64 protein-coding genes and 1 pseudogene (1 of these 65 running past the window's edge) are annotated in these 57,671 nt (G+C 46.4%); 56 read left to right on the top strand and 9 right to left on the bottom strand.

Features of this window, described 5'->3' with window-relative positions:
• The 31 genes from PAV_RS17160 to PAV_RS17020 all read left to right on the top strand — a co-directional run.
• Positions 1-1,037, top strand: partial view of an SdrD B-like domain-containing protein gene (locus PAV_RS17160; protein ID WP_005548465.1) — the 3' portion only. The gene continues 2,902 nt to the left of window position 1, outside the view; 1,037 of the gene's 3,939 nt are visible here — the last part of the coding sequence; the start codon falls outside the window, past its left edge; it ends in the stop codon at positions 1,035-1,037.
• A 169-nt stretch (positions 1,038-1,206) separates the two neighbouring features.
• Positions 1,207-2,739 (top strand): MDR family MFS transporter, encoded by a 1,533-nt coding sequence (locus PAV_RS17155; RefSeq protein ID WP_005548463.1) that lies wholly within the window; start codon positions 1,207-1,209, stop codon positions 2,737-2,739.
• Between the two features lie 42 nt (positions 2,740-2,781).
• Positions 2,782-3,354, top strand: coding sequence for a PadR family transcriptional regulator (locus PAV_RS17150; RefSeq protein WP_005548459.1), 573 nt, complete (start codon positions 2,782-2,784; stop codon positions 3,352-3,354).
• A gap of 288 nt (positions 3,355-3,642) precedes the next feature.
• Positions 3,643-4,290: a 3D domain-containing protein gene (locus tag PAV_RS37680; protein ID WP_372515425.1), complete on the top strand. Its 648-nt coding sequence runs from the start codon at positions 3,643-3,645 to the stop codon at positions 4,288-4,290.
• Between the two features lie 138 nt (positions 4,291-4,428).
• Positions 4,429-4,629 (top strand): hypothetical protein, encoded by a 201-nt coding sequence (locus tag PAV_RS17140; protein WP_005548456.1) that lies wholly within the window; start codon positions 4,429-4,431, stop codon positions 4,627-4,629.
• Between the two features lie 238 nt (positions 4,630-4,867).
• Positions 4,868-5,917 carry a cell wall-active antibiotics response protein LiaF gene (liaF, locus tag PAV_RS17135; protein WP_005548455.1) on the top strand — a complete coding sequence of 350 codons (1,050 nt, stop codon included), beginning with the start codon at positions 4,868-4,870 and terminating at the stop codon, positions 5,915-5,917.
• Between the two features lie 7 nt (positions 5,918-5,924).
• Complete coding sequence (locus PAV_RS17130; protein ID WP_005548453.1) at positions 5,925-7,043, top strand: HAMP domain-containing sensor histidine kinase; 1,119 nt, start codon at positions 5,925-5,927, stop codon at positions 7,041-7,043.
• Entirely contained in the window at positions 7,036-7,701 is a 666-nt protein-coding gene (locus tag PAV_RS17125) for a response regulator (RefSeq protein WP_005548451.1), read from the top strand. The genes PAV_RS17130 and PAV_RS17125 overlap by 8 nt, the downstream gene beginning before the upstream one ends.
• Before the next feature lie 283 nt (positions 7,702-7,984).
• Positions 7,985-9,619 carry a S1C family serine protease gene (locus tag PAV_RS17120; protein WP_005548450.1) on the top strand — a complete coding sequence of 545 codons (1,635 nt, stop codon included), beginning with the start codon at positions 7,985-7,987 and terminating at the stop codon, positions 9,617-9,619.
• A 178-nt stretch (positions 9,620-9,797) separates the two neighbouring features.
• Positions 9,798-10,484, top strand: a complete 687-nt coding sequence (locus PAV_RS17115; protein WP_040736178.1) for a response regulator transcription factor — start codon at positions 9,798-9,800, stop codon at positions 10,482-10,484.
• A 4-nt stretch (positions 10,485-10,488) separates the two neighbouring features.
• Positions 10,489-11,958: a sensor histidine kinase gene (locus tag PAV_RS17110; RefSeq protein ID WP_005548446.1), complete on the top strand. Its 1,470-nt coding sequence runs from the start codon at positions 10,489-10,491 to the stop codon at positions 11,956-11,958.
• 81 nt (positions 11,959-12,039) lie between these two features.
• Positions 12,040-12,990 carry a 4-hydroxy-3-methylbut-2-enyl diphosphate reductase gene (locus PAV_RS17105; protein WP_040736176.1) on the top strand — a complete coding sequence of 317 codons (951 nt, stop codon included), beginning with the start codon at positions 12,040-12,042 and terminating at the stop codon, positions 12,988-12,990.
• 475 nt (positions 12,991-13,465) lie between these two features.
• Entirely contained in the window at positions 13,466-14,239 is a 774-nt protein-coding gene (locus tag PAV_RS17100) for a hypothetical protein (RefSeq protein ID WP_005548442.1), read from the top strand.
• 198 nt (positions 14,240-14,437) lie between these two features.
• On the top strand, positions 14,438-14,959 hold the full coding sequence (locus PAV_RS17095; RefSeq protein WP_005548440.1) for a hypothetical protein: 522 nt from the start codon (positions 14,438-14,440) through the stop codon (positions 14,957-14,959).
• A 53-nt stretch (positions 14,960-15,012) separates the two neighbouring features.
• Positions 15,013-15,219: a hypothetical protein gene (locus PAV_RS36255; protein WP_005548438.1), complete on the top strand. Its 207-nt coding sequence runs from the start codon at positions 15,013-15,015 to the stop codon at positions 15,217-15,219.
• A 193-nt stretch (positions 15,220-15,412) separates the two neighbouring features.
• On the top strand, positions 15,413-16,177 hold the full coding sequence (locus tag PAV_RS17090; RefSeq protein WP_005548436.1) for a hypothetical protein: 765 nt from the start codon (positions 15,413-15,415) through the stop codon (positions 16,175-16,177).
• 304 nt (positions 16,178-16,481) lie between these two features.
• Positions 16,482-16,901 carry a BlaI/MecI/CopY family transcriptional regulator gene (locus PAV_RS17085; RefSeq protein ID WP_005548433.1) on the top strand — a complete coding sequence of 140 codons (420 nt, stop codon included), beginning with the start codon at positions 16,482-16,484 and terminating at the stop codon, positions 16,899-16,901.
• Positions 16,902-17,075: 174 nt separating this feature from the next.
• Complete coding sequence (locus tag PAV_RS17080; RefSeq protein ID WP_005548430.1) at positions 17,076-17,840, top strand: hypothetical protein; 765 nt, start codon at positions 17,076-17,078, stop codon at positions 17,838-17,840.
• Positions 17,841-17,865: 25 nt separating this feature from the next.
• A complete protein-coding gene (locus PAV_RS17075) occupies positions 17,866-18,603 on the top strand; it encodes a hypothetical protein (RefSeq protein WP_005548428.1) in 738 nt (245 codons plus the stop codon).
• A 26-nt stretch (positions 18,604-18,629) separates the two neighbouring features.
• Complete coding sequence (locus PAV_RS17070; protein ID WP_005548426.1) at positions 18,630-19,598, top strand: DUF4179 domain-containing protein; 969 nt, start codon at positions 18,630-18,632, stop codon at positions 19,596-19,598.
• Between the two features lie 257 nt (positions 19,599-19,855).
• Entirely contained in the window at positions 19,856-20,917 is a 1,062-nt protein-coding gene (aroF, locus tag PAV_RS17065) for a 3-deoxy-7-phosphoheptulonate synthase (protein WP_005548423.1), read from the top strand.
• Between the two features lie 591 nt (positions 20,918-21,508).
• The gene (glnA, locus tag PAV_RS17060; protein ID WP_005548421.1) at positions 21,509-22,933 is read left to right on the top strand and encodes a type I glutamate--ammonia ligase; all 1,425 of its coding nucleotides are present in this window, start codon (positions 21,509-21,511) and stop codon (positions 22,931-22,933) included.
• Between the two features lie 214 nt (positions 22,934-23,147).
• Entirely contained in the window at positions 23,148-23,672 is a 525-nt protein-coding gene (locus tag PAV_RS36915; RefSeq protein WP_005548419.1) for a sugar ABC transporter substrate-binding protein, read from the top strand.
• Positions 23,666-24,442, top strand: coding sequence for an extracellular solute-binding protein (locus tag PAV_RS36910; RefSeq protein WP_338010909.1), 777 nt, complete (start codon positions 23,666-23,668; stop codon positions 24,440-24,442). Before PAV_RS36915 ends, PAV_RS36910 begins: the two co-directional genes overlap by 7 nt.
• A gap of 78 nt (positions 24,443-24,520) precedes the next feature.
• The gene (locus tag PAV_RS34230; protein ID WP_005548416.1) at positions 24,521-25,837 is read left to right on the top strand and encodes a sugar ABC transporter permease; all 1,317 of its coding nucleotides are present in this window, start codon (positions 24,521-24,523) and stop codon (positions 25,835-25,837) included.
• Positions 25,838-26,671 (top strand): sugar ABC transporter permease, encoded by an 834-nt coding sequence (locus tag PAV_RS34225; protein WP_005548414.1) that lies wholly within the window; start codon positions 25,838-25,840, stop codon positions 26,669-26,671.
• Between the two features lie 62 nt (positions 26,672-26,733).
• The gene (locus tag PAV_RS17040) at positions 26,734-28,485 is read left to right on the top strand and encodes a glycoside hydrolase family 13 protein (RefSeq protein WP_005548413.1); all 1,752 of its coding nucleotides are present in this window, start codon (positions 26,734-26,736) and stop codon (positions 28,483-28,485) included.
• 116 nt (positions 28,486-28,601) lie between these two features.
• Positions 28,602-29,516, top strand: a complete 915-nt coding sequence (locus tag PAV_RS17035; protein ID WP_005548411.1) for a LacI family DNA-binding transcriptional regulator — start codon at positions 28,602-28,604, stop codon at positions 29,514-29,516.
• Between the two features lie 206 nt (positions 29,517-29,722).
• Entirely contained in the window at positions 29,723-31,069 is a 1,347-nt protein-coding gene (locus tag PAV_RS17030) for an alpha/beta hydrolase (protein WP_005548409.1), read from the top strand.
• Positions 31,066-32,409, top strand: a complete 1,344-nt coding sequence (locus tag PAV_RS17025; RefSeq protein WP_005548408.1) for an alpha/beta hydrolase — start codon at positions 31,066-31,068, stop codon at positions 32,407-32,409. The genes PAV_RS17030 and PAV_RS17025 overlap by 4 nt, the downstream gene beginning before the upstream one ends.
• A gap of 27 nt (positions 32,410-32,436) precedes the next feature.
• Entirely contained in the window at positions 32,437-33,234 is a 798-nt protein-coding gene (locus PAV_RS17020; protein ID WP_238555849.1) for a hypothetical protein, read from the top strand.
• An 82-nt stretch (positions 33,235-33,316) separates the two neighbouring features.
• Here the strand turns inward: PAV_RS17020 and PAV_RS34740 are convergent, their stop codons facing one another.
• A complete protein-coding gene (locus tag PAV_RS34740) occupies positions 33,317-33,463 on the bottom strand; it encodes a hypothetical protein (RefSeq protein WP_005548405.1) in 147 nt (48 codons plus the stop codon).
• Between the two features lie 142 nt (positions 33,464-33,605).
• Here PAV_RS34740 and PAV_RS17015 point away from each other — a divergent pair, with 142 nt between their 5' ends.
• The 7 genes from PAV_RS17015 (at position 33,606) to PAV_RS16985 (ending at position 39,998) form a co-directional block, all read left to right on the top strand.
• Positions 33,606-34,181 (top strand): sigma-70 family RNA polymerase sigma factor, encoded by a 576-nt coding sequence (locus tag PAV_RS17015; protein WP_005548403.1) that lies wholly within the window; start codon positions 33,606-33,608, stop codon positions 34,179-34,181.
• Complete coding sequence (locus PAV_RS17010; protein WP_005548401.1) at positions 34,171-35,001, top strand: hypothetical protein; 831 nt, start codon at positions 34,171-34,173, stop codon at positions 34,999-35,001. The genes PAV_RS17015 and PAV_RS17010 overlap by 11 nt, the downstream gene beginning before the upstream one ends.
• Positions 35,002-35,030: 29 nt before the next feature.
• Positions 35,031-35,870, top strand: a complete 840-nt coding sequence (locus PAV_RS17005) for a carbohydrate ABC transporter permease (protein WP_005548399.1) — start codon at positions 35,031-35,033, stop codon at positions 35,868-35,870.
• Positions 35,871-35,883: 13 nt separating this feature from the next.
• Complete coding sequence (locus PAV_RS17000) at positions 35,884-36,762, top strand: carbohydrate ABC transporter permease (RefSeq protein WP_005548397.1); 879 nt, start codon at positions 35,884-35,886, stop codon at positions 36,760-36,762.
• A 130-nt stretch (positions 36,763-36,892) separates the two neighbouring features.
• The gene (locus PAV_RS16995; protein ID WP_005548395.1) at positions 36,893-37,939 is read left to right on the top strand and encodes an efflux RND transporter periplasmic adaptor subunit; all 1,047 of its coding nucleotides are present in this window, start codon (positions 36,893-36,895) and stop codon (positions 37,937-37,939) included.
• 51 nt (positions 37,940-37,990) lie between these two features.
• Positions 37,991-39,319: an ABC transporter substrate-binding protein gene (locus PAV_RS16990; RefSeq protein ID WP_005548393.1), complete on the top strand. Its 1,329-nt coding sequence runs from the start codon at positions 37,991-37,993 to the stop codon at positions 39,317-39,319.
• 22 nt (positions 39,320-39,341) lie between these two features.
• Positions 39,342-39,998 carry a hypothetical protein gene (locus PAV_RS16985; protein WP_005548392.1) on the top strand — a complete coding sequence of 219 codons (657 nt, stop codon included), beginning with the start codon at positions 39,342-39,344 and terminating at the stop codon, positions 39,996-39,998.
• A 418-nt stretch (positions 39,999-40,416) separates the two neighbouring features.
• On the opposite strand, the pseudogene PAV_RS16980 reads toward PAV_RS16985, so the two are convergent.
• A pseudogene (locus PAV_RS16980) lies at positions 40,417-41,564 on the bottom strand (oxalate decarboxylase family bicupin).
• Between the two features lie 470 nt (positions 41,565-42,034).
• On the opposite strand from PAV_RS16980, the gene PAV_RS16975 reads away from it, so the two are divergent.
• Together PAV_RS16975 and PAV_RS16970 are read left to right on the top strand one after the other, a co-directional pair.
• Positions 42,035-42,904, top strand: coding sequence for a lipoate--protein ligase family protein (locus PAV_RS16975; RefSeq protein ID WP_005548386.1), 870 nt, complete (start codon positions 42,035-42,037; stop codon positions 42,902-42,904).
• Between the two features lie 143 nt (positions 42,905-43,047).
• On the top strand, positions 43,048-43,740 hold the full coding sequence (locus PAV_RS16970; protein WP_005548385.1) for a LysR family transcriptional regulator: 693 nt from the start codon (positions 43,048-43,050) through the stop codon (positions 43,738-43,740).
• 276 nt (positions 43,741-44,016) lie between these two features.
• On the opposite strand, the gene cydB is transcribed toward PAV_RS16970, so the two are convergent.
• Both cydB and PAV_RS16960 read right to left on the bottom strand, forming a co-directional pair.
• Positions 44,017-45,033 (bottom strand): cytochrome d ubiquinol oxidase subunit II, encoded by a 1,017-nt coding sequence (gene cydB, locus PAV_RS16965; RefSeq protein WP_005548382.1) that lies wholly within the window; start codon positions 45,031-45,033, stop codon positions 44,017-44,019.
• Entirely contained in the window at positions 45,017-46,426 is a 1,410-nt protein-coding gene (locus PAV_RS16960; protein WP_005548380.1) for a cytochrome ubiquinol oxidase subunit I, read from the bottom strand. The genes cydB and PAV_RS16960 overlap by 17 nt, the downstream gene beginning before the upstream one ends.
• 454 nt (positions 46,427-46,880) lie before the next feature.
• Between PAV_RS16960 and PAV_RS37675 the strand changes: the two genes are divergently transcribed.
• Positions 46,881-47,099: a GntR family transcriptional regulator gene (locus PAV_RS37675; RefSeq protein WP_005548378.1), complete on the top strand. Its 219-nt coding sequence runs from the start codon at positions 46,881-46,883 to the stop codon at positions 47,097-47,099.
• Positions 47,100-47,104: 5 nt separating this feature from the next.
• Here the strand turns inward: PAV_RS37675 and PAV_RS33545 are convergent, their stop codons facing one another.
• The 4 genes from PAV_RS33545 to PAV_RS16945 form a co-directional block, all read right to left on the bottom strand.
• The gene (locus PAV_RS33545) at positions 47,105-48,304 is read right to left on the bottom strand and encodes a tyrosine-type recombinase/integrase (protein ID WP_005548376.1); all 1,200 of its coding nucleotides are present in this window, start codon (positions 48,302-48,304) and stop codon (positions 47,105-47,107) included.
• Positions 48,305-48,388: 84 nt separating this feature from the next.
• Entirely contained in the window at positions 48,389-48,808 is a 420-nt protein-coding gene (locus PAV_RS16950; RefSeq protein WP_040736112.1) for an ImmA/IrrE family metallo-endopeptidase, read from the bottom strand.
• 20 nt (positions 48,809-48,828) lie between these two features.
• The gene (locus PAV_RS36250; protein ID WP_238555848.1) at positions 48,829-48,972 is read right to left on the bottom strand and encodes a hypothetical protein; all 144 of its coding nucleotides are present in this window, start codon (positions 48,970-48,972) and stop codon (positions 48,829-48,831) included.
• Positions 48,972-49,256, bottom strand: coding sequence for a helix-turn-helix domain-containing protein (locus PAV_RS16945; RefSeq protein WP_005548370.1), 285 nt, complete (start codon positions 49,254-49,256; stop codon positions 48,972-48,974). Before PAV_RS16945 ends, PAV_RS36250 begins: the two co-directional genes overlap by 1 nt.
• A gap of 91 nt (positions 49,257-49,347) precedes the next feature.
• Here PAV_RS16945 and PAV_RS16935 point away from each other — a divergent pair, with 91 nt between their 5' ends.
• The 5 genes from PAV_RS16935 to PAV_RS16915 all read left to right on the top strand — a co-directional run bounded on the left by PAV_RS16935 (position 49,348) and on the right by PAV_RS16915 (position 52,248).
• Entirely contained in the window at positions 49,348-49,587 is a 240-nt protein-coding gene (locus PAV_RS16935; RefSeq protein WP_005548369.1) for a helix-turn-helix transcriptional regulator, read from the top strand.
• A 200-nt stretch (positions 49,588-49,787) separates the two neighbouring features.
• Positions 49,788-50,702 (top strand): hypothetical protein, encoded by a 915-nt coding sequence (locus PAV_RS32470; RefSeq protein WP_157266934.1) that lies wholly within the window; start codon positions 49,788-49,790, stop codon positions 50,700-50,702.
• A 15-nt stretch (positions 50,703-50,717) separates the two neighbouring features.
• Positions 50,718-50,921: a MerR family transcriptional regulator gene (locus PAV_RS16925; RefSeq protein ID WP_005548362.1), complete on the top strand. Its 204-nt coding sequence runs from the start codon at positions 50,718-50,720 to the stop codon at positions 50,919-50,921.
• Positions 50,922-51,172: 251 nt separating this feature from the next.
• Positions 51,173-51,904, top strand: a complete 732-nt coding sequence (locus PAV_RS16920; RefSeq protein ID WP_005548359.1) for a phage antirepressor Ant — start codon at positions 51,173-51,175, stop codon at positions 51,902-51,904.
• Between the two features lie 20 nt (positions 51,905-51,924).
• Entirely contained in the window at positions 51,925-52,248 is a 324-nt protein-coding gene (locus PAV_RS16915) for a hypothetical protein (RefSeq protein WP_005548357.1), read from the top strand.
• Here the strand turns inward: PAV_RS16915 and PAV_RS16910 are convergent.
• Positions 52,190-52,894, bottom strand: a complete 705-nt coding sequence (locus tag PAV_RS16910; protein WP_005548355.1) for a hypothetical protein — start codon at positions 52,892-52,894, stop codon at positions 52,190-52,192. The genes PAV_RS16915 and PAV_RS16910 overlap by 59 nt on opposite strands.
• 94 nt (positions 52,895-52,988) lie before the next feature.
• On the opposite strand from PAV_RS16910, the gene PAV_RS16905 reads away from it, so the two are divergent.
• The 10 genes from PAV_RS16905 to PAV_RS36240 all read left to right on the top strand — a co-directional run.
• Positions 52,989-53,183: a hypothetical protein gene (locus PAV_RS16905; protein ID WP_005548352.1), complete on the top strand. Its 195-nt coding sequence runs from the start codon at positions 52,989-52,991 to the stop codon at positions 53,181-53,183.
• Positions 53,180-53,338, top strand: a complete 159-nt coding sequence (locus tag PAV_RS34735; protein WP_005548350.1) for a hypothetical protein — start codon at positions 53,180-53,182, stop codon at positions 53,336-53,338. Before PAV_RS16905 ends, PAV_RS34735 begins: the two co-directional genes overlap by 4 nt.
• The gene (locus PAV_RS35325; protein ID WP_005548349.1) at positions 53,335-53,511 is read left to right on the top strand and encodes a hypothetical protein; all 177 of its coding nucleotides are present in this window, start codon (positions 53,335-53,337) and stop codon (positions 53,509-53,511) included. Before PAV_RS34735 ends, PAV_RS35325 begins: the two co-directional genes overlap by 4 nt.
• Positions 53,512-53,744: 233 nt before the next feature.
• On the top strand, positions 53,745-54,230 hold the full coding sequence (locus PAV_RS16900; RefSeq protein WP_005548346.1) for a siphovirus Gp157 family protein: 486 nt from the start codon (positions 53,745-53,747) through the stop codon (positions 54,228-54,230).
• The gene (locus PAV_RS32465) at positions 54,227-54,844 is read left to right on the top strand and encodes an ERF family protein (RefSeq protein ID WP_005548344.1); all 618 of its coding nucleotides are present in this window, start codon (positions 54,227-54,229) and stop codon (positions 54,842-54,844) included. Before PAV_RS16900 ends, PAV_RS32465 begins: the two co-directional genes overlap by 4 nt.
• A 6-nt stretch (positions 54,845-54,850) precedes the next feature.
• Complete coding sequence (gene ssb / locus PAV_RS16890) at positions 54,851-55,261, top strand: single-stranded DNA-binding protein (RefSeq protein WP_005548343.1); 411 nt, start codon at positions 54,851-54,853, stop codon at positions 55,259-55,261.
• A 2-nt stretch (positions 55,262-55,263) separates the two neighbouring features.
• Complete coding sequence (locus tag PAV_RS16885; RefSeq protein ID WP_005548342.1) at positions 55,264-55,662, top strand: hypothetical protein; 399 nt, start codon at positions 55,264-55,266, stop codon at positions 55,660-55,662.
• A 4-nt stretch (positions 55,663-55,666) separates the two neighbouring features.
• Positions 55,667-55,996 carry a hypothetical protein gene (locus PAV_RS16880; RefSeq protein ID WP_005548341.1) on the top strand — a complete coding sequence of 110 codons (330 nt, stop codon included), beginning with the start codon at positions 55,667-55,669 and terminating at the stop codon, positions 55,994-55,996.
• Between the two features lie 4 nt (positions 55,997-56,000).
• Positions 56,001-56,900 (top strand): DUF4373 domain-containing protein, encoded by a 900-nt coding sequence (locus PAV_RS36245; protein WP_005548340.1) that lies wholly within the window; start codon positions 56,001-56,003, stop codon positions 56,898-56,900.
• Positions 56,788-57,671 (top strand): ATP-binding protein (locus PAV_RS36240; protein ID WP_338010908.1); only part of this gene is annotated, 884 nt, incomplete at its 3' end. The genes PAV_RS36245 and PAV_RS36240, both read left to right, overlap by 113 nt.

Genomic DNA, 57,671 nt, shown 5'->3' with positions numbered 1-57,671 from the left:
CATTTACGGTGAAGGATGCGATAACGAATCCAGGGCGGAACTCCAAGGCTAACGTGGAAGGCAGAACGGACGTCATTACGCTAGGACAAGGCGGTAAAAATCATGACATTGACGCAGGTCTGATTAAGAAGGATATCCCGTCTATTCCGGGCAAGGGAGCCATCGGCAAATATGTATGGATCGACACGAATGGCAATGGAATTCAGGACGAGAATGGAACTGGTTTGAATGGAGTTGTGGTCGAATTATATAACTACAACAATGCAAAGCTGGCTACGACGGTCACTCATTCCGTGTATTACAGCTCGGTGACAAATTCGGTCTATGATCCGACTGTCACGGGATCGGTCTATGATCCTGGTGTGACCGATTACGTGTATCAGCCTGGCTATTACTTATTTAATGATCTGGATGTAAGCACTTATAAGGTTCGATTCATTGCGCCAGAGGGGTATTCGTTCACAAAACGGCATCAGGGAGACAATCGCGTGCTCGATTCTGATGCGGATTCAAATGGTTGGTCAGACAACATCGTACTTACGGCGGAACGTCCACGGGATCTTACGATTGATGCGGGGCTTATTGTAAGAACGGTCAATCCAAATCCAGATCCGGAACCAGGAACGGGCGGGTCAACTAATCCCGGCGGATCTACCAATCCCGGGTCGCCTATAGAGCCAGGTAAACCGGGTATTCAGGAACCGACGACGATTCCGGGCACAATCGTGGAACCTAGACCTGGGAATCCAGATGGCGAGACGAATCCTAACCCAGGCGAAGCGACAGAGCCGGATGACGATACAAAGCCGGATAAGGGTCAAGGTACTGATGAAAAGCCGGATGAAGGAACGAATGAGGAGGAAGCGGACGGTACTGAATTGGGCGGGAAGCACGACGTTGATCAGCAGCCGAATCGTCCGGGCGTCTTGCCTCAGACTGGAGAGCAAGCGCCAATTGAACCGATCATCGGTATGTTCTTGTGCATCGCCGCTGTCATCATGTGGGGATTGCGAAAAAAAGCGGCAGCAGATCGCTAACGAATCGGCCGTCGGGGAGTAAAGCTCCTCGACGGCTTTTGTTATGCATAGATGGACGAACTCGATTACAAATTTCCAAAATAGCGAGAAAAAGATTGCTTTATATTCTAATTTGAATATAATGAACTTGTGTTCACAATATTCAAATTAGAATATAGGGGTGGTTAAAATGAGCGCTTCTACTCGTGCTCGCATAACGGTTATTGGTCTTCTGCTTGGGCTGTTGATCGTATCGTTGGATCAGACGATATTATCGACAGCCGTGCCGACGATTGTTGCAAAGCTTGGCGGCTTCGAACAATACGTGTGGTTGTTCTCGGCTTATCTGATTGCGAGCGTGGCGAGTATGCCGCTGTTCGGCAAATTATCCGATATGTTCGGGCGCAAGCGTTTTTTTCTAATGGGGATCGCCTTATTTATGTTAGGTTCGGCATTATGTGGATTGGCAGGTTCGATGAACGAATTGATTTGGTTTCGCGCAATTCAAGGCGTTGGCGGCGGAGCGCTTATGCCGGTTGTATTTACGATTCTGTTCGATATATTTCCAGAGGGGAAACGAGCAAAGATGACAGGGATGTTTGGGGCAGTGTTCGGCCTGTCCAGTGTGTTTGGGCCCATGGCAGGAGCATTTTTTTCCGACCACTTGCACTGGCGCTGGATTTTCTACGTGAATCTTCCGTTAGGACTGATTGCCCTTCTTCTTGTTATGGTCGGCTATCGGGAGACACTTTGCTTCCAGAAGCAGCGGATTGATTGGATGGGCACATTTACGCTGGTTGTTGCGATATTGTGTTTCATGTTCGGGTTGGAAATGGGCGGCAAGGATTATGCATGGTTTTCTCCAACGATCATAGCGTTATTTGCAGGGGCGCTCATCATGCTTGTTCTGTTTATCATTGTCGAGATGAAGGTGGCAGAGCCAGTCGTCCCGCTTGGCTTGTTCAAGAATAAGTTGTTTACCGCAAGCATGGGGGCAGGAATGCTCATTGGAATGCTGTTGATGGCAGGAGCAACTTTCATTCCTTTATTCATTCAGGGAGTTGCGGGCGGCTCCGCAACGAATGCCAGTACGGTACTCACGCCGATGATGCTAGCACTCGTATGCAGTACAGTTACAGCAGGATTTCTGTTAAGAAGAATGTCTTTCCGCAACATTATGCTAATATCGGGAATATTGCTGCTGCTGTCTGTTGTGCTGTTATCACAGGTAACGCCTGACACCTCCATGTCTACAATGGTTGTCTATATGATCATGATGGGCTTTGGGATAGGTGCTTCCTTCCCTGTCACTTCGCTCGCGGCACAATATAAGGTGGATTATCAGCAGCGGGGCACGGTTAATTCGCTAGTGCGGTTCTTTCAAACGCTTGGCAACACACTGGGGATTAGTATTTTAGGAAGTATTCAGACCTCCTATTTACGGGATCGATTCAGCGATGTGTTGACTGATCCGAAGCTTGTGGAACAGCTTGGCAATCCTCAAATTCTATTGCAGGAACAAGTGCGGTCATCCATTCCAGAGCCGATTTTGAAGCAACTGACTAGTGGGCTGTCTGATTCCATTGCCCAAGCGTTTGTCTGGTCTATTCCATTTGCGGTGCTTTCGCTGTTGTTCATTTTGCTAATGGGACGTGTTACAATGATGACTAAACACTCTCATGGGCGTGCGGCAGCCGCTGAGCAGGGAGGAGAACCTGCATGATTGCGAAAGGGCTGTCGTTTCATGAAGGAAGAGGTGAAATGCATGTCGATGAAGCTGGCCATACTTGGTTTGCTTATGGAGCAAGATCGCCATCCTTATGAGATGAGTCAGGCTATGAAAGAACGCGAAATGCATAATTATATGAAAATTCAATACGGGTCATTGTATTACGCGATTGACCAGTTAAACAAAGGCGAGTTTATAGAAAAAGCCGAGTTCGTGAGCGGCGGTTCTCGCCCGGATAAGACGATTTATCGCATTACGGAAAAGGGAAAGCGAGAGCTTAAAGGACTGCTCATCGAAGAAATGAAAAAGTTGCCTCATTTGAATCATCCTTTTTATGCGGCGCTGTCCTTTGTGAAGTATGCGGATCAGGCAATAGTTATGGAGATTATTGAGAATCGCATTTCTTACTATGAGCAGGAAGCGGAACGAATGTGGGCCTTGTATGAAGAGCATATCTCATACGCTCCTCGTTCTGTTCTTTATATGCTGTACGGAGGCTATAAATATACAGTAACGGAACTGAATTGGTTGAAAAGCCTGTACGAAGATGCGCAGGCTGGCCAATTGGGCAGCGTTGGAGAAGCTTTGCCCGTCCAGAAGCTGCATTAGAGGAAAGCTGTCGAAAGAATATCTCGATCTGTCGGGGATGTTCTTTTTTGTTGAATATGAATAAAAGGGAACTGAGCAGGACATCCTTCCCACTAAGGGAGGGGTAACCATATGTTTACAATATCGACTATAAGTTCGGAACGGAAGGGAAACATGACATCAAGATCGGATAAGCGCGCTATCGTATTCGCAAGGTTGTCGTTAGGAATTGCTGGAGCAGTGTTGTGTGCAGCAGCAGGTTTGCTCCTATCTCCAGTCTCTGCCCATGCATGGTTGACGGAAACAGGTATGTATCAACATGGAGCTTTGACACAAGCATCGTGGATCAAGCATGCTTCCTTACAGGTGCAATCGAAGAAATTGACCTGGACCTCGAGTGCTGTAAATGAAGCGCTGCCACTCGTGTATGTGCAGCCTTTGCCAACGGCTAAAGGGCAAAAGGCAAAAGAAGGACAGGAAAGCCCTAATGTTGCGGTTGCGGCGGCCAAGCTTACATTTACGGCTGCTGAGCTCGCTCCCCAGAAGGAGCATGTGATTCGGTCAATGAAGGTAGTGGCTACTGGCTATACAGCAGGAGCAGAATCAACCGGCAAGGAGCCGGGGCATCCGGAGTATGGGGTTACCTATTCGGGTGTTAAGGTGCGTCGTGATTATGTCTCCACGATTGCGGCTGATTTGTCTGTTTTTCCGTTAGGAAGCATCCTGTATATTCCGGGATATGGGTACGGTGTTGTATCGGATATTGGCTCTAAAATTAAAGGTAAGAAGCTTGATTTATTCTTCCATACAACGAAGCAGGTATACGGGCAATGGGGGAAAAAAGAAGTGGAAATCAAGCTAATTAAACGCGGAAATGGAAAAGTATCGGAGCAGATGCTCGATGAATTGAACGCTGCGGTGTTTAAAAATAAAGGAATTCCGGGCTCGATGCTGTAATTGAGGCTTATTCGTTGCTGGAATGCGAGCTGTTGAACCCGAATAATCGAATGCCGCACTAAGCATAATATCTCCTGTAGAAACGCAATGTTTCTGAACATGACCCGCCATTAGCGGGGATGCAGGAGGTGAATAGTGATGGTGAAGAACAACAAAGCGAACCGTATGCACCCAGCGAACTCAAAGTATACTTCTACTGAATTCGCAGCAGAAAATACTGCTGCTGATACAGAATTCGGTCAAGAGGCTGCAGGTACAGCTGGCGCTGTAGGCGCTGCTGGTGTAACAGGAGCACAAAAAGGCATCGTGCAAAAGGTGCAGGAAGCTGACCAAAAATAATACACCAAGATGCATTGGCAAGTGACAGACTCGGCCTGGCATTGGATTGAATGGCTGCCCTTGAGGCAGCCATTTTCATTTGACCCGGGAATCAAGAGGACAAAATAGTAATTCACTTCCAGTCCCTCGGTCTTGAGACTGAGGCGAACTTCCTTCCTCCGGCGCTGGTAGTTGGACATGGTATCCCTTACAATGAGTACATAATTAATGACATGTGTATGGAAATGGAGGGAACCTAATGAATAATCAGCGTGGTAGATGGTCGGGCGGATTGTTTCTGATTGCTATCGGTGCTTTTTTTATGCTTAACCAGCTTGGATATATTGATATGGATTTGAGTGAGCTAATACGAACCTTCTGGCCAGTTATTCTCATATTAATAGGATTTAATGCCTTAATTCACGGAGCATTATGGGGGCTTATTCTATTGGGAATCGGTGGATACTTCCAGTTATCAACCTTAGGTATCTTGACGACGTCTGTAGGATCAGATATGAGACTGCTCGTTCCGTTCATCCTCATTATGATTGGAGTAGGCATGTTGATCCGTCCACGGAAGGATCGGCATAGAGATAAATATCGGGATCGTCGAGACCGCAATCGCTGGGATGAAGGACATTGGCATGAACAGGGCTCGCAAACTGACAGATCGTATCGCGAGCCTCGCCCGCTTGATGATGATTTTGATCAAACTTTTAACAAGCACTTCAAGCAAGACGGGGTGTCGGGCATGCCTCCCGGATATAATGAAGATGGCTCAGGACAGAAATGGGATGGGGGCAAGCGTCAACAAGACGACTTCAGCCAAAGCCAAGATCGGTCGTCGGATTATGATCCCTTTAAGTATGCAGGCTCGGTTCCACCTCCACCTCCGCCACCACCTCCGATGGGAGATGGATCGAGGGGCGGTACGATGAACAAGGGGGGATTTATCGGTGATATTCATCTTGGCAGTGACTATTGGGAATTGAAGCCGATGAACATCTCGCATTTTATTGGAGATACCGTCATCGACTTGACGAAGGCGCAGGTTCCATATGGCGATACAAAGATCAATATCTCCTCCTTTATCGGAGATGTGAAGGTGTATGTACCGAATGATATGGATCTTGGCGTGATCGTGAATTCAAGATCCTTCCTTGGTGATGTAAGAGTGTTCAATCAAGAGAAGGAAGGATTCATGAACAACCTGCAAGTGGAGACGCCCTACTTTTATGAAGCGGGCAAGAAGGTGCGGATTACCGTCAGTACCTTCATTGGAGATGTCAAAGTCATGAAAGTGGGGTAATGCAATCATGGTGTCACGGTGGTTTCGCCGCACGAAAAGTGTAAAGTGGGAACTGCTTCTCACCTTTGTGATTTCTGGCTGCATTATCATGAGCGTGTTCTGGATTGGGTTTGTCTATGGCGGATCCTGGTACACGGGTATGAACTGGTGGCTGTTCGGCATCATTACCGTCATTATAGTATCGGTTATTATGGGCTATGTCGCAGGCGTGCGCCTTCAGCGCCGCCTCGATGTGCTGCATGAGAGCATGATGCAGGTAATGAAGGGGAATTGGTCGGAGCGGATTCCGCTCGGTGATGAGGAGTCATTCGCGCGCTTATATGAGGATTTTAATACGATGGTAAGCGGGATGGAGCAGAAGCTTCGGCTGTTGCAAAAAATGTCCGAGCAGCAAGTGATGGATCGGGAGCGGGAATGTGAGGCTGTCGTGCTGGAAGAGCGGAGACGGCTCGCTAGGGATTTGCATGATACAGTCAGCCAGCAGCTGTTCGCGCTTCATATGGCCTCCTCGTCCTTGACGAAGGTGATGGACATGGATCTGGAGCGAGCGAAGAAGGTGGTCGGTCATCTTGTCGAAATGTCCCATACCGCACAGCGTCAAATGCGCGGATTAATCGCACAGCTGCGGCCTCTGGAGCTCGACGGAAAGACGCTGCAGGAAGCGTTGGAACGCTGGTTCCCAGATTATTGCAGACAGAATGGATTGCAGGGTAAAATTGATATTGAGCTGAATAGCGGACTGTCGGAGGCAAAGGAACATCAATGCTTCCTTATGATACAAGAGGCAATGGCGAATGTCGTCAAGCATGCCAAGGCGAGGAAGGTTACCTTGACGCTGCAGGAAACGCCGAATCAAATCATTCTTGCTGTCGCGGATGATGGTCAAGGATTCGATCTGCAGGGGGCATCATTTAAGGCTGGAAGTTATGGATTGACGACAATGCGCGAGCGTGTGGATAAGCTGGGAGGTCATATGGATCTGATTAGCCGCCCCGGTGCAGGGACGACGATTCGTGTGCACATCCCTAGATTTGAGGAGACGAAAGAACGGTTAGCTGATAGCAGCACTTCAGATGAAGGGCGTACGAACAGCGGCGAAAGAACGGGAGAGGATTCGGATGAGTGATCGGACAACGGTATTTCTCGTAGATGACCATGAAATGGTACGGCTAGGATTGCAAACCTACTTAATGCTCGATCCGGAAATTGAGGTCGTTGGTGAAGCAAGTGGAGGGAGAGAGGCAATAGCTGCGATTCAGGCGATGGGCAATAACAATGAGCCGCTCCCAGACTTGCTGCTAATGGATTTGATGATGCCGGATATGAATGGTGTGGACACAACGAGAGAGCTTATTGCACAATATCCGGACTTGAGAATTGTGATGCTTACCAGCTTCATGGAGGATGATCAGGTTGTAGAGGCGATTCAAGCAGGGGCGGTGAGCTACGTGCTCAAAACCGTGTCGGCTGAAGAACTGGTATATGCGATCCGTGGCGCGCTGCAGGGCAGACCCGTTATGAGCGGTGAAGTATCTCAGGCATTAACTCGAGGCTTGCGCAAGCGCGCAGCTCAGCCGGATGACGAGGGACTGACTGAACGGGAAAAAGAAGTGCTTCTGCTTATTGCTGACGGCAAGACGAACAAGGATATCGCAGATGAGCTCCATATCAGCATTAAGACCGTTAAGACGCATGTATCGAATCTCCTCATGAAATGCGAGCTTCAGGATCGTACTCAGCTTGCTGTGTTCGCGCACCGCAAAGGGTGGGTTAAAAGCGGATAAATTCGTCTATCCTATTCATAGATGCAATGGTACGAATGAACAGCTTCTAGTTGATGGATATGTCAAATGTGTGCGTCTGCTCGTCCAATTTCCAGTTTTTATTCTATAGAGCAGCAGGAGTTGCAAAACAGGCCGAATGGCCTGTTTTTTGTCGAACTTTAGTCGTATTATCTTTTATGGTGTTTTATAATGATTTTAAGCTAGGATTAAGGTTTATCATCCATTATATAAACATATCATTATGAAACTTCATCGATACGAGTTAACTTAGGAGGTAGGCAAAATGGACGAACAAAAACGCAATTTATTTCGTGCATCCGACAAGGATTCTCATACATCTGAATTAGACGACAACGCTCGACAAGAGCGCGAGGGACGTCTGGACGAAGCTCAGGAGCATGGTGAGCACAATGAACGTTATTATTACGCCTACGGCCCTTATCAATCGGTAAAGCAAGAAGAGCCTTCGCGAACTACAACATCAATAGATCCGGCTGGCCGCATGAATGATGTGCAGGTTACACCGCCAAATCCGGTGAAGCCCCTGCCGTTCTCCAGTGTTACACAACAAGGATCGGCTCAAGCTAACGGTGTTGCCGCTCCGAATCGTGGAGATGGCGGAGGACAATCCGCTCCGCCGCAAGGTGGTTGGAACTTCAAGGAGTCAAAGCGCAAGGGTGGAACATCGTTTAAGGCTATGTTCGCCTCCTTCATGGCAGGGGCCTTAGTTATAACGGCACTTATGGTTACAGCTGACAAGGCGAATCTGTTCACGGGCGGCACCGCGCTTGCTGGTGAAGGAGCGGGAAGCAGCGCAGCGAATGCAGTCCAAACGAATGGTCCGGGAACTACGCTGCCTAACGGCTCGAACAGTGTGGCCGACGTATTTAAGAAGGCGAGTCCAGCTGTAGTGAAGATTGAAACATTTGCTACTACAAGCGGCCAGAGCGGGGGCAACAACCCATGGATGAACGATCCGTTCTTCCGCCAATTCTTTGGAGACAGCTACGGCAATGACAATTCCCGTCAAGATGTGAAGCCGAAGCTTCAGCCTCTTGGAATCGGTACAGGATTCATTTTCGATAAAGAGGGATATATTTTGACGAATCAGCACGTTATTGAAGGTGCGGAGACCATTCAAGTACAGGTTGAAGGGAGCAAGGAGCCGCTTAAGGCGGAATTGCTGGGGCAGAGCAAGGATTTGGACTTGGCTGTATTGAAAATTAAAAGCAATGGCGATCTTCCGACCGTTAGCCTTGGCAATTCCGATGCAACGCAAATTGGAGACTGGCTCGTTGCGATTGGCAACCCGTCCGGATTTGATCATACGGTAACCGTTGGTGTTCTGAGTGCGCGTGAACGCAAAATCAATGTTGACGATAACGGCAGCGCGCGTGAATACCAGCACTTGCTTCAGACGGATGCATCCATTAATCCAGGTAACTCTGGAGGACCGCTGTTGAATATGCAAGGTGAAGTTATCGGCATGAATGTGGCGGTAAGCCGTCAAGCGCAAGGAATTGGCTTTGCCATTCCATCCAATGTAATCAGCAAAGTTGTGGAAGACTTGAAGAACAAGCGCGAGATTCCAAAGGAGCCTCTTCCATTTATCGGCGCAACATTGATTACGATGACAGATGATATTGCAGATCGATTGGGTATGAATTTGATTAAAGGTTCTCTCGTAAGTGAAGTGTTGTTCGGCTCGCCTGCATATGAGGCAGACCTGCGTGCTTACGATATCATTACTGGCATGGATGGCGCTAAATTTACAACCAAGGAAGAGCTAATTGAGCAAATTAGTAAGAAAAAGGTTGGAGATACGGCTAAGCTTCAAGTTGTACGCAATGGCAAGTCCATTGATGTAAGTGTGAAGATTGGCGATAAGAATAAATTTGCAAAACAATTACAGCAATAAGGGGAAGGGAGTGCGTCTCGACATGAACAATGACACATGAAGGGCGCATCCCCTTAAAGTATAAGGATAGGAAGCACAGAATGGCTACGGCGATTACTGGCTTCCTTTTCGCTTTAATTGGAAGAATGGAAAATGATTTGCAATATTTGATGAAAATAGGAATTAGGAGTTGAGAATGATGCGATCGACGATATTGGTCATTGATGATGATGAGAAAATTACCTCGATGCTTCGAAGAGGGTTAGTATTTGAAGGCTTCGAGGTGCGAACGGCTTCGAATGGAGCAGAAGGACTTCGGGATATGATGCTGCATGAACCGGATATGGTTATTTTGGATGTTATGATGCCGGAAGTCGATGGTTGGGAAGTATGCCGTCGTATGCGTGAAGGCGGCAGCTCAGTGCCTGTACTTATGTTGACGGCTAAGGATGAAGTGCAGGATCGCGTGAAGGGATTGGATAATGGGGCGGATGATTACTTGGTGAAGCCCTTTGCGCTTGAAGAGCTTCTTGCGCGTGTACGTGCCTTGCTGAGGCGTCGCAGTGACAATGAGGGTGGATCGCATCGATTGACGTTCGAGGATGTTGTGCTCGACTTGCATACACGCGAGGTGCAGCGGGACGGCAAGGCAATCGAGCTGACAGCGAAGGAATTCGAATTGCTCCATCTGTTCATGCAAAATCCGAAGCGGGTGCTGCCGCGTGATATGATTATGGAGAAAATATGGGGATACGACTACAGCGGTGAATCCAATGTACTGGAAGTATACATTGCAATGCTTCGCCAGAAGACGGAAGAGCATGGAGGCAAACGCATCATACTAACGATTCGCGGGACGGGCTATGTATTGAGAGGGGACAGCTAAATCAATGTCGATTCGATTGCGGCTTACAGTTTGGTATTCAGCGTTGCTTGCCTTTACCTTGTTTTTGTTCGGCATCGCGATTTATACATTTGTCGATTACAACCTTTATCGGGATGTTAAGGCGCGTATTACGAATCAAATGGATCAATTGTACATCTACCCGACTATCGACTGGGAACGTTCACAGCTAAATTGGGATGTTCAGAAATCCAATCGGTTAAACAATGAAGAAGTGTTCTTCCAAACGATTAATTTCAGTTCAGGCAAGCTTATTCGTTCTGATAATTTGAAGTCGTTAGGTTTGAAGCTGCCGGTTCCGACGAATGTCAATCAGATTCAAGCAGGCATTCGCAAGGTTGAGGTGCAGTCGCTTCAATTTCTCGTATATGAACAGCCGATTAGATTAGAGAATAACGATTCAATTATCGGGGCGGTGCAAGTTGCTGCATATACCGGACATGAATCTAGATTTATGCGTGAATTGCGGAGCATTCTGATTGTGGCCTCCATGGTTACGGTGGTGCTGGCATTCTCGCTAGGGCTGTTCCTGGCGCAGAAATCACTTCGCCCGATTGGGAACATCATTAGAGCGACCGATCGGATTCAGAAAGGCGCGGATCTAAGCGTGAGAATTCCGCGTGTAGGGCCGCCGGATGATGAGATTGGCCAATTGACCGACAGGATTAACAGTATGCTTGGGCGCATGGAGGCTTTTTACAATGAGCTTGACGAAGCCTATCGGGCTCAGCGCAGATTCGTATCTGATGCCTCGCATGAGCTGCGTACACCGCTGACGACGATACGCGGAAATGTGGATCTGCTTGCAAAGATGTGGCTCCAGGAGGGAGGCTCTCTTGCCCTTACGGAAGCTGACAAGCAGCAGATGTCCATGGAGGCGCTGAGTGATATTTCTGATGAATCGCGCCGGATGAGCAGGCTCGTCAATGATATGCTGTCCTTGGCTCGTGCGGATGCGGGCTATGTGATGGAGAAGTCCATACTCGAATTGAAGCCGCTTGTGGAAGAGGTGGTGCGCAGGGCGCAGTTCCTGCCGCGCAAGGCAGAGTGGATACTTGGAGATATTTCGGCAATCGAGGATCGAGTGGTGTGGGGAAACAAAGATTATTTGCAGCAGATGCTGTTTATATTTATCGAAAATGCCTTTAAATACACGGATAGCGGATTTGTTCGTCTTGATGCTATTTTACAAGATGATCAGATTGGCTTGAAGGTGCAGGATACAGGCATGGGCATGAATCAGAAGGAAGTTCCGTATATTTTTGAACGATTCTATCGTGCAGACGTATCTCGCGGCGTGACTTCGGGTACAGGGCTCGGTCTGTCGATTGCAAAGTGGATTATTGATGAGCATCGCGGTTCTGTAGAAGTGGTTACGAAGCCTGGAGAAGGAACGACGTTCATCATTTGGCTGCCGCTTACCTCGGTCGACGCGAGTGAGGAAATTCCGGTATAATGGAGATGCCGGATGCTCGCAGCGGGTGTAGACACAGCTCTGCCAGCAAACGAAGCGATTGGAAGGGAAGCAGGTGTACTTGTGGAAGTAAAGAAAATAACACCGCGCGGTTATTGCTATGGCGTTGTTGATGCAATGGTCATTGCGCAGCAAACAGCACGCAATTTGGATTTGCCGCGGCCTATTTATATATTGGGCATGATTGTGCATAACAGTCATGTGACAAACGCATTTGAGGATGAAGGAATTATTACGCTTGATGGCCCGAACCGGATGGAAATACTGGATCAGGTGGAATCTGGGACAATTATCTTCACGGCACATGGCGTGTCGCCAGAAGTTCGACGCAAGGCTCGCGAGAAGGGGCTTACTACGGTCGACGCTACTTGTCCGGATGTAACGCGTACTCATGATTTAATTCGAGAGAAGACGGCCGACGGCTACGAGGTTATTTACATCGGGAAGAAAGGGCATCCGGAGCCTGAAGGGGCGATAGGTGTCGCACCGGACAAGGTACACTTGATCGAACGAGAAGAAGAAGTTCCGACGCTTCAATTGGCGACAGACAAAATTATTATTACGAATCAGACGACGATGAGCCAGTGGGATATTAAGCATATTATGAATCGGCTGGTTGAGAAATTCCCGACGGCCGAAATCCATAACGAAATTTGTATGGCGACACAGGTTCGGCAAGCTGCAGTTGCTGAACAAGCGGGAGAATGCGATCTCGTTATCGTCGTCGGCGACCCTCGCAGCAATAACTCGAATCGTCTTGCTCAGGTGTCGGAGGAGATTGGCGGAACGAAGGCATACCGCATTGGCGATCTGTCCGAGCTGGATGTGGAATGGCTGCGTGGCGTTAAGAAGATCGGTGTAACCTCCGGCGCTTCGACGCCGACGCCAATTACGAAGGAAGTCATTGCGTATTTGGAGCAGTTCGACGAGGCGAACCCGGAAACATGGGAGAAGAAGCGTACCGTGAATATGAAGAAGCTGCTTCCTCCTGTTCGAACGAAGTCAAAATCGTAAAGATGAAACAAAGGGACTAGCTGGTACGTAGAAATATAGAAGAACAGGGGCTCAGTGAATCCCGTTGCAGAAGCGGGCTTCGATCCAAAGTAATGTAACTTCATATCATAAAGTCTGCATGTGTAACATGTAATGGCAAATGAGCACGGCTCCCTCAAAGGAACTTACATGCTAAGTATTCCTTTGGGGGAGTTTTTTATGTCTGGAATTGCTAGAAGTCTGTCGCAAAATGGATTATGGAGATTGTTATGCATAGGGGGACATGCCCATATTCGCACGAAGAAAGGTTTCGCAATCTGACGAAATATATCGAGCAATCCCCGGAGAAGCCGTGAAAGGTTAGCAGTTTTTCTGGGGGTTATTTTTTGTACAAAGTAATTTTTAGTTTATGTCACAAACAAAAGTTTTATGTTGTTAAGTAGGTAAAGTGGAAATTAGCTCTGCGATATGAAAAACAGAGAGGAGAACTATCAATATGAAGACGACAATGAAAATGACGATTGCGACGCTTAGTGGAATTTTATTTATAAGTTCCGTGCATTTTACGGCTTTGGCTGCGCCGTCTCTTGCTCCAAGCGAAATGATGATGAAGATAGCGGCTGCTAATAAGAAGAATGAAAGTAAGGCGGAGAAGCTAGAAAAAGAAGAAACTGCTAAAATTGACAAGTTGCTGGCTAAAAATCCAGAGGATCTGTATGCGGTATATGTCAGTAATGAATTAACGAAAACAAAAGGAATAGAGGTGTTCTTCAAGGGCAATGTTTGGCCAAAATATGACAGTTATAAGGACTATCTTAAGAAGGCGTCTACTTTAAAAGACGGCGTGCTGCAGCAACCGGCAGATCTGCCGGAAGGATATGAATTTGTAAAGGCAGCAATGAAGGGACCAAATAGCGGGGAGTATTTTGCTGAAATGAAGGCTGAAGCTAAAAAGCTTGGAAAGCAGGTTTACTCCAAAAAGATTAACTGGGTGCACGCGAGAGGAATCGAACTAGAGTATGCGAATGGGGAGCATAAACTAATATTAGGCTATATGCGTCTGGATCCTAATGAGGTTGTAAATCAAAAAGGCTACGTCTATCAGACTGCTGAGGAGTTAAGTAAGAAAAATAAAGTGTATGAGAAAGACCCCAAAAATATGCTCATTTGGTTTGAAAAAGGAAAACAATTCAAGATTGAAACGGATCCGGGAAACCCCTTAACAAAAGAAGACCTGATCAAGCTTGCAAAGACAATGGTCAAAAAATAAAAAAGATTTCATTTTACGGTGAATAACAGTAGTTACTTTGATATAAACGACCCTCAGGGAAGACGTAGAGAGAATGTCTTAATCTGAGGGTTGTTTTTGTTTCATGGACTACTGAAAATGATGTCACAAATGGCATACTGAAAATTGTTATATAAATAGATACTATTCCACGTTAAAACAAGAAGGGAGTAATTTGAAATGAAAATGACGATGAAAATAGCAATCGCAACAATAAGCGGGATTTTATTAATCGGTTCGATGAATCTCGCAGCAGAGGCAGCATCTTCTCGTTCGATAAGCGATATTACGCTGAAGACGGCAGCAGCTAAACCAAAGACCATGACTGAAGGTGAAAAGCTGGAGAAAGCAGAACAGGATAGGATTACCAAATTGCTTGAAAAAAATCCGGATGATACCTATATTGTGTATGTAAGTAAAGAATTGACAAAAGTCAAAGGCAGTGTGGAAGTCTACATGATGGGCAACACCAGGCCGAAATTTAATAAATATGAAGACTATCTGAAGAAAGCAGCCAGTTTGAAGGAGGCAACGCTGCAACAACCTGCTAACTTGCCTAAGGGATATGTCTTCTCCGAGGCAGAGATGATAGGACCATACAGCACAGATTATTCTGCGCAATTGAAAGCAGAAGCGAAAAAATTAAAAAACAGATTTACTCTAAAAAGCTTAACTGGACAATCACAAATGAAACCAAATTAGAATTCAAAAATGGAGACAATTTTATCAAAATAAGCAGTAGGAAGCCTGATGCGGTGGATAAGAAAAATTTTAGTCAAGAGTATACCTATACAAGCGCGGAAAAAATGAAAAAAGATAATCCATATGTAGACGAGAAATATCTAGTAAATTCGTTGGTTTGGATCCAACACGGCAAGTTGCTTTCCGTTCATACGAATCCAAAGAATCCAATGACGAAGGAAGATATGATCAAGTTGGCAAAAACGATGGTCAAAAAGTAAGAAGCCTCCTGTTATTGATACGAAACGTAAGATAGTCCGATATTGAACACCCTCAGGGAAGACGTGGATCAGCATGTCTAACCTGGGGGTATTTGCGTTTCTTCGATTGAAAGTCATGTCACAAATCAAATGGTTGAAATTGTTATATAAATGGTAGATATTACATACTAATACAGGAAAGGTGCGATTTTATATGAATACGAAGATGAAAATAGCAATTGCTTCACTATGCAGCATTCTATTGTTCGGATCCATGCACCTCATGTCAGGCACAGCGTCAGATCATGCTATAAGCGGCATCAACTTGAAGACAGCAGCAACGAAACCAATGGCTGCAAGTGAAGGCGAGAAGTTGGAGCAAGCAGAGAAGGCTAAACTTGACAAACTGTTGGAAAAAAATCCGTGTGATATGTATCTAATATACAGCAGTTTTCAGCCAAAGGGATTTGAGGTTTTTGGTTATGGCAACTTTAATCCACGATATGAGAGATACGAGGACTATGAGAAGTTATTGCGTGTTATAAAAGAGCCGGCTCCACAGAAGCCTGCTGACCTGTCGAAGAGCTATACGTACGACGGGGTTATTGTTGTAGGGCCGTATACAAATGAGTATGCGGCAGCCGTAATGTCTGAGGCTAAAAAGCTCGGTAAAAAGGTGTATTCAAAGAAGCTTGAGTGGAAGGATACGAATATGATCCAGTTACGTTTCGTAAACGGAAAGGATTATATACAGTTCTCGAGTTATCGGATTGAAGAAATGGATAAGAAAGAAAAAGGATTTGCCTACAAAATTGCTGCGGATGTGAAAAAGGAAAATCCAAAACTTGATTCAAAATTTATTAGTAACACATTAAGTTGGTATGAACAGGGTAAAGGGTTCTCGATTTCAACCAATCCTGAGAATCCGCTGACAAAGGAAGACCTGATCAAGCTTGCAAAGACGATGGTTAAGAAATAAATACATTTTCTGTTGATTACAAATACAGTATTTCCACCTCATCAAATATGTCTAAAAAAGAGAATCGAAATTTTGAAAGCAGCGGTAAAAAATAATAGGTTGAACAATTAGCTTAGGTTTTGTAAATTAGGCCCACGCAGTCCTTGGAACGGGATTGCATGGGTTCTTTTTATTGATTATCATTCCTGCAGCAACAGCAACTAACCCGTTCTGTACAAAAGAGGTTGACATTATAAAAGTACAATTATAGCATGAGTATAACTACATGCGTGGTCTTGAGTGATTGAGTTTGGAGGTTTCTTGAATGAATAAAATACCGCCTATTACGGATGCTGAGCTGGAGATTATGCGCGTATTGTGGGCGCGTCCGGATTGTCCTTCCAGTGAGGTTGTAAATCAAATGACGGATTTGATGGAGTGGAGCCCGAATACGACTCGGACGCTCCTGAGCCGATTGGTTCAGAAAGAAGCGGCCGGAGCAAAGCTGGAGAAGGGGTCGAAACGAAACTATCTGTATTACCCACTCATCAGCGAGCAGGAGTATCTGCAATCCGAAACCAAATCCTTTATGAAAAAGTTGTATGGCGGAGCTTTAAAGCCGATGCTGGCCAACTTTTTACAGGATAAAAAGCTAAATGCGCAGGAAATTGAGGATCTAAAATCGTTATTTGATGAGAACCGTGATGACGATAAAGCAAAAAAGAATAACACGTATAATCTATAATGGTCTACATCCCTCGGAGAAGACGGCGATAACGTCAGTCTTATTTCGAGGGATTTTTTAGATTTATAACATAAAAAAGTCGATCCGTGTCACAAATCTCGTTTTTCAATTGTTCATATAGATGAAAATAGAACTTCCATAAGAAAAAAGTACAAAGTGAGGTAAATAGTCTTTATGAAAATGACGTCGAAACTAGCAATTGCAGCAATATGCGGAATGCTAATGTTCAGTTGTATGAACAATGCCGCGGAGGCTGCGCCAGCCAAAAGCGAAATAGACTATACCGTGAGAGACCCTTCGGGAGAGCCAAAGGTTCTTGAAGATGAGTTGGCAAGACTAAATAAATTGATTGAGAAAAATCCAGGCGAGTCTTATGGCATATTTATTGACAATGAAAAGACAAAAAGCCAGGGTTCGGATGTTATCTTCACCGGGCATGTCGCACCTTCCTATGAAACCTATGAGGATTATTTGAAGAAGGCTGCTGATTTAAAAGGAGTCATATTAGTAGAGCCTACAAATCTGCCAGAAGGATATTCCTTTGCAAAAGCAGAACTTTTATGTCCATTCAGTCCGCAATTCAAGAACGATTTGCGAGAAGAGGCCAAGCAGAAAGGTGCAGCTGTGTTGTCGAAGAAATATGAGTGGACAGAAGCTGGTCAACTTGTTTTGGAATATAAGAATGGTGAAGATAAGTTGCTTTTGGAATATATTGCACGGGATTCGAAAGCATCCTCTGCCCAGAAAGGGTATCATTATCAAACTGCTGATGAGAAAAGGCAAAAGTTAAAACCAGAATTTCGGAATAGCCCGCAGCAAAACACACTTCTATGGACGGAACAAGGCAGGCAATTTCGGATTATAACCAACGAAGGAAATACTTTGACGAAGGCAGACTTGATCAAACTTGCGGAAACGATGGTCAGAATTAATAGATGAGGCTGAAAGAGAGGAGAATATATTTATGAAAATGACATCCAAACTAGCAATTGCAGCGGTGTGCGGTATGCTGCTATTCAGCTCCGTGAACTTTACAGTGGAGGCAGCGGCTAAAAAAAGCGCAATTGATTATACAATGAAAGGCGCTACGGGAGAATCAAAGGTCTTGGAGGAAGAGCTGGCAAGATTGGATAAAGAGGTACAAAAAAACGGCGGTACTTATTGCGTATTCGTAGATAACAAAAAGACGAAGTCCAAAGGGCCGGAGGTGTTCTGGTATGGGAATGTAAAGCAACAATTTCAAAATTATGACGACTATATGAAGAAAGTCGCTGGATTAAAGGGAGCAGCATTGCAGCGACCGACAGACCTGCCGGAAGAGTACGCCTTTGTTGAGGCAGGATTTCTGCCTTATTTGGATCAGAATTTTAAGGCAAATTTGAGGGCAGAGGCGCAAAAATCAGGAAAAGTGGTGCTTTCGAAAAAATATAATTGGAATAAATCAGAATCGATGACGCTCAAATTTGCAAATGATAAAAATTATGTGAAGTTGAACTTTTATGATATGGGAACGAAGCATGCGACGAACAAGAAAGAATACACTTATTACCCTGCGAAAAAAGGCAGTGGCAATAAAGCGGGAGAGAACCAACTAATTTGGGTCGACAAAGCGTTGAGCTGCAATATTTATACGAACGCTGATAACCCGATGACGAAGGAAGACTTAATTACACTTGCGGAATCGATGATTGTCAGAAAATAATCAAGAATGAAGGAGGAAATGTGGAAATGAGTACATATAAACAATCATTATTGAAGAAGATGATAGCGGTAACGTGTTTGACGGCTGTATTGGGCACAGGAGCAGGAGCGGCTAGCGTTGATTTGCCTGCCGCAAGTGCAGCGGCATCTGGATCAAGTGTGTTTCAGAAGTGGGGAGGCCCTGGGTTAAAGGCAGCCAGCAAAAAAGGCTTGACGACAGTGAAAGATGCTAAGGCAACAAAAGACGGAGTTACATTAAGCGTGCCTGAGCTTATGTTCGACGGTCTTCGCTTGGTTATGGTGTTGAAGTCCGAAGGCGAAGAAAACCCGCTATTTGCTAGTAAGAGCTATCTGGTAAACGGACAGCCGCTTCAGGTGGACAAGCTATCGATGATGGCTAGTTCGGTTCCTGTGGAAAAAGGAAAAGAGAATAATATGTGCATGATTGAGTTTACAAATGCCATCGATCCGAAAACGGGAGAGCCTATTCTTCCGAATGAATTTGAGTTGACGATTAATGCGAAATTTGAGGCAGCGGAGGTGTCTCTTGTCATTCCAGTGAAAAACATCTCCAAACGGGATATAAACATACAGCCGAATACAAAGAAAAGTACGCAGAAATTCAATTACGAGGTAACAAGTTTGCGAATGACTGACGCAACAACATTGCTGCAAATTCACAGCAAGGGAGAAATTCCAAGCAGCAGCACGAAGCGACCGAATGGGTATCATCAATCCAAAATGTATTATGAAATCGTAGACGATAAAGGTAAAGTATTGGAGCAATCCATGCTGAGCATATACGCAAAAAAACCAGAGAAGGAATATAACGAAAAAATATTGTATGCTCCATCGGCTTCTGCGACAAAATTTATTATTGTGAAGCCATATACTCTTTTTGTCAATAAGAACGGGATGCCTTTGGAGGATAAAAAACGAAACATGATAAAGGATTACCATAAAGCGCTAGAAATAAAGATTCCGGTTACCTCATAAGACGTGAAATAATAATTTAGGGATGAGAAGAAGTCGTGCGTTATGCAGGGCTTCTTTTGTTATTTTTCTGAAAATTATTGTAACAAAGGGTTGACGATCAGTGGTTTGTTCTGTATAGTTTCTTTAATAGTTAAAAGCATAAAAGCTTATATGTATTAAAGTATTAAAATATTAAAGTGAAATGAAAAGTGTCGTAGGTAAACGCATTTCTGCTTTAAGGGGTTAACTGGCACTGCGCATAGAAAGGGTGTACAATCATGATTGTTATTGTAAATAATGAGGCATCTGAAGAACAGATTACAAATATAGCCAGCATCATTGAAGGGCAAGGCAATCAGGTTCATATATCCCGCGGCACTGCTCATACTGTGATCGGGATTATTGGACATGCGGAGCCGAAGCTGGCAGAACATCTTAGACAAATGAAGGGCGTAGAGAACGTGGTTAAAATTACGAAATCATACAAGTTGGCAAGCCGTGACTTCCACCCGGAGGATACGGTAATTGAAATACGCGGCGTGAAAATCGGCGGCGGCAATTTGGTAGTTATGGGAGGGCCGTGTGCGGTTGAATCGCCTGCTCAAATTAATGAGATTGCGCGATTAGTGAAGGCGGCAGGCGGGCAAATTCTGCGTGGGGGAGCGTTCAAGCCGCGTACTGGGCCATACAGCTTCCAAGGCATTGGCGTAGAAGGGCTTGAGATGATGAAGGAAGCGGGCGAGAAGCACGGCCTTCTTACCATTACAGAAGTGATGACGCCAGAGTATGTGGATATTTGTGCGGAGCATGCGGATATTTTGCAGGTAGGCACACGGAATATGCAGAACTTTGATCTGCTGCGCAAGCTTGGAGAGTGCGGCAAGCCGGTGCTGCTTAAGCGGGGCTTCAGCGCAACCTATGACGAGTGGCTTAATGCCGCGGAATATATATTGGCTGGCGGCAATCCGAATGTCATGCTGTGTGAGCGCGGTATCCGCACATTTGAGACGTATACACGGAACACGTTTGATTTAACAGCTATTCCGGTTATGAAGCAGCTTAGTCATTTGCCGGTCATTGCGGATCCGAGCCATGCGACAGGACGACGCGAGCTGGTAGAGACGATGTCGAAGGCGTCTGTGGCTGCCGGTGCGGATGGTCTTATTATTGAAATGCATACCGATCCAGACAATTCGATGACAGGCGATGGGGTGCAGTCTCTCTTCCCGGATCAATTCGCTGGCCTGCTGCGTGAATTGGAGCAGCTTGCTCCATTGTGCGGCAAGTCGTTTGATACGAAGAAAATGGAGCAATCCTTTTTTCATACATGGGAAAAATAAGTGCAGTGTGATGTGCTGAACTGATCTCATTAATATAGAACTGGTTTCCTTAGCGGGAGACCAGTTCTTTTTTGTTTCCTGATACCTTTGATTGTGTAAATGCAGCTTCGCTGCTTCTTTGCTCCACTCTCCCCTTGGCTCAGTCCTTCCGTTAAAGCAAGGTAGCAAGGGTGAGCGGGTAGTTTGATGTAGATTGTACGGAAAACGGAAAAAAGATGAAATTTTGTACATGAATATTAGGATTGGAAAAGGTGTGGAATCTACAGTTTGAGCTATTTATATGTTTAATAGTGCAAAATATATATTGGATATGTTATGTACCATTCTGATCACTATCGATATAAATATGGCCATGCCAACAGTGTGATTCAAGAAAATGAAGGACTGAAATAAGTAGGAATGAATGATAACGACAAAAACGGAACTGGAAAACCTGATTTAATGTAAACATACCTAACATGAAATAAAAAATACCTTACATCAGTATTGACGAAGGAGTATCCTCCTACATATAATGATTTCAACAAATAATACAAATTGAACATTAAGATGAGAATAAATATGAAATGTTCGGATTGGGGAGGAATCGAGATGTCAGTCAATACCGTATTGGAGTTAATGAAAGAGAAGCAAATTGAGTATGTGGATTTTCGCTTTATTGATCTGTTAGGTCGTGCGCATCATATCAGCTTGCCTGCATCCGAAGTGGATGAGAGCACGTTCGAGAACGGCGTTGCGTTTGACGGCTCCTCGATTACTGGTTTCCGTGGAATTGAAGAATCTGATATGGTCATGATGCCGGATACGGAGAGCAGCTATGTCGATCCATTTACAGCACGTCCGACGCTCATTATCATGTGCAACATCTTCACGCCTGACGGCGAGCGTTATGAGCGTGATCCACGAAGCATTGCACAGAAGGCGGAAGAGTATCTGGCAACGACAGGAGTAGGCACGGATGCATACTTTGCGCCAGAATCTGAATTTTTCATCTTCGATGATGTTCGTTATGAGAATACAATGAATAGTTCTTCCTTCTTCGTCGATTCCGAAGAGGCTTCTTGGAACACGAACCGCAAGGAAGAGGGCGGAAACCTTGGCTTCAAGATTCATACAAAAGGTGGATATGTGCCTGTAGCGCCAATCGATACACAACAAGACTTGCGCAGTGAAATGTGCAGCCTGTTGCAAGAGGCAGGACTTCGCATTGAACGTCACCACCATGAAGTTGCGACGGCAGGGCAAGGGGAAATCAACTTCCGCTTTGATTCACTGACACGTACTGCAGATAACCTGATGAAGTATAAATATATCGTACACAACACGGCACGCCGCTTCGGCAAAGTAGCGACCTTCATGCCGAAGCCGCTGTTCGGGGATAACGGAAGCGGGATGCATGTGCATCAATCGATCTTTAACGGTGATACACCGCTATTCTATGAAAAGGGCGGCTATGCGAACTTGAGTGAAATGGCGCTGCATTATATCGGCGGAATTTTGCACCATGCGCCAGCACTTATCGCATTGACGAATCCGAGCACAAACTCCTTTAAGCGACTCGTGCCGGGATATGAAGCGCCTGTAAATCTCGTATTCTCGAAAGGCAATCGTTCTGCGGCTGTACGTATTCCGGTAGCGGCGGTTACACCGAAGGGCTGTCGGATTGAGTTCCGTACGCCGGATTCTACGGCGAATCCATACCTTGCCTTCGCTGCGATGCTGATGGCGGGGCTCGATGGAATCAAGCGTAAGCTGGATCCTACAGAGCTTGGTTATGGGCCGTATGACCGCAATATTTACGAACTGTCGGATACGGAGAAACGTGAGATTCGCAGCGTTCCAGCGACGATGGAAGAATCGCTTGATGCGCTTGAAGCTGACTATGAATTCTTGCTTGAAGGCGGCGTATTTACAAAGGCATTTATCGAAAATTATTTGCATATCAAACGCAAGGAAGCCAAGTCTGTAGCGATCCGTATCCATCCGCAAGAATACAGCCTCTATTTTGATTGCTAATATTCATATTCCTATATTCATCTTCATCACCCTCGTGTCCCTAGTGGATACGGGGGTTTCGTTTTGGAATCATCTAGAAACATCTGCTTATTTTCTTTATGTTGTCCCTGACTCTGCAATTTTTATTTGACGGCACGGGGCACTTGAAGGTATCATGTTACTGAAATTACTTAAACGTTTAAGTTAACAACAACCAATAGATGGGGGGGAGAACGTGTCTAAACGCTTCTTCATTTCAATGTTGATGCTCTCATTGTGCATCATGATGCTGCTCTCGGCTTGCGGCGTACAGCATGCGATCTCAACATCTTCGGAAGCTGGAGGGAAGAATGCACATCAGGGAGAAGGACAAGCTGGATTGCAGCCGGAGAAGGGGGCTCATTTGCTCGTATGGGAATCGAAGGGGCCTGAACTGGATTTTTTGAAAGCGGTCGCAGAAGATTTCGAACAGGAATATGGGATTGGTGTAAAAGTAGTGGCGGTTCCGTCAATCGACGCTGTCACGAAGCTGACGACGGATGGACCTGCTGGAATCGGGGCTGATGTGTTCTCCGCGCCGCATGATCATTTGGGGAATGCAGTCATGGCAGGACTCGTGCTGCAAAATGATGTATACGACGAGCAAATGAAACATCAAATTATGGATTCCGCCCTAGAGGGTGTCAGCTATGATGGGGTGTTCTACGGTTTTCCAACCGCGATTGATACGTATGCGCTGTACTACAATAAAAACTGCTGAATAAAGCTCCTGCCACTTATCAAGAGCTCATTCGGTTCGCTGAAACGTATAACGATCCAAAAAACAAACAGTACGCCTTTATGTGGAATGTAGGTCAGTTATATCAGTCTTACTCGTTTCTGGCAGGCTACGGGGGATACATATTTGGCAACGGAGGGAAGGATGCTGACGATATTGGCTTGAGCAATGCGGAATCGATCGCCGGAGCCGAGTTCTTTCGATCGCTGAACAAAATACTGCCTGTCAATAGCAACGATATGAACGACAATATCATTACCGGATTTTTCATGGAAGGGAAAACAGCTGCTATTATAGGCGGGCCTTGGCTTATGACGGACGTGAAGAGCGCGGGAATCGATTTCGGAGTGGCTCCGCTTCCCCTGCTGCCTAACGGAGAACATCCTCAAAGCATGTCCGGCATCCGGGCGCTGTATGTCAGTTCCTATACCGAATATCCGGTTGCAGCGAAGCTGTTCGCGCGTTATGCGACCTCTCGCAAAAATCTCGTCAAGCGATATGAAATGACAACACAACTGCCGCCGAGACAAGACATGATGGAGGAGCCGATCATCAAGGGGAACGCGAATGCACTTGCATTCCTAGAACAAACGAAGCATTCTGCTCCAATGCCGTCCATCCCGGAAATGGGCAACGTTTGGGTACCGGCAGGTGCTGCTCTTGCTGCAATATGGAATGACAATCAACAACCGGGAGATGTCTTAAAGAAGGCAGTCGAGCAGATCAAAACAGCGATCCAGACAAAAAAATAGCTACATCCTGAATCACATCGTGATCAAAATCAGACTTTGTGAACTACATCTAAAAAATCGACGAAGGCGGTCTTCCGAATGGAACTGACAACAGATGCCCGTCGGCATCGGACGAAAGCGGCTGTATTCTCCGCTGTATGTATCGGGTTAGGCCAGCTGTACAACAAGCAGTATATGAAGGGCTTGCTGTGGATGATCGCGGCACAGTTGTTCTTTTGGAACTACTATCCGATTGCTTATCGAGGAATAAGAGGATTGATAACGTTAGGCGACGCGCCTACGAAGGTGGTTGCCGGGCAAGTGACCAAAGGCGATCATTCTATTTTCATGATGATTGAAGGACTTATTATATTGGTGCTCATTCTCTTGTTCGCCGGGTGCTATGTCCTGAATATTTATGATGCAAAGAAAAACGGGGCGCTGCGGGATGAAGGTTGGCCTGCTCCGGGGTTCATCGAATCCATCAAGCAGACGAAGCTTCGGCGCTTCCCATATTTGCTTCTGTTGCCTTCCATCTGCTTTGTGCTGTTCGTAACGGTAGTGCCGCTCATCTTCAATGTGCTGATTGCCTTCACGAACTATTCGGCTCCGAACCATATTCCCGACCGGAACTTAGTAGATTGGACGGGGCTCAGCTCGTTTTATGACTTATTTGCACAAGAGGCGTGGCGCAACACCTTCTTCGGCATTTCGGTGTGGAACGTCATCTGGGCTGCGGCCTCTACGGTGTCCGTCTTTTTTAGCGGGCTGTTGCTAGCATTGATGGTGAACCATCCAAAAGTGAAATTCAAAAAATTTTGGCGTACGATGTTCATTTTGCCGTGGGCGGTTCCGCAATTCATATCGATTCTGGTATTCAGGGTGCTGCTAAACGGTTCGTTCGGGCCCGTGAACGATATGATCACCAAGCTCGGCTTCGAGCCAGTACCTTGGTTGTCTGATCCGACGATGGCCAAGTTTACGATTCTGCTTGTGAACTTGTGGTTCTCCACTCCGTTCCTGATGGCATTGATGTCAGGGGTATTAACGACCATGCCGCGGGATTTGTACGAAGCTGCTGCTGTTGATGGAGCAACGGGAACGCAGAGATTCGTCAAGCTGACGCTTCCGTTGGTGCTGGCGGCGACGGCACCAATTTTAATCATGCAATTTGCTTTTAACTTCAATAACTTCAATTTAATCTATATGCTAACGGACGGCAATCCGAACCAGCCTGATTATTATTACGCGGGCAGCACGGATATTTTAATCTCTTGGATATTCAAGATGACGTTGAATCAAAGCCAGTTCAATATGGCCTCTGCCGTCTCGATCATTATGTTCGTCTTTATCACCGTATTCTCCTTATGGAACTATCGGCGGATGAAGATAACTCAAGAAGAGGATATGGTCTAAATGTCTAAATTGCTGAACAACTTGGTCGTGGCGGGCATTTACGCGGTGTTTGCCGTGCTGCTCCTAACGACGGTATATCCGTTGATTTGGGTGATCGGAACATCGCTTAACCCAGGAAATTCCTTAATGGTAAGCCGAATGTTTCCTGATCAGCCCACGCTCGCACATTATACAGAACTGATTCGGAATACGGATTTCGTGCTATGGTTTTCGAACACCGTCACGATCGCTCTTGCGAATGCGGCATTGTCAACGACATTGGTGGCAGCGACAGCCTACGCATTTTCCCGTTTTCGATTCAAAGGCAGAAAGCAAGGGCTAATGACATTGCTCATTCTTCAAATGTTTCCGGGCTTTCTGTCCATCATGGCGATCTTCGTGCTGCTGATGCAGACGAAGCTGCTCGATACGCATTTGGGTCTCATTCTCATCTATGCGGGCGGTTCTATCTCGATGGGGACATGGGTCATGAAGGGGCATTTCGATACCATTCCCAAAAGCCTGGAGGAAGCGGCCTATATCGATGGCGCAGGCCCTTTGGAGACAATGTTCAAAATCATATTACCGCTGTCTTTGCCCGCAATTACGTTTGTTGCATTGAACAGCTTCATTACGCCATTCATGGATTTTATCCTGCCGCAAATCGTGCTTCGATCATCTGAGAAGATGACGCTGGCGCAAGGCTTGTACAACATGGTAGCGAACGAGACCAATTCAAGCTTTACGACCTTTGCTGCCGGCGCCGTTCTTGTAGCGCTGCCGATTACGCTCCTGTATATGTATTTCCAGAAGTATCTCATTCACGGCATGACGGCAGGTGCGGACAAAGGCTAACGACTAATAAGGATACATCCTGAATACTCTTCGTGATCAAAAGCGACAAAAAGGAGTTTGTTATGTTACTGGAAGCGATCTACCACAGACCTGGAAATTCATATTGCTATTCATACGATAACGACACGATCCATATCCGGCTGCGCGCGAAGAAAGGCGATCTTCGATCAGTCACTGCGTTGTATGGCGATAAATACGATTGGGACAAGACCGTAAAGGAAGCTGCCATGTTCATCATGGGCAGCGACGAGATGTTCGATTATTGGCATGTGGAGGTAGCTCCTCCGCACAAGCGGCTCCGTTATGCCTTCGAATTAGCTGCGGGCGAGCAGACGTTATGGTATACGGAAAAGGGATTCGTTGCCGAAAAGCCAGCGGATCCACTGACGTTTTTCGACTATCCTTTCTTATGGTCAAGCGAGGTGCTGCAGCCGCCGTCGTGGGTGAAGGATGCCGTATTCTATCAGATTTTCCCTGATCGGTTTGCTAACGGGAACCCTGACAATGATCCTGAACAGGTACGGCCGTGGACAGCCGACGATCCGGGTCAGCAAGATTTTTACGGCGGTGACCTTCAGGGCGTACTGGATCGTTTGGATTACATTAGTGAGCTTGGCGTTAATGCGATTTACTTTACCCCACTGTTCGAGGCAAAGACGAATCATAAATACGACACGACGGATTATTTGAAGGTGGATCCGCAGTTTGGCGATGTGGTTCTGTTGAAGAAGCTGGTGAAGGCCTGTCACGACCGCGGGATTCGGGTTATCTTGGATGCGGTATTCAATCATTGCGGCTATTGGTTCGCTCCGTTCCAAGACGTCGTGAAGCATGGGGAAGCATCACGATTTCGAGACTGGTTCCATATTGAGCGATTTCCGCTCGTGCGCGAGCCGAGAGCCTCTTACCGCTGCTTCGCCTTTGAATCCCATATGCCGAAGCTGAATACAGTCAATCCTGAAGTTAAAGCCTACTTGCTTGAAGTCGCTCAATATTGGATTCGGGAATGTGATATCGATGGCTGGAGATTGGATGTTGCGAATGAGATCGACCATGATTTCTGGCGGGAGTTTCGCAAAACATGCAAAGGATTGAAGCCGGACTTTTATATTTTGGGTGAGATATGGCATGATGCGATGCCTTGGCTGCGCGGTGATCAGTTTGACGCGGTTATGAATTATCCGGCTACGGAGGCCATTCTTGATTTCTTTGCAAAAGGGGTAATCGATGCAAAACAGTTCTCTTATCAAGTGAACAGGTTGTTGGCTGACTATCCCCAGCAAGTGGGTGAAGCTACCTTCACGATATTGGGCAGCCATGATACGCCGCGTTTGTTAACAATGGCTCAAGATGAACGCAAGATGAAGCTTGCGGCGCTGTTCCAGTTCGCCTTTCTTGGCGCACCATGCATATATTATGGAGACGAAGTGGGCATGACGGGCGGGCCGGATCCGGATTGCCGGAAACCAATGGTATGGGAAGAGGAGAAGCAGAATAGCGGATTGCTGCATTTTTATCGGAAACTGATCGCTTTGCGTACCGCCCATCCTGCGTTGCGACAAGGTTCATTCCGATTCGTTTATGCATCCGGAGATCACTTGGTCATCCGAAGACAGCGCGCTGGCGAGCAGATGTATATTTGCTTCAATAATAGTGAGCAGGCAGGAGCCTTCACCTTTGCGTTTGAACAGGAAGATACGCTGCCATTATCCCCTTCTATGATCGGATCCGGAACATTTGTATTAGAGAATGACAACGTTACGATTAGCTTGCCTGCGTATGGCTGGATGGTATTGATGGCTGAATCAAGTTAAAGAGAAGCTGCTGCTAGATATGGGTTACGGGAGATTAGGGCTAAATTGACACCATTTGGGCGGTATGCTTTAATTGGCTTAAACGTTTAAGTCTAAACCAAGTGAGGTCGGATAAGATGAAGAAAACAACGATAAAAGATATCGCCCAAGCAGCGGGTGTATCCATTGCTACTGTGTCCTATATATTGAATGACGTTAAGAATCAATCCATTTCGAATGAGACGCGCGTCAAGGTGTTAAAAATCGCGCAGCAGCTCAAATACGTGCCGAACCGTACTGCCCGGTCTTTAAAAGTAAAGAAGTCGGGCTTGATTGGAATTCTGGTATTCAAGGACGATCAACAAAGCTTTGGGTCAAATTTGAAGTACGCCAAAACGATAAGCAAAATCGAACAGCAGTGCAGTGCGCTCGGCTATCATGTTATTTATATGCAAATCGACGATACGGAGCCGTCATACAAGGTTATTATGGAACGGAATTTGGACGGCGTATTTTTAATCAATGTGGATCAGGAGCGATTTGCGACGATTACGCCCTACTTTGGCTTCGGTATTCCCGTGTTTGTCGTGGACAGTTATATTGAAGACTCGCTTTTTCATAAAATTATGCCTGATGTGGAAGCGGGCTTTCAACGATCCCGTGATTTGCTGAATGAAGCTCCGCAATTTCTGATCATGGATCGCTATAACAATAACCAATGGTCGGATGTCATCAAGCGGGCATCGGGTTTGCCGGAAGAACGGATTCATATATATGAACACTGCCAGGGGATGGAGTCTTTTTTAGCCAAGTTCGATGGTCAACCGGGCATCGTATTGAACGAATTTATTGCCAACGAAGCTTCCAAAGTTCATCCCAACTTGATTGCATGGTGCACCTGCCATTGTCCCGAAATTCTCGGCCAAGATACGGAGAGAGTCACCTTCGACTTGAGTAGATACGATTCATTTGTAGGCGTTATGAACAGCTTTATTGATGATGTGGAGTATGAGCACGAGGAGAAGTTCTTGAAATTGCCAGTCTCCTCGTAGATCAATATATGTGCGAGTTCAAAAGGGCCGCTTTTCAGCACCGAGAAGGTTGCAAGAACTCGAAGAAGGAAGAACGGAGTGTAGGCAGGACTACATGAGTACTGGACTTCGAGAGTGAAAGCAAGATTCGATGCCGAATGGCTTCTTATGTTGCTTCGTGATCAAAAGCGGGTTTTTTGAACAACCTCTATAAGGAGAAATGCGTAGTGGATTCATCACGTCTTATTCAGATCGACGAGTTTTATTCGAGGATCTTATCTAATCGAAGAAAAGTATTTATTTACTTGCCTCCGAGCTATCGAGTGAACGAACAGAAGCGGTATCCCGTGCTCTATTTGCATGATGGGCAGCATGCATTTTTTGCGGATCAGAAGGGAGACTCCTGGGACGTCCATCTTACGGTTGATCGTCTTGTCGCCGAAGGCAGGATGAAGGAAATCATCGTGGTTGCCATTTCCCATATCGAAGATGCACGGATTGCGGAGTACATGCATGCCAATCCGGATGGGCATAACCTATTCAACACAGCGAATCAAGGTGAGCGGTATGAGCAGTTTCTCGTAGAGGAAGTGAAGCCTTATATCGATCGAGAATACCGGACACTTCCAGGCAAGGAGCATACGGCCTTGATGGGGTCATCCGCTGGTGGCTTGGTGTCCTACAATATCGGATTTCGCCAATCCGATACATTCGGCATGATTGGGGCATTATGTCCGTTCGTCGTCAGCGTAAATCCAGATACGATGGAGGATCGCTGGCTAAGTCATATCTATACGGAAAAGAAGGATCTCAAGATCTGGATGGATGTCGGTGATGCAGAGGGCTTCACCGTTATGGAGAAGCATGTGCGGGAGGTCGTAGACACGCTCGTTCGCATCGGGTATGAGCCGGGGAATGATCTGATGTACTACTATGCCGTCGGTTCCGGACACGCGCAGAAGGATTGGGCCGCAAGGGTTCATGCACCGCTCCTTTATTTCTTCGGAGATATCGGCATGCCTGTACATGTTGAACTGCATGGTTCCCGCGTAGTAGGGATTCAGGGGCCGACGCAGAGGTTCAATGCGGTCGTTCATTACGATAGCGGCTTTGTCATGACGGATTTGAACGCTCGGTACGAAGTGTCCGATCCTTGCATCCTAGAGGTAACCGTGGATGGAACACTCACTCCGAAGCGGTCGGGCAAGACGCGCGTCATCTATCATCATGATGAGCTCACAGCGCATGCAGAGATTACAGTTATTCCGCATCTTTCGGAGACAGCTACAGTTACGTTGGTCGTAAAGGTACCCGAAAATACGCCGCCTACCGAAAGGCTGTATGCAGGGATCGAACTGCCGATGATCGATGAAGGGCAATATGGAGGCACGTTCGAGGTGCCACGGGATATGGCGTTCGAGTTCCGGATTTCCCGTGGCTTGGGCAAACATGAAACGGATCGTTACGGTCAAGAAGTGCCGTATCGCAAATTTACGGTTATCGATGGTTTGGAGCTGCATTACGAAGTCGAGAATTGGATCGATATAATGGCGGAAAGGGTGGAGAAGCGATGAGCACGAAGTACGGATCAAGCATCCTGCGCATTGAAACATTTCACTCGGAATATCTGAATAACGATAGAGAGCTGTTCATTTATCTTCCTCCAAGCTACCAACAAGACCTGAACAAGCGCTATCCGGTCTTATACATGCATGACGGTCAAAATATTTTCCATCCGGCCTTCAACGGCTATTCATGGAACGTGCACGCTGCCGCCGATAAGCTGATTGCCGAACAGCGTATGAAAGAAATCATCATTGTCGGCATTCCGAATATGGGGATGGAGCGGGCAAATGAGTTCACGCATGACTTGGAGGGCGTTCGTTATCAAGACGACAAGTTTGCGGTCGAACCAAGAGGCCACCAGTATGAGCAATTCCTTATTGATGAGGTTAAGCCTTATATAGATGCCTTGTTCCGCACGCAATCGGAGCCAGAGCATACGGCCTTGATGGGCTCGTCAAGGGGCGGGCAGGTGACGTACCATATTGGGCTGCGGCGTCCCGACGTGTTCAGCATGCTGGGGATTATCTCTCCTTACTTGTATTGCGTTTATCCCGACACCTTGGAAGAAGTGCCCTTGTACCATACCTTTACCACGAAGCAGTCCATTAAGAAAATATGGATCGATCTCGGCAGCCGTGAAGGGCTGCTGGTCATGGAAAAGCATGTGCGCGAGGCAGCAGAACAATTGCTTAGCATAGGCTACAAAGCCGATGATGAGCTTGTCTACCTCTATGAGCCCGGAGCGGCGCATGTGGAGAAGGACTGGGCAGCCAGAGTGTCTGCGCCGCTTCTTCACTTCTTCGGCAAGCGCGACAAGGCTTGCTCTCTTACGCTGCATGGCGATCAGGAGGTTGGGATCACAGGGCCACCGTGCCGGCTGAATCCGATTATCGAGTTCGATTCCGGCTTCAAGATGTCAGCGCTTCGTGCTGCGTACCGCGTAGAGGATGAGCATATCGCGCAGGTTCGGGACGATGGCACGGTCTTTCCTCGTCACCCGGGCATTACGGAAGTAACGGTGCAATTCGAGGGATGGGAAGCCTCGATGCCTCTCCGAATCGTGGAGGAGCTCCGTACGCATGTTAATTTGGAGATCATTGTTTATGTTCCGCCTAATACGCCGCAGGATCTCAAGCTGTACGCTTGGTTCCCGTTGACGTACGATCCAAACAAGGATTTATATGCAACACGCCTGCGCATCCCGTTGCATACAGATTGGCTGTTCCAAGTGAGTCGAGAAGACGGAATCGTCGAAGTTGATGGAGCGGGGGCTCGCGTCGAACGTAGCTATAAGGCAGAGCAGGACAAAACCTTAGAGATACATGTTGAGAGATGGAGCGGGCAATAAGGATCATCGGATGGAAGCATGATGTGAATGAACGTAATAATGAGTGATACACGAATCGGGATCGGAAGAAGAAAGAGACGAGAGGAACGATACAGCATGAAGAAATGGAAAACAGGCTTCCTATGCGGCGCTATCTTGTTCACGGGAATCGCATTCGGTACTTCGGCGATAATAGCCAATGCTGAGAAGCATGGTCTTGATGAGGAAGGAAAGAAACTGTCGACCAACAAGCCTGTATCGATAGTTGATCATCTTCCAGTGCGAGAGCTGTCCGGAGAAATGGGCGGTCGAACGATCATGGTGACGCCGATGGATAAAGATATCTCTAAGAATGCAAGTGCAGACGTTATCGATCATGGCGACATGACGAAGGACGAGAATCGCAATTATACGAAGCCGGGAGTGAATTCTAGCAGCAGTGACAAGAAGATAGGCAAGCTGCCTGTAACCCATACCGTGAATGATGTAGAGGTTACGGTTCATTCGATTCGGGTTACGGAAAAGGCTACGGACTTCGAAGTGACGATTACAAACAATTCGGATAAAGACAAGGTTACACTTGATATGCAAAAAGTAATAACCAAAGCGAACATCGGTGTTAAAGGGAGAACTGCAGAAGCGGTCGAGATTGCATCGGATAATCCGGACTTTGCGAGCAAAACAATTCGTCCGAAGAAGGAGTTGCATGGCTGGATTCGCAATCAAGGCTTGAAGGATCGCGATATTATCAATTTGAAGTTCGCCCTATCCGTAAAAGGAGCCAAAGAGACAAGAGCGTATTCGTTCCTTATTGATTGCACGAAGCTGAAGTTCCGTACCCTATAATCGGTGCGGTGACTGATGCTGAAGTGAACAAGGCGTGTGTGAGAAGAGATTTCTCATTCACGCCTTTTTGCTTATGTTTTTGCTATACTCCGTCCGTGTACACACTAAGCACGATGAAAACATCCCAATGTGTTATTTTCTTACGCTCTGCTGCTTTTGAACCGTGTGAATGCCGATGACGACGCAGGGCTTCATTAGAGATATAATCGAATACAAAGATGTTTTTCAATTCGTATTATCTCTCCTTATAATAGCCGATCCTTTCGTTTGTCTTGAATGATCTGAAATTTTAAAAAGTTAAAAAGAACCGAACCTTTTCGGGTGAATGAGGCAATATAGGTTGTAAGCTTACCAAGGAGGGCCCTTTTTTCATGAAAGATATCAATATCGAGCACTGGATTGAACGGATGAAGGAAGGGGATTCGTCTGCGTTCCAAGTGATCTATGATTGGTCATTCCCCGAAATCTACCGCTCCGCTGTCTTTTTGATGACGGAAAAAAATGAGATAGAGGATGTCATGAACGAGATTTATTTTCAGCTGTGGCGATCCATCGGCAATTACGATGCGAATCGTCCCTTCCGATTTTGGATGCATGGCATTGTGCTGAAGCAAATACAAAAGTGGAGAACAAAAAGCTGGAGAAGGTTCCGAATCTTCGAGAAGAAGAGGCTCTTAGAGAGGGAAGAGCATCTGTTCACGGATCGCCAGATCTTGGAGGCCGAAACCCATCGGGAGATGTTGACCATGGTTCATCAACTATCCTACAAGCTTCGGGCGGTGATTATTCTGCGCTATTATCACGAATATACCTTCGATGAAATCGCTGAATTGCTGGACATTCCCGTGGGCACGGTCAAATCCAGGCATCATGCTGCACTAGGGAAGCTTCGCGAGCTCAGCCCGTATCTAGAATCAGCAAAGGAGCAGGAACTTTATGTCCATTGAACAACAACTGCGCGATAAGCTTCAGGATTGTGCGGAAGCAATGGAAAATCCATCTGACATGCAGAAGCGCATTCAAGAAGCTTCTTACGAGCGATATCGCAATGAAAAAAATAATGAAACATCAAAATCAAATCTGAACATTCGCATGGTAGCCTGTGTGCTTGCGGTTGTACTCCTCGCGCCAATTATCATTTATACCGGTCCTACTGTAGCGGCACAGATTCGCACCTTGCTCAATCTATCTGGGACAGAAGATGCGCGCAACTTCGTCACGAAGGATGCGGATTCAGATTATGTCATTACGAACTTATATGCGGATGAGATTAGCGGCAATAAGACGGCGCAAGAAGTGCTTGCGCGCATTTACCGTGGGTTCCCTGAGACGAAGAACTTCGACATCGCAAACGCGCAAATTACCAAGGGAATCAGGGCCGGTGAAAAGATCCATATCTTTAATATCATGTTAATGGAAAAAGGAAAGACATTTGCGGAGCCGCATCAAGAGATTGTAGTCAATGCTGATGTGGATACAGGGCAGATTCATTTTGTGCAAACGACTGGCTTAGAGCCATACGCTCCGCATGTTGCGAAATTGCAGGAATCGGAAGCGATTGCTATCGCCAATGCATTCTTGAAGCAATTGGATGTGCCTATTGATGGATATGAGCCTGAAGTGTCAGGAACCCAGCCAGGTAAAGCACAAGGAATCGGTCAATTCATCGTTATCTACAAGCGTGCAGAGGATGGCAAGAAGCTGTTCCAAGTGAACCTCCAAGATGGAGGCATAAGTGTAGCATTCTCCCCTTCAGATAAGTCATGAGGCGAAATCGTATCAGCAGAAGAGAGAGCATGGTGGCTCTAACGTTCTTGTTGCCGAGCGCCATTGGCTTTGCCTTGTTCTATCTCATTCCGTTTGGGATGGGGTTTGTCTACTCGGTATTGGATCGAACGGTTGGCGGTTCATTTGTTGGACTCTCGAATTATCAGGAACTGCTCAGCAGCGATTCCTTTCGCAAAGCCGCCTTGAATTCCTTCTGGTTCACGGCAATGAATGTCCCGCTAATGTTAGTGCTGTCACTTGGAATCGCGCTCGTGCTGAACCGAAATCTCTATCTGCGTCAATTTCTTCGAATGGCTTATGTCCTGCCGCTGGTCGTGCCCGTTGCCTCCGTCGTAATGGTGTGGCAAGTGCTGTTTGATTGGAATGGATCACTTAACGCCTGGATGCATGCTGCCGGGCTTGAACAAATAGATTGGATGAAATCGGACTGGGCGAGAGGCGTTATTTCCGTATTCTACCTATGGAAGCATATCGGCTACAACATCATCTTATTCCTTGCAGGACTGCAGAGCATCCCGCGAGATTACTATGAGACGGCTGAATTGGAGGGGGCGGGCAAGTGGTTTCAATGTTATGGAATTACACTTGTCTACTTGACCCCAACGATGGTCTTCGTCGTTCTGATGTCGATTATGAATACGTTCAAGATATTCCGCGAAACGTACCTGATCGCAGGAGATTACCCGCATGACAGCATCTATACACTTCAGCACTACATGAACAACATGTTCCTCGGGATGGATGTACAGAAGCTGTCTGCGGCTGCGACGCTTATGGTGATAGTTATCTTTATCATTGTGACGATTCTGCTTCGGATAGAAAAACGATTTACACAATTTATGGAATGATACGGGAGGGAGAATGAAGAACAGGGGGGCCATTCGGAACCTGTCGTTCACGCTAGTGATGGCATGCATCGGGCTCATCATGTTATTCCCAATTGTGATTACTTTCACAAATTCACTGATGACGGAGCATGAAATTCGCGGGAATTACGGTCTAGTGGGTCAAATGCCAGTCGTTACGCAAGGGGAGCCTGCTGTATTCGTGAATCTGAAGCTTATTCCGGATTGGCTGTCCTTCGAGCAGTACGGGAGAGTCTTGCTAGAAACGCCCACGTATTTGTTCATGCTATGGAATTCCATCGCGATGGTCGTGGCGATTATTGCGGGACAGACCGTTGTCAGTGCACTGGCTGCGTACGCATTTGCCAAGCTCCGGTTCAGAGGGAGAGAAGGCTGGTTTCGGGTGTACTTGCTGACGATGCTGATGCCTTTCCAAGTGACCTTGGTTCCGAATTATATTATTGCTGACAAGTTGGGACTGATGAATACAGCAAGCGCGATTATTTTGCCAGGGATATTCGCGGCATTCGGTGTGTTCATGCTGAGGCAATTTATGCTCTCGATTCCCTATGCGCTGGTTGAAGCGGCTCAGATGGATGGCGCGGGTCATTACCGCATTTTCTATCAGATTATGCTGCCTCTGATGAAGCCGGGGATTGCGGCGCTGATCGTCTTGCTGTTCGTCGATTACTGGAATATGGTCGAGCAGCCTTTGATTTTCCTGGAGGAAGCATTCAAGCAGCCATTATCGCTCTATTTATCCAGAATTCATAAGGAAGCCCAAGGCATCGGCTTTGCCGCGTCGATAATCTATATGACGCCCATGGTTCTCCTGTTTTTGTATGCGGAGTCTTATTTTATCGAAGGCATTCAAATGTCGGGGATCAAAGGGTAGCTCATGAGAGGAGGGATAGGATGGCTATAGGGTTCACAGCAGCGCTGGATGCAAGAAAAAACGAAAAATAGTATGGCTCTCCGGCCTGTTCTTCAGCTTGCTCCTTTTCCTTACCCTGGCGAGCAATACATTGCTGACGTTACATTTGCCGAAGGTGCGCACCGAACAAGGGAGGGAAGGAGCGCTAGTAACCACGTGGCGTGGTACGGCCCGATTAATACCTCGGCAGCATATCGATTTATCGAACAGGGCGGAGTGGTCAATCAAAAAGGTTTATGTAAAAGAGGGAGATCGTGTAGTTAAGGGGCAGACGTTAATCACCTATGAGAATCCTGCTGCTGTTCAGGAAATATTGGATGTACAGGCGGGCCTTGCAGGGCAGCGGCTAACATTAGTTGACTTGCAGGATGATTATATTGAAGCCGTACAAAATAACGACGGTATGCGAGCGCGCAGCACAAAGCGGGAGATAGAACGTGTGCGAATAGCTATAGGAGTTCAGGAGCGAAAAGTGACCACGATGCAGTCGGAGGCGAATGATCGTAGACGAATCATCGCGCCCTTTGACGGTGTTGTGACACAAGTACGTGCGACGCCGCAGCTTCCTTCAGGAAGCGGCGGCCCAGATGTTAGTGTAGCGAATAGGCAGCAAGGGTATCAATTCGAAATTGTCATCCCGGATGCCTTCGGCCGGGAATTGCGTACCGGGGAAAAGATACGCGTGCATATCGAGCATGAGGAGGCAAATGTTCCGGTTGAAGGGAGCATTACCGACATTCGACCGATGGCAGGCGTTGATGGAGGGGCTTCCCTCCAAGAGGAAGCAGAATGGAGTGCATCGCAGACAAATTCGAGTCAACGGGTCATTGTGAAGGTTCAACATCCGAATATTCAAGCGAATGAGCTCGTAAGCGTGGAATTGACACAAACGAAGAAGAGCGATGGCGGCATGCTCGTATCAAACCAAGCGATTCGTCAGGCAGGGAAGGACAGCTATGTGCTTATTATCGAAGAGCGTTCCGGCCCATTGGGCAATATTTTTATTGCTAGCAAGGTTTCCGTTCGATTAGGGGGGACGAATGGCCAAGAAACGCTGGTGCAAGGGGTATACGCGAAAGCCCAGATTATTGTCGAGAGCAGTGAGCCAGTAACAGATGGTCAACGTGTAAGGATCTAATGCGTTTGAGCGCGCAACGATCCCATGAAGAATGGAGAGGAGCGATTCAGGGTGAAAAAAAGGAGTGTACGCAGTCTGGTCGTTGCATTAACGATAGCGATGACATTGGCAGCATGTGCCGGCAAACAGGCTGGTGAGGCGAAGCAAGAAGAGCAGCAGGGACAGGACGGGAAGAAAGTCGTTGTCTTGTCCGTATTGGGAGCGGATCCTGTGTATGCTCAGGCTGAGAAAATGTATGAAGCGAAGCATCCCAATGTGGATATTCAAATCAAAGAATACAGCCTAGGGGGAGGCTCCAATCAAGAAGGAAGTGCCGAGAAGTATGTGAATACCACTACTACAGAGCTATTGTCCGGTAAAGGGGCCGATTTGATCGACTTGAATGTGAGCGGCCTGCCAATTGGGAAATACGTAGACAAGCAAGCGCTGGTGGACTTGAGCGAGCTGATGAAGCAGGATCCTGCCTTTGACTCTAATTCGTACGAGATGAACATTCTGGACGGGGCCAAGATGAGAGGAGGTCTCTATGCGCTGCCTCTGCGGTTTTCCTTGGACAGTCTTATGGGCGATGCGAAGGCAATTCAGCAATCCGGCGTCACATTCGATGACAACGCATGGACATGGGGAGAGTTTACGGAAGTAGGCAAACGTTTGGCAGCGTCCGGCGGGCACACGTATTCGCTGGGGAATACGCCGCCAGAGCGGATGTTGAACATTCTGTTCGCTGATAACTATGCTCGCGTTGTCAATGAGGAGCAGCGCCCAGCCAGCTTCGATGCCAATGCATTTGTCGGATTGATGGAGCAAGTGAAGACGATGTATGCAGATAAGGTAGCGACGGATGCGACAGTGAGCGCAGGAGATTACTTTTTTGCACCTAATTTGATTACTTCGCCGGAAGATTACTTCAGTACGCCAGCAATGTTCTATGAGCAAGGGAAGATTTATCGCAAGCCGCTCGCGGCTGGGCAACAGGCCGGCGGCACCTTCGTGACATCTAACAAATTAGGGATGAATCGGAATTCGAAGGTGCAGGCCGAAGCATGGGATTTCATGAAGTTCTTATTGTCTAAGGAAATACAGACCATGCCTGGACTGCGAGGGTTCTCTGTCAATAAAAAGGTAAACGAGCAGACGCTCAAGGCGCTTGAGGACAAAGGCACTGTCGAATCGCCAACGGGATCCGCAATCCAGATTCAGAAGGCAGACATTGACATGGTCAAGCAGATGCTGGCCGATGCGAACACCGCAATAATGGATAATTCGAAAGTTCAATCGATTATCGAGGAGGAAGCGAAGGCTTACTATAACGGTCAAAAATCGGCACAAGCGGTTTCGGATTTGATCGCAAACCGTGTGACGACCTATTTAAATGAATAGACACGGAAGGGGGGAGGCACAAATGCGAAGTGATAGGGATGGAAGCAGGTTGAAAAAGTGGATGGTTCTATTGGCACTTTCGGCAGCGGTCAGCATTTCTGCTTGCAGCTTCTCAGGCAGCGAGGAGAAGATTGCTGATGAGACCAAGAACGTCTCTTTGACTCCGCAGCAGGAGGAGAGTGAGCAAGGGAGAGCAGAACAAGAGAATAAGACTGCGGAAACGGAGGCTCCTGAGCAAGGAAGAATTCACGTGTTCTCGAATTTGATGTCACTGAAGCTCCCGCAGGGATTAGAGGCGCAAACGAATGAGACATCGAACTCGAAGCTTGTTTACACGGATAGCAGCAAGAAAGTTAAGCTTGAGATACAGCATGATCCAGAACAGCTCGTGACCGATGCTGGAATCGATGAGGGTCGAATAAAGATGAAGGGAATTTTGGAACAAGACAGTGGAGGAGAAAAGCTAGAGTGGTTGAAAAATGAAACGCTGCTCGTTCATGGGAAGCACATTGCAGTCAATGAAGTTATTATGCCTTCTCAGAAGGGAGACACTTATCGTCTCGTCGGCTGGGCGGAACTAAATGGGGCACATCTTGAAATTCAATTTAGCGCTCCAGCTATTGAGCAAGGGGAATGGCAGAAGGCCGTTCATGAAATGATTGAATCGATTCAGATGTAGAAAATCAAGAACAATGACAGATCTACAAGGCCTACTAATTTCATTGATGGAAATAAGATAAACGTTGTTCTTTATTTGGACATGAAAAATGCTCCCCTTACGGTTAACAGGTTTCACCTGTCTGTCGTTTGGGGAGCATATTATATCCCACCTACGGGCAGCCTTTTTCTGCACATGCTTAGCATTGCCTAGCTTCATCCATAAAAGCTTCGGGCTTATGCTGCCAGCTCCAGGGTTGTAAGAACAAGCGGGGCCATAGACTTGGTACCGCCCCTGCAGGATTTCTTAGGCCAATAACTAGATGACCTAAGTCGTGTTAGATTGCCACGACTAAAGCCGCTGCGTTCCTGTTCCTCGCTATACACCCCGTACCGAGCAAAAAGCATTTCGATAAGGATTGAGAGACGCAGCTAAAGCTTTAATTTTTAATCACAGGTCGTTTATCATTATGCAAAGTCTTGATGAACTTATCATCAATGTTGAGTGTCTCTTTGAGCAAATTAGGAGGCGTCTGTGACATCCATTGGTTCAGCGAGACATCTGCAAAGCGGTCGCTTTTGAACATCTCAAGGAAGATCAGCGGCTCTTCCCCCGTATTTTGGACATAGTGTCCATAAGCAAAAGGCACATATCCAACGTCCCCGGCTTGATAGTCAAAAGTGCGGGCATGTCCTTCCGAGGCAAATACAGTCATTCGGCCTTTGCCCTGAATGTAATACTGCCATTCCGCCGCATTAGGATGCCAATGCAGTTCGCGCATACCGCCCGGTTCGATTTCAACAAGGGCCGATGCAATGGTTTTTGCAGCCGTGAAGTTGGTGGAATCAGCAATGCGGACTTTGCCTCCATTTGTAATTATAGGTTCTTGGTTGAGTAAATGGTAACTGAAAGAATGCGCAACCCCGCCATTTGTTTGATGTGGGCGTTCCTTTGCAATGGGGCCCGGCACCGTTCCTTGAAACATATATCTTTCTTCTGGAGGAATATTCTTGAGAGCTTCTTCCGGTACGCCGAAATTGGCGCTTAATACATCTTTGGGTGTATGGGAGAACCAATCTGAAATAGCAAAGGTACTATTTTCAGAGAATGAACCGTCATCGAAAACCAGGAGGAATTCACAGCCTTCCTTAAGGCCGGTAATGGAATGGGGGATGCCTGATGGGAAATACCACAAATCACCTTCACTTACATCGTCAATGAATTCTCGCCCATTCTCATCAACAGCTGTAATGCGTGCTCTTCCGCCTAACATGTAGGCCCACTCGGCTTCTTTATGCCAATGAAGTTCACGGACACCCCCTGGAGTCAATCGCATATTCACAGCGGCAAGCGTCGTCGAGACCGGCAATTCGCGTACTGTCACTTCACGGGACCAGCCGCCGCGTTCAATACGAACATGGTATCAGAAAAAGAGAATTTCAAATTCGGAATTGTGCCTGAATCGGTTACCGGTGGAACAAGCAAATCCGGATTTTGAAGATCGCGTTCAATATTTCTTGGGCCTTCATCAGTTGCTCCTTGATCGCCTCTAATTGGTTGTGGAATCTTATTTTTCAGCTGTTCCATTGTAAACGTCTCCCTTCATTTCAGATGAACTGATTTGCTTTCGTGGAAAAACGAAAATGGGAACACCTCACAACAGGCGCAGTATTTAGATCCGGCGGCAACGGTAACTCCGAGACCAACGGCCTAAACAGGAGTGAACTGATTCCTTCGACGTTTCATCAATAAAAATTGATGCTTGAAATCAATCATTATGATGACCCCCCCCCTTTACTGGTTATTTATGCCAGATTCGTGGTGGCTGTCTCTATCATAGCAGAGGCAATATCAAATATCAAAACATGGTAGAATTGGTGAAAAAAACATATAGGACGGAAGGTTGCTAGCTGATGTAACAGATACGAACGTTATCAGCGGCGAGACTTCTTATTTTTCCATACGGACTCATTCCGTGTTAAGCTACATATAGTTTGGCGGAATCCGATTATAATAAAGGTTTGGCAGGTTTTGATGATTTAAAGGGGGATGCAGAAATGGCGGATTGTACGACTTCATTAACGAAGGGAGAAGGACTGGACAATATTTTATTGCTGGATCGCACGCAGCATCTGGAGGAGCCCGACATTTTGTATCCTTTTGCATTGGACGAGCTGCTGTGCAGACATACGGGCAAGGGAGGACCCGCTGTATGTCATCTGTGGCGTCATCCGCGAGGCTTTGTGATGGGGCTGCGCGACAGCAGACTGCCGCATGCCGCAGAAGCGCAGCAATGGCTGGAGTCGCTTGGCTACTCGACGGCTGTCCGCAGCACGGGCGGGGCTGCCGTACCGCTCGATTTGGGCGTTGTGAACATTTCATTGATCCTGCCAAAGGAAGGGCTGGGCGACAAATGCTTCCGCTCGGACTATGAGCGCATGTATCAGTTGATTAAGCTTGCTCTGCGGAACACGGGCTATACGGTCGACAAGGGTGAAATCGATGGCGCATACTGCCCTGGCGATTATGATCTCAGCATAGGCGGCATGAAATTTTGCGGCATTGCGCAGCGGCGTCAAGCTCATGCCTTTGTCGTGCAGGCATTCGTCATATGCGAAGGTTCGGGCAAAGTGAGCGCTGAGCTCGTCCGCTCCTTTTATGAGCGTGCTGCGTTGGGCGTGTTGCAAGCGGATCATCCTGTTGTGACGGAAGATAAGACAGGCAGTCTCGAAGAGCTGGCTTCGCTCGGCAGCAATGTTGGGATAGGGGCGGCGCAAGTCTTTATAGATGCTGTGAAGAAAGTAGTGCAGGAACGCCAGTCAGAGCGTTGTCTCGAACAAGCGGCTTCAGGATTGTGGCTCCCAGAGTCAGAGCAAGTGCATAACGTCATCCATACATTGCGTGAACGTTACGGAATCAAAGCTTGAGCGTAAATAGGTAAGAGTGGAATCCTCCACATCTAAGGAGACCATTTGGAAAAGGGGCGCAGGAATGGACATACGCAAATTGCATTACTTTATTGCTGTAGCGGAAGAGCTTTCATTTTAACCGTGCAGCGGAAAAATTGAATATGTCACAGCCTCCCCTCAGCCAACAAATTCAAGCTCTTGAAAAAGAAATTGGCTTAAAACGATTGGAACGCAATACCAGGCAAGTTCGTCTTACGCCTGCGGGCGGACTAATGATTGATCTTATACAAGCATTTCGGGGGAATTTCCCACAAATACAGCTTACTTTGCGTGAGATGACCTCTGCCCAGCAAGGGCAGGCTTTGCTCGATGGAACTATTCACATCGGATTTCTTCGCTCCATCGAGTGTGCAAAGCCTATTGATTATCGAACCTTCACCAGTGAATCTCTTATTGCCATACTTCCCGAACAGCATCCCTTGGCTAGTCAGCAGATTTTGTCCGTCAGCTCGTTAAAATTGGAGCCGTTCATCTTGCCTCCGCGTCATCTTGGCGTTCCTTTTCACGATCTCATCATGGGCTTTTGCGCACAACACGGCGTTTATCCGAATGTTGTACAGGAAGCGATTCAAATGTATACCATTGTAAATTTGGTGGCTGCGAATTTCGGCGTTTCCATCGCACCTTCTTCGGTTGCCGTATTCCAGCGCAGTGGTGTTGGATTCCGGCCATTTGAAGAAAGTGTACCGTCGGTTCCCCTTATTGCCGCTTGGAGAACCGATACGGATAAGGGGGCCTTGTCCGCCTTTCTTGAGACTATGGAAGACATAAGTCCAGCAGCTACAAATGAATAATCCGTGATTAGCCGGTTTTACCCGGATCGCGTTCAATAAGCCCGTCAAGTATAAGGTCGATTTGCTAATGTACACAAGCATGCGCTGTCTGATCGTCCACTTGCGCGCCGTGAGTAATCCAATTTCCCAAAGCAATCTCGCTTACGGATAATCCGCTTGTACCAAGCTTTCGCGAATTCATTCTAACCCCTCCTTTTCAGGTAACGGTTCGAGTATAGCAAGCTTATATTAATTGGTGAAATACTCATTATTTTGCGTATTGATTCGAAAATCCTATTAATATTCCAGATGTTCCTTATCATCGATCCGCTTGCGGAAGACGTAGTAGCTCCAAATTTGATATCCAAGCACAAACGGCAGAATTGTCAACGAGATATACGTCATCACCTTTAGCGAGTAAGCGCCGGAAGCGGCGTTCATAATCGTCAGATGGAACTGAGGGCTGATCGAGCTGACCATAACCCGCGGGAACAATCCAATGAACATGCTCACGGCTGATAGAATGATAACGGCACCCGTCATGGCGAACGCCAAGCCATCCCGTTCCCGTCTAATGAGCAACATGGCTAGAAGCAACGCGCAACCAGCTAACAGAGGCAGGATAATCCATACGCTGCCATGTACCGTATAAATATCGGTGCTGACATACGTCATCATGGCGAACAGCAGCAGGAGGACGACAACTGCCGGGCTGACATCGCGTGCTGCCTTCCGTGCCCGCTCCCGCAGCTCGCCAGTGGTTCGCAGTGTAATGAAGACGAGCCCGTGCAGGATGCACACCATGACTACGGCCACACCGCCAGCGAGGGAATATCCGTTCAGCAGATCAAGCACACTCCCGACCATTTCCTTGCTGCCGTCAATCGGCACACCGCGAATCATATTGGCAAATACGACGCCGAACAGGAACGGAGGCAGCAGACTCCCGATGAATATCGCGGCATCCCACGCTTTTTTCCAAGCGCCATAATCCATCTTACCTCGAAATTCGAATGCTACTCCGCGCGCGATAAGCGCCAACAGCAGCACGACGAATGGAATATAGAAGCCGCTGAACAACGTGGCATACCATTCTGGAAAGGCAGCGAACATAGCTCCTCCAGCCGTAATTAACCATACCTCGTTTGCGTCCCAATACGGGCCGATTGTGTTGATGATGATGCGCCGCTCATGATCCGTCTTCCCGAGGAACCTAGCGACCATGCCTACCCCGAAGTCAAATCCTTCAAGGAAGAAAAATCCGACGAATAAGATGGCAACGAGTATGAACCATAACTCATTTAGCGATAGCATGTGCTTCCTCCTTATCAAGTGGATCGTAATTCTTCATATCTTCTTCCTCCGGTTTTTCCATCTGCTCATCTTTACGAATTACCTTGACGAATAGAACAGCGTCGATAATGGCCAGTACCGCATAAATGGTCGTAAAAGCAATGAGTGAGAAGAGCAGCTCTTCCGCCGTAACGGTCGGCGATATGGCGTCCTCTGTGCGCATGACTCCGAACACAACCCACGGCTGACGACCCATCTCGGCCATAAGCCATCCCGCCGAATTGGCGAGGAACGGAAAGGCGATCATGCCGACCATCAGCTTCAAGAACCAGGGGCGCTGCTCTAGCATCTTTTTGCGGGAAAATAGGAGTCCGAGGATGCCGACAAGGCACATGAGCCCTCCTGCTACGACCATCATGCGGAAGCTCCAGAATGTCATTTTGACCGATGGAATATAATTTCCTGGTCCGTACTTCTGTTCATAGCGCGCTTGAATTTGATTCATCCCTTCCACGCTGCCGCTAAGCTTGTTATACGATAGCAGACTGAGCATATAGGGGACTTGGATATCGAACGAGTTCTCTTTCTTTTCCGTATCTATGTTGGCAAATAGAGTGAACGGTGCTGGATCCTCGCTTGTATCCCAGAGCGCCTCGGCTGCTGCCATCTTCATCGGCTGAAAAGCGAGCAGATGCTGCGCCTGTGCATGCCCAATGTAGGCAACGAGGACGGATGAAATCAAGGCAACGGTAATCGAGACACGGAACGAACGGCGGAACATGTCCGGATTGTGTCCACGCAGCAGCTTCCATGCACTGACGCCTGTCATAAAGAAGGCGCCGGTTGCGAATGCAGCGAATAGCGTATGCGGAAATTGCAGCCATAATTGCGGATTCGTAATAAGCGCAAAGAAGTCGCTCATCTCTGCCCGGCCGTTTTTGAATTCATATCCGACTGGCGCATGCATGAATGAGTTGGCCGTCAAGATCCAGAACGCGGACAATACGGTGCCGATCGAGACGATCCAAATGCAAGCGAGATGAACGCGCTTCGATAAGCGCTCCCAGCCGAACACCCACAAGCCAATGAAGGTGGATTCCATAAAGAAGGCGAGAAGCCCTTCAATGGCAAGCGATGGCCCGAACACGTCTCCGACGAAACGGGAATAATTGGACCAGTTCATCCCGAACTGGAACTCCTGCAAAATGCCGGTGACGACGCCGACTGCGAAGTTAATTAGAAATAATTTGCTCCAGAATAAGGCAGCTTGCTTGTAAATCTCCTTACCCTTGAGGACATAGAGCGTCTCCAATACAGCGATTAAAAACGCCAGTCCGATCGTCATCGGGACGAAGATGTAGTGGAATAGCGTTGTTGAAGCGAATTGAATTCGCGCGAGAATGACTTGATCCATAGAGGCCTCCTATTGGCAAAAAGCGATGTTCGTTCGTGTAGGATGGGTTGCGTGCTTGAAATAAACAATGTGAATAACTTCACGTTATGGGATGCTCTGTGTGCTGACAATGGTTGTCATCGGTTTGAATGTGTTGGGCAATTCATCTAAATATGATGTAGGTGCTGTAGGTGCATCGCAATAAGGTGCATCGCGATTTCCTGACTCATAGCGCTGTTATGCGGTATGAGTGGGCTGATTTAGATACATTCACATGTTCAGCCTTATCATAGAGCAGAGTGGATGGGATGTCGCCATCCATTTCAGCAGGGGGAGATCATCCATGTTCAAGAGACTGACACAGAGTTGACAATGTTTCGATGAAATCAAGCCATGGGGGAGCGGTGAGGGTAATGATATACTTAGTTAAATGTGATAAAAATCACAGACTACGAAAGCGAGAGGTGTATTTTCCATGTGGAAACCGGATCGCTCCAGCAAACAACCGCTTTATCAGCAGATTGCCGCATATATCGAGCGCAGCATTTATAACGGTGAATTTTCTCCGGGAAGCATCCTACCATCGGAACGTAAATTTGCCGAGCAAATACATGGATGGGCATTGAAAGGCTGTTGTAGAAGGGATAGAGGGAGGTTGGGAGGGGATTTTACCCACACATTACCCACAATGTGAACTAGTTAGGAGTTCATGACCTGCTCGAATCTGTCGGGGACAAGCTTTTTCTGCCCCTCTGTAACGTGTAGGTAAACCCGCCTGGTGAGCTCGTCGTTTTTATGTCCCAATCGTTCCTGGATTACTGCCAGTTGCTCTCCTGCCTCGGCCAAAAGAGTTACATGGGTGTGGCGTAGGCTGTGAGGGGTGAGAGTAGTTGGAAGCTCAGCAATTTTCAGCAGACGGGTAAATTGATCCTCTACCGTGTACGGTCTCGCTGGATACCCAGGGTATTTTGAGCTCCAGAACAGAAAGCCTCCGTTATAAATTACTTCGCCATCCTTTTCTTTCTGTTCTCTCCAAGCTAACTGATCTTTGATAGCTTTTATAGCAGTATCACCAATGCTTACTTTCCGGACGGAAGACTTGTTTTTAGGAGGCCCAAGTTTATAATTCTTGACACTGCCAGTAATGGTTAGTGTCTTTGTAACAGATATGTAGCGCTCTTCCTCATTAAAGTCACTCAATTTTAAAGCCAGTAACTCTCCAATCCGTAGCCCTGTATATGCTAGTAAGACGAATATCTTATATTCTTGAGAACTACCACGAAAGCGGACAATGTTCAGGAAATGCTTGAGTTGTGCTTTTTCGAGATATTTGGGCAGGATGTTTTCTCCTGCTTCGATTTCTTCTACTGTCTGCTTATAAACAGGAACTTGGGCTGCTTCTGTTGGGTCGGTAGTAATGATTTTTTTTAAGACAGCATCGCTAAAAATCATACATGCGTCAACATGGTATTTCTTTAGAGTCCCTTCCTTTCGTCCGATTTTTTTCAACTTATTAAGCCATTGCTGATAATCATCATTAGTAGTATCTTTGACTCTAGTATGCTCCCCGAGATATTTTTTTAATGAGCTTATAGTTGTCTTTTTGCCTCGAAGGGTGTATTCCGCGGGTTCTTTTTCAATAGTGTAGTTCTCAAGCCAACGCTCCGCCCATACTCCTAGAGTGATATTCTTCTCATCGACTAGTTTCCCTCGCTGCTTGTCCGCCTCAATAAGAATTCCAGCATTGTATGCTTCTTTTGCGGTTGCGTAGGATTTTGTTTCCTTTTGCTTGCGTTTTTTCCTTCCATTAACGATAACCTCTACGCTGTAGCGGTAAGTATAACGGCCGTTCCGCTCGCGAACCCCAGGCGGTAGCTTCTTCTTCTTTTCCTTTGGCATTGTAACTATTCTCCTTTCATAGAACGAATGTTCTGTTCTGTGTGTATGGTAAACAGCCTTGCGGCTGGGAAGCGCGGAAGGTTTTTAGAATGCCCCATTATAGTAAGGGGCCATTTCCATAGGGATTTCTAAACGACAAAAATAGTTTTCTATAGATTCGCCATCAAGTATCGCCTCTGTCGCTGTAAGCAATTCCACCGTAAATACATTAGCCTGCCGTTCATACTTGGACGACATGAAAAAAGTGCTGTTATCAGTAAAGAAACGATTTACACCTCGATGCAGAACATCATGCCCCAATTCATGTGCACACACGACGCGCTGCCATATCTCGCAGAGTCTATTGTTGATAACAATATATCGTTGCCGAAACTTGGTGTAATACATTCCGTAGGTTGAGTCCCCCAAATCCTCAAACACAAGAATAATCCCCCTTCGCTTTGCCAATGCGAAAGGGCAGTTTGTTTTGTACCTCTGTAGTAGCCTTCTGATGGCGCGGTTCATAGTTCCAGACTCACTCCAGACTATCTATTTTCGTCTGATTTCTTTTTATAGCGCTTGTTTGTAAACTTCTCCTTACTTCTTTTTTTAGCGTCCCAGAAAAGAACTTCTAAAACCTGCATGACTTTTTCTCTATCTTCATCTTCAATCGGAACACCGTCAAACATTAAACCCGTGTCTTCCTCAAGCATTTTTTGAAATCCCGTTTATCCTTGGCGTTGGCCCATTCTGGGATTGTTGCACTTTCCGCTGGTTCATAACCAAGCAAGTATTCCGGTTTCACGTCATAAAACTCGGCCAGTTTTTTCAACATTTCTAAGCGAGGTTTGGCAATGTTTTGCTCCCAAGAGTTATATCGCGGTCTCTTTATGCCTAACCTGTTGGCTACTTCATACTGGGAAAGCCCCTTTTCTTCCCTAAGACGAACTAGTTTTTCTCCAAGAGTCATCATTCATCTATCCTCCAAAAAAAAATTATCCACCACCCCTTGACGGATAAAAATATTATCCGGTATAATCGACTTATCGAAAGGAGGGAAGCGAATGGCAGAGAAGCGCCCTTACTTTGCGAAGTGTCGCAAGTCAAAAGGAACTCAAGCACAAGTTGCTTCAGAAAACGGAATCTCAACAGTGTACCTTCGCATGATTGAGAATGGAACTTTCACTCCTGGCAGGGACCTGATGTTCCAACTCTCAACGTATTTTGATGAGCCAGTTGAGATGTTATTTCCCGACTATTTTGAACAGTCTAGGGATAAGTCTGTCCAAAAAGTGATAAATTAATTATCTATAATGCATTATAGATAATAATATTTATCCAGTCAATGGGTATGGATATTTTTTTAACATTATTGGATAAAAAATTATCCAAAGGGAGGCAATTATGAAAGTTAAAAAGGAATGTTTACTTAGAATGGCTGAAAGGGCTGGCACCTCGATAGTATTCCATCCACAAAATCCTGCTTGGGTAAAAGAGCCGGGGGATGTCAGTTGGAAGAGATGGAGACAGCTTTATAAAAAAATGGATTCGAGAATGCGGTATGCACAAAAGAAAGAAAGGAAGAGACGGGCAAATGAATCAACTGGCATTAATCGAAAGCAAGACACTGCGGGAATCAGTCATTGACCGTACAGACGTATTGGACAAGGTGAAGAAGTTGGCCATGTTGCCGGACGACATGAACGTAAGCATAGACATGGCAGCGGAGTATTACGAAGTAGGCAAAGAAGCAATAAATTCTTGTATCAAAGATAACAGAAGTGAATTGGAGTCTGACGGGTTACGGGTATTGATGGGAAATGAACTGAAGTCCTACAAGGACATGGGTTTAATTGGAAAAACAGCATCGGCCTTCACTGTCATCCCACGGCGGGCAGTCCTCCGCATCGGAATGCTCTTACGGGACAGCATCATTGCGCAGACAGTAAGGAGCTACCTACTGGATGCAGAGCAGTCCCACCCGGCTAGGGAAACAGTCGATACGCTGCACTTCCGGAAGGAGATGATGTTCCTTGAGGCAGCCGCCAATATACTCCGGCTGCCGGAAAGCGGGAAACTGAAGCTGATGGGCGACTTTGCTAAAGTGCATCATCTCAACGTCCCATTACCTGCCTATGCGGTCAATGAGGATGTCACGGAATCGGCTACGGTTTTACTGAAAAAGCACGGTGCACCGTTTGGGGCCGCCAAGTTCAACACCTTATTAATTCAGCGTGGCTTGTTGGAAGAGAGGGAACGGCCATCAAGCAATGGCAGAGTCAAGACATTTAAATCGTTGACCGATGACGGATTGATTTATGGGAAGAACATCATTAGCCCGGTTAACCCGCGAGAGACTCAACCGCACTACTATGCGAGCAAGTTTGACGATCTGTTACAGCTCATTAGCGCATCATGAGAGGAGGTATGCACAGTGACAGAGCTACCGACAAGCTTACCGGCCGTCCTTAAACTCAAGGACGTTGCAGCGTATTTTCAGCGCAGCACATGGACGATACGGCGACGGTCTAAAAACGGAGATATCCGCTTTTACAAAGAAGGTCAGGAGTATCGTTACCGCCGTGAATGGGTGCTTGACTATGAACGGCAGTTAATTGAAAAAGGAACTACACCATGAACTTACATAATGTCAAAGAGATACGTCGTACTGAGAAAGTGGATGATGGTTGCAGCTATGAGTCGAAACAAGATTACGAAAACAGCTCTTGTGAACATCGCTGAACGAGCTAATGCATCAATAGAGTTCAACTCAAACAATGCAGTTTGGGCAAGAGAATGTGGCGATTTGAAATGGTGTAAATGGCGAACATTGTATCAAAGATTAAATTCAAGATTACGTTACAAAAGAAAGAAAGGAGATAAACCAGCATGAACCAATTACAAGTGTTCCAGTATGTAGGTAATGAAGTCAGAACAGTAATCAAGGATGGTTCACCCTGGTTTGTTTTGAAGGATGTTGTTCAGGTGTTGGGATTAAGCAACAGCCGCATGGTAAAAGAGCGCTTGGGAGATGACGTAAGTTCAACTTACACCATCCCAGATTCACTAGGAAGACCGCAAGAAACAACAATCATTAATGAAGATGGTTTGTATGATGTGATATTGGAAAGCCGTAAACCAGAAGCAAGAGCCTTTAGAAAATGGATTACAGGTGACGTTATCCCAACCATCAGAAAGACAGGCGGATATGTAGCAAATGAGGATCTATTCATTAGCACATATCTACCGCATGCAGATGATCAAACGAAGCTGATATTTAAGGCAACACTTGAAACGGTACGGAAGGCAAATGAGCAGATTTCAGTCATGCAGCCTAAAGCAGATTACTTTGATGCATTGGTTGACCGCAACTTGCTTACCAACTTCCGTGACACCGCGAAGGAGATTCATGTCAAGGAACGCGAGTTCATCAACTGGCTTCTGGAACGTGGTTATGTTTACCGCGATCCAAAAGGGAAGCTCAAGCCATATGCACAACATGTGCCTGCACTCTTTGAACTCAAGGAATGGGAGCGGAACGGCAAAGCAGATGTACAGCCGTTGATTACTCCGAAGGGACGAGAAACATTCCGGTTACTTCTTCAGAAAGCAGCAGGTTAATTAAGAAAGGGGATATAAACATGGAGGTTTTAGAGAAACGAGCTCGCCGAATGTTTTACCTAGTGATTGCTGGTCTGACTTTATCCTTAACTTTTAACGTTTGGGACGGTATCGAAAAAAACAAGCTCAACCAGCAGTATGCACAACTGATTGAGCAACGAGAGAAATTGAATCAAAAGTATGAAGAATTGAACAAGCAATACGAATACCAAATCAAACAAGGTAATCACATAAACGAAGAAACTGAAATAAACACCAAGCGAGCGCGAGATCTTTTAAGTAGCCTCACTGATCTTCGGAATGACTTGTATTTTCAGAAGGTAAAAAAGAACGCAACTCAGTGAATATCGAAGAGATAAGGTCTTCGAGTACATTGTCTGATTCCTTATTGGGTGAAGATTTTGCGCCATTAGCCTGCGTCACTTCACGATGATGACGTTCTGCCTGCTCCATACGTTCGATATGATGTCTCTCTGCTTGTTCAATTTGAATCTGGTGTAATTTTTGAGCTTCTATGCTGCTTTCATCGGCGATTCGCTGATTGTGTAACATGCTAAGAACAGTAAGGATGATGCCAATAACACTTAAAAATTGCCCGATATCCATTTTCTTATTAGATGATGGTGAGTTGATGTCGAATGCAGTTGTTTGGATAATTTCTTCTTTAATATCTGGTAGTTCTACTTCCACTGATTGAATCAAGTCTTTCAGTTTTGAAGATAAGGAATCAGTTATGAAAAGATGACTATAATCTTGTTCCCGAATGAAGTCGGCAACAGCTTCCCATTCCTTTGCTACAGGAAGAAGAGTATCGGAGACTTTAGATAATGCCAAATAATTTGCTTCCATAGCAGTAGCCAAAGCTGAAGTAGCAGGTCTAAGAGCCTCTCTTAATCTGTTTTGTTGTTCTAATAATCTTGTCAAAGTAGGCGTTAAGTCGTGATTTAATCTTTCAATCGTATTAATCATTTCAAAAATATCATGTTTCAAATAAACTACCATCCCTTCAATGGTGTCTGGACAACTCTATTGTATAGGGAAGAGAAACTATATTAAAGCCAAATATAGGAAAGGTGGATGACAAATGAAACGAAGTGTAGGCAAGAAGACAGTCGTAAGCTTGCTTGGTGTAACTGTAGCGACTCTCGTAAGTCGTTCGGAATATCTGGTCAACTTGAAAGATTCTATTGTTGATCAGTGGCAGAAGGTGGCGGTAAGAATGGACAAGCTGCTAGCAACCGGCAACCGCTGCCGCGGAGATGTGGGGGTGCTGGCATGACAGAGATTGCAATGCAAAGAGTCGAATCAATCCGTCATTTGAATCAATTGAAAATGATGCGGAACGCGCCAGGACTCCTTGAAGCAGCATACGATTGGCTGTCGATGGAGATTGCACAGATGGAACGTGAAATCTTCGGGAGAGAGTTGTCATGAGGCCAACTTGTGGATGCGGGAAGCCGGCAGAATACCTTTGCTACGAAGATGAACAGCCGCATTGCGAGGCATGCATGAAAGAAGCAATAGAATGTTCGGTTTATATCATGGTTCGTAAACCTTTAGATTGGAGTGAATGGAATGAGACTCGCGGTAAGAATCTCGTATTCTGAGGACTTAGACGCACAACGATGCTTAACGGCAGCAGGAGGGAATATGGTATTGCCAGCAGGAAAGCCGCCGCAGTTCCATTTTCCAACGAAAGAACATTATTCCGAGTATTGCAAATTGCTTCGAGAATCAAAGGTACAAAAGTAAATTAGCCGCGGGGTAGGAGCCGCAGCTAAACAATTACTTGAACAAATATAATTACGTGCATTATATCACAAAATCGGGAGGATGCAACATGCGTTTATATGACTTGGCTGACCAATACAATGATTTGCTTGAACTCGCTCAAGACGGTGGAGAAGGTGTTGACTACTCTGAAATGCTGGAGGGAATGGAAGGAGCTATCGGAGAGAAGTTGGACGGCTACTGTAAAGTAGTTCGCTCACTCGAAGCAGAGGCCGATGCATTAAAAGCCGAAGCGCTGCGCCTATCTCAACGCAAGACGTCTATTGAAAATAACGTAGCACGCATGAAGGATGCCATGAAGTGGGGCATGATTCGCATCGGAATGGACAAACATAAAAGCCCATTGTTCAGCGTGTCGATTACGAAGCCCCGTGACCGTGTAGAGGTTACGAATGTGCTGGCAGTGCCATCTGAATATGTTAAACAACCAGAACCAACCGTTGATAAAAAGGCCGTAATGGATGCATTGAAAGGCGGGGTCGCAATTCCAGGCGTAACGATTGTTCAGGGCGAAAGTGGGCTGATGATTCGATGAGTAAAGCGCAACTCTATCAAAAAATGAGTGCTGTTATGCAGAAGGTAGATTATCTGCAGAAAGATGATCGAGTTGAGTTCGGTAATACGAAATACAACGCAATCACCGAGGAAAAGGTCACATCAACCGTACGTGATGCATTGATAGAGCAGGGGTTAGTAATCTTTCCCTTTGAACAGGCACATAGCAAGGAAGGCAATCTCACAACCGTAGACGTGAAGTATAAGATCGTTGACACGGAAACGGGCGAGTACGAGGTTATCGTTTCTTCTGGCACTGGCGCCGACACACAGGATAAGGGCGTTGGAAAGGCCATGACATATGCATACAAATATCTGTTGCTACGAACGTTTGCTATCCCTACAGGTGAAGATCCGGATAAGACGAGCAGCGCGGAACTTGATGCACAAGCACAACAGCAAAAACGGCCGGCGGGGGCAAGTAAGAAAAATCAATCATCACCACCACCGGAAGGTCTGAAGATCAAGCCGAGCTTAGAAGCAAAATACAAGCACATTCACGGGAACACGGATGGTCTGGCTGACTTTGTTAAAGATCACGGCGCTGATTCTGAAAAGGTGCTTACAGCAATGATCCAAGAAATGAAAGGGTGATGCAAGATGTTGAACCGAGTGATATTAATTGGACGACTTACAAAAGATCCAGAGTTGCGCTATACATCGGGTGGAGTTGCAACTACATCATTTACGCTTGCGGTTGATAGACAATTCCAAACGAATGGACAGAAGGAAGCAGATTTTATTCCTGTTGTTACATGGAGGCAAACAGCAGAGGCTTGCGCCAATTACTTGCACAAAGGGCGACTAACAGCGGTTGAAGGTCGGATACAGGTACGAAATTACGAAAACAATGAAGGCCGTCGAATCTATGTGACTGAGGTTGTTGCTGATAATGTTCGCTTCCTGGAACATTCAACACGAGATGGAGAAGTGCCAACAGTAGATAACCGTGATCCATTCCATAATGACGGGAAACCGATCGATATTCACGATGATGATTTACCATTCTGACGATGAAAGATCAAATACCACAGTATATTCAAGAAATTAAACGTCTCAGGCTCGAAGCAGATGAGTATGACGACGAATCGCCGGGCGGACTCATGCAACGAATAACTTTATTGACTCAAGCCCATACATTGATAGGGCGCGTATCAGCTCATATGGACGGCCAGTATAAGCGTAAATATGCAGAACGTAAGAACACATTTGCTGCAGTAAAAGCGGCGGCAGGGCGTGGAGATAAGACGACTCAGGCAGAGCTTGCGACAATGGAGTTGCGCGAACAGGAAGCTGAAGCATTTGAACGTATGCACCTTTGGAGAAATGAGTTTAAATCACTGACGGAACAACTTCATGAGCTTCGGTTACGGCTTCGAATTGATTTAAACATCGGCATAGGAGGCGGATAAACATATGACGTTGCCTTTTAATCCGCAACCAAAAAGCAAAGCGACTAAGAGTACACGTATAAAGCAAACGCAGAAGCAGATGGGTGATATAAGCCCGTCTGTGGATGCGGAATTGAAAGATAGATCGAAAGGTATATGTGAAATGTGCGGCAAGGCGTGGGCGACCGAGAGAGCGCATTTAACCGGACGGAAGCAACTTGAATGGAAGACTAAAGTCACGGACTTATTGCACCTTTGCACGGCATGCCATGACTGGCTGGATGAAACTCAAGAGGGAATACGATTCCGAAAATTGATAGCGAACGTCATTAACACGGTGCTAGAGAGAAGGTGAGACGATGGCACGACCGCGGAAGGAGGGGCTGGAGTACTTCCCCCTTGACGTAGATATTGCGGGGGATGACAAATTGGTTGTTCCTATAGCGAAGTATGGGAACCGAGGTTTCGGCCTAATTATCCGCCTACTAATGGCGATTTATAAGAACGGTTATTACTACCCTTGGACAGAGAAAGAGAAGTATTCATTTTCGATGAAGGTTAATGAAGACATTAACTATGTTCAAGAGGTAGTTTCTGAGTGCATAAACTGGGGTTTCTTCGACAGAAACATGTCAGAAACGTATCAAATACTTACATCACAAGGTATTCAGAAGCGTTTTTTGATGGCTGCAAACAGGCGAATTGGTACTTTGATCAAGCAAGAATATTCACTTGTCGATGATCAAAAAGTAGTTTCTGCAACAGAAACCCCAGTTAATGATGACGATAACACAGATTTATGCAGCAATATGAGTACAGAAAGTACACAAAGTAAAGTAAAGGAAAGTAAAAAGAAATTAAATAAAAATAAAAGAGATAAAGAACAGAAAAACAAATACGCTGACTTCGTCTCTATGACTGAATCGGAATATAACAAACTTGTTGAGAAATATGGCGAAGAAAAAGCTAAGCGAATGATCGAGATTTTGGACAACTACAAAGGTTCCAAAGGCAAGACATACAAGAATGATTACCGAGCCATTTTGACATGGGTAGTAGAAAAGGTCGAAGAGGAGGAAGCAAAACGCAATGGAATTAGACCAGTTGGACATTTCGGAGGCGGACAAGCACCTAATTCGGCAAACAATGCAGGTCACAAAACGGCGCGATATAGTCAAGCCTCGACGCTCACCGCTAAACGAGATGATGGACGAGATGGAGCAAGGGTATCGGACAACGACCTCTTTGTTCGCAGATGACCAGTATATCGGGACATACTGCTGTCTGAAGTGTAGGAAGGAAATGCGGCGCACACTCGTACCATTACGGAATCAATGGGTTATAGCAACAGCATGCAAGTGCAAGGTAGCTGAGATGGAACGGGAAGAGAAGGAGCGAGAGAGGAAAGCGCGGCGAACGAATATGGAACGTGCCTACTCTAAGAACATTATGAATGAGGATCTAAAGAATGCCTCTTTCAACAGCTTTCAAGATCGAGAAGGATCAGAATCAGTCAAGCAGGCGGCAATTGAGTTTGTAGCAGGTTTCGAAACAAGGAAAACGGGATTGATGCTTTTTGGTACACCAGGCAATGGAAAGAGTCACTTGGCAGCAGCTATCCACCATGAATTAGACAAGCAAGGGTATGTGTGTCTGTTCTTGGATGTGTCACAGTTGTTCAATCTTGCAAAAGACACATTCAATAGTTCAGTGAAAACGACCTTAACGGACATAATCACTGGGGCCGTCCAGTGTGACTTACTTACACTCGATGAGATAGGCAGCGGATATCTAACTGAATATGAGTTCAATGACATTCTGTTCCCTATCATCAATGGCCGGCAGGGAAAACCGACGAACTATACAACGAATCTCGATTTGGCACGGCTTGAACAATGGTTCAAAGCGGACAAGTACAACAAGCCAGTTGATCCAGACGGGCGGCTATACGATCGGATACTAGGAAGCACAGACATTTACGAGAATAGAGCATCTTCAAAACGGCGCGAGGACGCTATACAACGTTTGCA

Source organism: Paenibacillus alvei DSM 29 (genome assembly GCF_000293805.1).
GTDB lineage: Bacteria > Bacillota > Bacilli > Paenibacillales > Paenibacillaceae > Paenibacillus_B > Paenibacillus_B alvei.
This window is presented reverse-complemented; position numbering and strand designations above follow the sequence as displayed.

Coding starts and splice junctions, on each gene's coding strand:
- PAV_RS36245 (WP_005548340.1), top strand. CDS start 56,001: ATGGCACGACCGCGGAAGGAGGGGCTGGAGTACTTCCCCCTTGACGTA.
- PAV_RS32470 (WP_157266934.1), top strand. CDS start 49,788: ATGTCAGTTGGAAGAGATGGAGACAGCTTTATAAAAAAATGGATTCGA.
- PAV_RS16960 (WP_005548380.1), bottom strand. CDS start 46,426: ATGGATCAAGTCATTCTCGCGCGAATTCAATTCGCTTCAACAACGCTA.
- PAV_RS17000 (WP_005548397.1), top strand. CDS start 35,884: ATGAAGAACAGGGGGGCCATTCGGAACCTGTCGTTCACGCTAGTGATG.
- PAV_RS37680 (WP_372515425.1), top strand. CDS start 3,643: ATGTATCAACATGGAGCTTTGACACAAGCATCGTGGATCAAGCATGCT.
- PAV_RS16905 (WP_005548352.1), top strand. CDS start 52,989: ATGAAACGAAGTGTAGGCAAGAAGACAGTCGTAAGCTTGCTTGGTGTA.
- PAV_RS16915 (WP_005548357.1), top strand. CDS start 51,925: ATGGAGGTTTTAGAGAAACGAGCTCGCCGAATGTTTTACCTAGTGATT.
- PAV_RS16950 (WP_040736112.1), bottom strand. CDS start 48,808: ATGAACCGCGCCATCAGAAGGCTACTACAGAGGTACAAAACAAACTGC.
- cydB (WP_005548382.1), bottom strand. CDS start 45,033: ATGCTATCGCTAAATGAGTTATGGTTCATACTCGTTGCCATCTTATTC.
- PAV_RS35325 (WP_005548349.1), top strand. CDS start 53,335: ATGAGGCCAACTTGTGGATGCGGGAAGCCGGCAGAATACCTTTGCTAC.
- PAV_RS17090 (WP_005548436.1), top strand. CDS start 15,413: ATGAATACGAAGATGAAAATAGCAATTGCTTCACTATGCAGCATTCTA.
- PAV_RS17155 (WP_005548463.1), top strand. CDS start 1,207: ATGAGCGCTTCTACTCGTGCTCGCATAACGGTTATTGGTCTTCTGCTT.
- PAV_RS17035 (WP_005548411.1), top strand. CDS start 28,602: ATGAAGAAAACAACGATAAAAGATATCGCCCAAGCAGCGGGTGTATCC.
- PAV_RS17010 (WP_005548401.1), top strand. CDS start 34,171: ATGTCCATTGAACAACAACTGCGCGATAAGCTTCAGGATTGTGCGGAA.
- PAV_RS17100 (WP_005548442.1), top strand. CDS start 13,466: ATGAAGACGACAATGAAAATGACGATTGCGACGCTTAGTGGAATTTTA.
- PAV_RS17115 (WP_040736178.1), top strand. CDS start 9,798: ATGCGATCGACGATATTGGTCATTGATGATGATGAGAAAATTACCTCG.
- PAV_RS16945 (WP_005548370.1), bottom strand. CDS start 49,256: ATGATGACTCTTGGAGAAAAACTAGTTCGTCTTAGGGAAGAAAAGGGG.
- PAV_RS17150 (WP_005548459.1), top strand. CDS start 2,782: ATGTCGATGAAGCTGGCCATACTTGGTTTGCTTATGGAGCAAGATCGC.
- PAV_RS17110 (WP_005548446.1), top strand. CDS start 10,489: ATGTCGATTCGATTGCGGCTTACAGTTTGGTATTCAGCGTTGCTTGCC.
- PAV_RS17095 (WP_005548440.1), top strand. CDS start 14,438: ATGAAAATGACGATGAAAATAGCAATCGCAACAATAAGCGGGATTTTA.
- PAV_RS34735 (WP_005548350.1), top strand. CDS start 53,180: ATGACAGAGATTGCAATGCAAAGAGTCGAATCAATCCGTCATTTGAAT.
- PAV_RS16920 (WP_005548359.1), top strand. CDS start 51,173: ATGAACCAATTACAAGTGTTCCAGTATGTAGGTAATGAAGTCAGAACA.
- PAV_RS17125 (WP_005548451.1), top strand. CDS start 7,036: ATGAGTGATCGGACAACGGTATTTCTCGTAGATGACCATGAAATGGTA.
- PAV_RS17075 (WP_005548428.1), top strand. CDS start 17,866: ATGAAAATGACATCCAAACTAGCAATTGCAGCGGTGTGCGGTATGCTG.
- PAV_RS17015 (WP_005548403.1), top strand. CDS start 33,606: ATGAAAGATATCAATATCGAGCACTGGATTGAACGGATGAAGGAAGGG.
- PAV_RS17020 (WP_238555849.1), top strand. CDS start 32,437: ATGAACGTAATAATGAGTGATACACGAATCGGGATCGGAAGAAGAAAG.
- PAV_RS17085 (WP_005548433.1), top strand. CDS start 16,482: ATGAATAAAATACCGCCTATTACGGATGCTGAGCTGGAGATTATGCGC.
- PAV_RS16975 (WP_005548386.1), top strand. CDS start 42,035: ATGGCGGATTGTACGACTTCATTAACGAAGGGAGAAGGACTGGACAAT.
- PAV_RS36250 (WP_238555848.1), bottom strand. CDS start 48,972: ATGTTTGACGGTGTTCCGATTGAAGATGAAGATAGAGAAAAAGTCATG.
- glnA (WP_005548421.1), top strand. CDS start 21,509: ATGTCAGTCAATACCGTATTGGAGTTAATGAAAGAGAAGCAAATTGAG.
- PAV_RS17080 (WP_005548430.1), top strand. CDS start 17,076: ATGAAAATGACGTCGAAACTAGCAATTGCAGCAATATGCGGAATGCTA.
- PAV_RS33545 (WP_005548376.1), bottom strand. CDS start 48,304: ATGCCAAAGGAAAAGAAGAAGAAGCTACCGCCTGGGGTTCGCGAGCGG.
- PAV_RS17025 (WP_005548408.1), top strand. CDS start 31,066: ATGAGCACGAAGTACGGATCAAGCATCCTGCGCATTGAAACATTTCAC.
- PAV_RS32465 (WP_005548344.1), top strand. CDS start 54,227: ATGAGTAAAGCGCAACTCTATCAAAAAATGAGTGCTGTTATGCAGAAG.
- PAV_RS16880 (WP_005548341.1), top strand. CDS start 55,667: ATGACGTTGCCTTTTAATCCGCAACCAAAAAGCAAAGCGACTAAGAGT.
- PAV_RS17005 (WP_005548399.1), top strand. CDS start 35,031: ATGGTGGCTCTAACGTTCTTGTTGCCGAGCGCCATTGGCTTTGCCTTG.
- PAV_RS17120 (WP_005548450.1), top strand. CDS start 7,985: ATGGACGAACAAAAACGCAATTTATTTCGTGCATCCGACAAGGATTCT.
- PAV_RS16970 (WP_005548385.1), top strand. CDS start 43,048: ATGTCACAGCCTCCCCTCAGCCAACAAATTCAAGCTCTTGAAAAAGAA.
- PAV_RS17130 (WP_005548453.1), top strand. CDS start 5,925: ATGGTGTCACGGTGGTTTCGCCGCACGAAAAGTGTAAAGTGGGAACTG.
- PAV_RS37675 (WP_005548378.1), top strand. CDS start 46,881: ATGTGGAAACCGGATCGCTCCAGCAAACAACCGCTTTATCAGCAGATT.
- PAV_RS16935 (WP_005548369.1), top strand. CDS start 49,348: ATGGCAGAGAAGCGCCCTTACTTTGCGAAGTGTCGCAAGTCAAAAGGA.
- liaF (WP_005548455.1), top strand. CDS start 4,868: ATGAATAATCAGCGTGGTAGATGGTCGGGCGGATTGTTTCTGATTGCT.
- PAV_RS16985 (WP_005548392.1), top strand. CDS start 39,342: ATGCGAAGTGATAGGGATGGAAGCAGGTTGAAAAAGTGGATGGTTCTA.
- PAV_RS16900 (WP_005548346.1), top strand. CDS start 53,745: ATGCGTTTATATGACTTGGCTGACCAATACAATGATTTGCTTGAACTC.
- PAV_RS17140 (WP_005548456.1), top strand. CDS start 4,429: ATGGTGAAGAACAACAAAGCGAACCGTATGCACCCAGCGAACTCAAAG.
- PAV_RS16885 (WP_005548342.1), top strand. CDS start 55,264: ATGAAAGATCAAATACCACAGTATATTCAAGAAATTAAACGTCTCAGG.
- PAV_RS17070 (WP_005548426.1), top strand. CDS start 18,630: ATGAGTACATATAAACAATCATTATTGAAGAAGATGATAGCGGTAACG.
- PAV_RS17040 (WP_005548413.1), top strand. CDS start 26,734: ATGTTACTGGAAGCGATCTACCACAGACCTGGAAATTCATATTGCTAT.
- ssb (WP_005548343.1), top strand. CDS start 54,851: ATGTTGAACCGAGTGATATTAATTGGACGACTTACAAAAGATCCAGAG.
- PAV_RS34230 (WP_005548416.1), top strand. CDS start 24,521: ATGGAACTGACAACAGATGCCCGTCGGCATCGGACGAAAGCGGCTGTA.
- aroF (WP_005548423.1), top strand. CDS start 19,856: ATGATTGTTATTGTAAATAATGAGGCATCTGAAGAACAGATTACAAAT.
- PAV_RS34225 (WP_005548414.1), top strand. CDS start 25,838: ATGTCTAAATTGCTGAACAACTTGGTCGTGGCGGGCATTTACGCGGTG.